Here is a 44,056-nt window from a genome sequence, read left to right as displayed (position 1 = left end):
GGGTGGGCCGGGGAGCGAGGCGCACGTGTCAGCGGGGGCGGCGCCTGGCATCGCTGCACGTCGCGTTCGATGTGCACGCGGCAGCGCGACCACGCGGTTCCCGCTCCGGCGGGAGCTCACTCGCCCGGCGGCGGCCGTGGGACACAGGTCCGCCGTTCTAGCGCACCAGGCGATCAAGCTCCGGGTAGAACCTAGCGGACCACCCGATCCGGCTCAACCACCACGACGTCCGTGTAATCCCGACCACAGCGGACTTTCCGGCCGTCCGGGCGGCCCGCGGGGGGTGGGCGGCGCACCGTCCCCACTGGCCGCATCCGGCCATCGCCCCAGGTCGTCTCGGGGCCCGCGGCCGCTGAAGCGGCCTCAGCCGGTCTCCAGCCGCCGCAGCAGCATCGCGGAGGAGACCGTCCGGGCGCCCGCCCGGCCGACCGCGGCGACGATCTCCTTGTCCGAGGTCACCACCGCCAGCGGCCGGCCGGGCGGCTCGGCCCGGACCAGGCCGATGATCAGCTCGTCGGCGGTCTCCCCCGGGTCGCTGAACAGCAGCCGGACCCGCCGGGTCGCCGAGAGCGCCGGCGGCGCGTCCACCTCGGCGCCGTCGAACACGCACGTGATCTCGGCCTTGGTGCGGGTGGCGAGCCCTTCCAGGCTGGCCAGCAGCCTGCTGCGCTGGTCGGCGAGCGGGAGCGTTCCGTACCCGGTCTTCGTGACGTTGTAGCCGTCGACGAGCAGGTGCACCCGGGGCAGGGTCAGGAGCTGGTCGACCAGGCCGGGGTCGTCGTCGGGCAGGCCGCGCGCGGGCAGCCCCGGGCCGTGTTCGCGGCGGCTGTCCGCCACCAGGTCGGCGGGGCTGTCGATGGAGGTGGGCAGCGCCAGCTCCCGGCGCAGGCCGTGCGCCGCGTCCATGAGCACGTCGATGAGCACCCGCAGCCGCGCCTCCTCCGCGCTGCGTCCCGAGCGCGCGGCACGCCGCGCGTTCTCCACCTGGGCCTCCGCGGCGGCGAGGCGGTTGCGCAACCGGCGGTTCTCCGCCTCCACGGCGCCGACCTGGTTGGCCGCCGTGTCGCTGCGGTCCGCCGCCTCCGCGATCGCCTGCTCGGCGCGATCGGTGGCGTCCTTGGCGCGCTGCCGCTCGGCGTGGACGCGGCGTCTGAGGTCCGCGATCGTGCCGCGCTGCTCACGCAGCTCCGAGCGCAGCCGCAGCGTCTCCTCGCGGTGCTCGGCCTTGGCCGCGTCCAGCTGCCGGCGCAGGTCGGCGAGCGCCTCCGCGGCCTCGTCCGCCTCCTTGGCGCTCTCCCGCTCCGCGAGTTCGCCGTGCACCCGCTCCACGATGCCGGGCCAGCCGGCCGGGCGGAGCAGGTAGGCCGCCGCGGCCACGGTCACCGGGTCGGCGGCGGGCGGCACCACCCCGTTGCCGAGCCCGGCCGCGAGCTCCGGCCAGACCCGCCGCACCCGCTCGCCGACCTGGCCGCGAAACGCGGCGTCGGTCTCCAGCTGCGCGGCGATCTGCGGCCCGGCCAGGCGCGCGCGCCGGCGCGGCTCGAACCGGGCGACCCGCCGCAGGGCCGAGGGCAGCTCCGCGATCGGCAGGCCGCCGAGCACGTCGGAGCCGTACTCGATGATGCGCTCCCGCACCGGTTCGGGCAGGGGGCGCGCCAGCGTCTCCGCGCCCTCCTCGCCGCCGCGCGCCGAGGCGGCCGCCTCAGCCCCGGCGCGCGCCTCGCCGGCCTCCGCGGCCGGTCCGGCCGCCGCGCCCTGCGGCCGCGGCAGCGCGCCGTCGGAACCCGAGGTCTCCGCAACCATGGCGGGTCACGCGCTTTCCGCGGGCACGGATCGCTCGGCGGCCGGCCGGTCGACCACCTCGACGGCGTCCACGGCCCCGCACCAGCGGCACCGCACCTGCTCGACGGCCTCGGTGAGGCGTTCGCTCTCCTCGATCCGCTGCTCCCCCGAGAGGTCCACGTGCACGTAGTCGCGCGACCGCACCGTCCGGGTGACGTCGAACCGGGTCAGGTTGCCGCACTGTGCGCACCGCCACCGCTGGCTCTCGCTCGGCACGGTCATGCTCACGGCCATCCACTCCTTACCTCGCCGCCGCCCGGGGGTCCGCGGTCGCCCGCTCGTCTCCACCGGTCAGCACCGTCCTGGTCGTTTCCATCTTTCCATGTGGCGCTGGACACGGACCAAGGCGATGCGGCCGCGGGCGGGGGCCGGCGCGCGGGCGGGTTCAGCGGGGGGCGAGCAGCGCGGTGACGAGGTCGCCCAGGTCGACGTTCTCGGTGCCGACCGCCGCGTACAGCGCGTCCAGGTCGGGGTAGCCCAGCCGGCGGGCGACCGCGGTGGCGACCCCGCTGCTCTCCACCTCGATCAGGTCGATCCCCCGGTCGAGCAGCTCCGCCGCGACCCGGGTGCGCCCGTGCGCGGCGGTCTCCTCCAGGCGGCGCCGGGCCAGCCGCCGCGTGATGCCCACCCGGGCCTGCCCGGTCTTGACGAACGTCAGCCACGACTCCGAGGGGCCGCTGTCCCCGCCGGTCAGGATCTCCACCTTGCTGCCGTCGCGCAGCGGAGTGGAGACCGACACCAGCCGGCCGTCCACGAGCGCCCCCATGTAGCCGTCGCCGAGTTCGGGGGCCACCGTGTAGGCGAAGTCGAGCGGGGTGGCGCCCTTGGGGAGGGTGACGAGGTCGCCCTCGCGGGTGAAGGTCACCATGCTGTCCGGGCCGAGGTCGGTGCGCACGCCGGCCAGCAGGTCCTGGGCGTCGGCCTGCCCCTGCCAGGCGAGCAGCCGGCGCAGCCACTCCAGGTCGGGGCGGTGGGTGACCGCCCGGCGGCCGTCGGCGGACGTGGCGTCGGCGACGTAGGCGATCAGCCCGAACTCCGAGACGCGGTACTCCGCCGCGGTGCGGACCAGCACGTCGAACACCCGCCCGCTGGAGTGCACGACCACGGTGTGCAGCGCGCGGTAGAGGTTGTACTTCGGCACCGCGATGAAGTCCTTGAACCGGGCCGGCAGCGGCCGCCACAGCCCGTGGATGGCACCCAGCGCGATGTAGCAGTCGCGGTAGTCGTCGCGCTTCACCACCACCGAGATGCGGGAGATCGCGAACGGGTCCAGGTTCGCCAGGTCGCCGCCGCGCGAGCTGTGGATCGAGTGGAGGTGGCGCTCCTTGACGAGCACGTCGGCCTTGACCCGGAACTCCGCGAGGACGGCCCGCAGGTGCTCGACCACGCCGTCCAGCTCGGAGCGGTCCTGCGCGCGGGCCGTGTCGCGCGCGGCCACGGTGGCGCGGTAGGCCTCGGGCTCCAGGAACTCGAAACACAGGTCGTCGAGCTCCCGCTTCAGGTGGTAGACGCCCAGCCGCTCCGCGAACGGGATCAGCAGGTCGCGGGTTCCCTGCGCGATCTTGCGCTGCTTGTGCGGCGGCTGGAACCGCAGCGTACGCAGGTTGTGCACCCGGTCGGCGAGCTTGATCAGCAGGACCCGCAGGTCGGCGGCGGCCGCGAGCACCATCTTGCGGAACGTCTCCCCCGCCGCGGCCTCCCCGTACATCGACCGGTCCAGCTTGGTGACGCCGTCCACCATCACCGCGACCTCGTCGCCGAAGTCCGCCCGCAGCTGCCCGATGGTGAACGGGGTGTCCTCGACCGTGTCGTGCAGCAGCGCCGCGACGAGGGTGGCCGTGTCCATGCCCAGCTCGGCGAGGATCGTGGCGACCGCCCGGGGGTGCGTGATGTAGGGCTCGCCCGACTTGCGCAGCTGCCCGTCGTGCAGGTGGTGCGCCACCGCATGGGCGCGGCGCAGCAGGGCCGCGTCAGCGTGCGGGTGCCACCGCAGGTGCTCCCGGACGAGGGGCTCGACCTCGGGCAGGACGACCCGCCCCGCGCTCGCGTCGTTGAGTGCCCGCCACCACATCCGGTCGGCGGCGCCATCGGCGCGGTCCGCGGAACCAGGTTTCGCCATGCACCGTCTCCCTCGGGGTCGTGCGCGCAGTCGCCCGGATGCCCGATAGCGGGACGTCGGCGTCCGATTGCGGAGCATCAGCGACGGATCGGTATTCGGGCCAGGATACCGGCCGGGCGTCTCCCGGGATGCGCGGCGGGTGCGACCGCCCCCGCCGCCCCCGGGCCCGCCGCGGGCACCCGCGCGGCGTCCTCGCAGGCACGAGCGCCGACCGGGCCGCCGGCGCTGTCGGAGGCAGCCCGTACCCTGACCGGGTGGCACAACAGCAGCTCCCCTTCCAGGGCTCCCTCGACGACCTGGGGACCCCGCTGGCGGACACCACGTTCGTCATCGTCGACCTGGAGACCACCGGGTCGCGCGCCGACGGCGCCGGTATCACCGAGATCGGCGCGGTCCGGGTGCGCGGCGGCGAGGTCCTCGGCGAGTTCGCCACGCTGGTCAATCCCGGGGTCCCCGTTCCGCCGTTCATCACGCTGCTGACCGGGATCACCCAGGCGATGGTGGCCCCCGCGCCGCGCGTCGAGCAGGTGCTGCCCGCGTTCCTCGAGTTCGCGGGCCTGGACCGGGGTGCGGTGCTGGTGGCCCACAACGCGCCCTTCGACGTCGGCTTCCTCAAGGCCGTCTGCGCGGCGCACGGCTTCATGTGGCCGAACCCGCCCGTGGTCGACACGGTGCCGCTCGCCCGCCGGCTGGTGCCCCGGGACGAGGTGCGCGACCACAAGCTCGGCACGCTGGCCGCCCACTTCGGGGTTCCCGACCGGCCCACGCACCGGGCGCTGGACGACGCCCGCGCCACCGTGGGCGTGCTGCACGCGCTGCTGGAGCGGCTCGGCTCGTTCGGCGTCGACACCCTGGAGGAGCTGCGCGCGTTCCGCAGCGCACCGAGTGCCGCGCAGCTCCGCAAGCGGCGGCTCGCCGAGGACGTGCCCGAGCGGCCCGGCGTCTACGTCTTCGAGGACGCCAGGGGCGAGACGCTCTACGTCGGCAAGAGCCGCAACCTGCGCCGGCGGGTGATGTCCTATTTCACGGCGTCGGAGACCCGCGGCCGGGTCCGCGAGATGATCGCGCTGGCCGAGCGCGTCACCCCCATCGTCTGCGGGACCGAGCTGGAGGCGGAGGTGCGCGAGCTGCGGCTGATCGCCGAACGCAAACCGCCGTACAACCGGCGGTCCCGCAACCCCGAGCGCGCCGTCTGGCTCAAGCTGACCCGTGAGCGCTACCCGCGGCTGTCCCTGGTCCGCCGGATCCTCGACGACGGGGCGCCCTACGTGGGGCCGTTCCGCTCGGCTCGGGAGGCCGAGCTCGCCCGCGACGCGCTGCACCACGTCGTGCCGCTGCGGCAGTGCACGCACCGGTTCTCCCCCGCCAAGCCGATCGCGGCGTGCGTGCTCGCCGAGCTGGGCCGGTGCGGCGCGCCCTGCGACGGGCGGGAGTCGGCCGAGGAGTACGCCGGGCACGCCGCCCGCGCGGAACTGGCCCTCACCGGCGGCGCCGAGGCCGTCGTGCGCGCCCTCACCGAGCACATCCGCAGGCTGTCGGAGCAGCTGCGCTACGAGGAGGCCGCCGCGCACCGCGACCGGCTGGCGGCGCTGCTCACCGGGGTGGCGCGCTCCCAGCGGCTCACCGCGCTGGCGCGGCTGCCGCAGCTGGTGGCCGGGCGGCGCTCCGCGGCGGGGTGGGAGGTGTGCGTGGTCCGGTACGGGCGGCTGGCCGGCACCGGGCTGATGCGTCCCGGCACCGACCCGCACGCGTTCGTCCGGGCGCTCGTGGACACCGCGGAGACCGTGCTCCCCGGCGCCGGCCCGGCCCCGCGCGCCGGCGCGGCCGAGATGGAGTGCGTGCTGCGCTGGCTGGACTCCCCCGGGGTGCGGCTGGTCGAGCTCGACACCCCGTGGACCTGCCCGGTGGACGGTGCGGAGAAGTACCGCGACCTGACAGACTGGGGGCGCGAGGCCGTTCCCGCCCGCCGCTGAGCCGCGGGCCGGGCCGACCGCTCGTAAGGCGCCTCGCGCAGGCGACCTCGACCACGGACGGAAACGCGAGGCAGATGGCCGGCATCCCGCTCAGCGACGACTACCCGGTGCGCCGGGTCCCGGTCGTCACCTACCTGCTCATCGCGGTGAACGTCGGCGTCTACCTGCTGTCGCCGCTGTCGCAGATGGCGGTCTGGTACGGAGCCGAGCCGCTGGCGCGGGCCTGCGCGGTGGACGTCTACATCATGCGGTGGGCCGCCGTCCCCGCCGAGCTGCTGAGCGGCCGCCAACTCGCGGACCCGTCCCAGTGCGCGGGCGCGGACTTCCACAAGGTCCCCGCTCTGTCGGCGTTCACGTCGATGTTCCTGCACGGCAGCGCACTGCACCTGCTGAGCAACATGGTGTACCTGTTCGTGTTCGGCCCGTGCGTGGAGGACCGGCTCGGCCGGCTGCGCTACCTCGGCTTCTACCTGGTCAGCGGGATCGTGGCCTGCTACTGCTTCGCGCTCGGCCAGGGGGCCGAGGCCAGCGTGCCGCTGGTCGGCGCGTCCGGCGCCATCTCGGGCGTCCTCGGCGGCTACCTGGTGGTGCAGTTCCGGAGCCGGGTCATCACCCTGGTGTTCGGCGTCATCCCGGTGCGGCTGCCCGGCTGGGTGCTCGTGGCCACCTACTTCGTCCTCCAGTATTTTCTGTACGTCAGCCTCACCCTCTTCCCCGGCGCGGACACCCAGACGGCCTACGCCGCCCACGTGTACGGCTTCGTCGCCGGGGTGATCGGTGGGCTGCTCATCTACCGGATCCGCTGGCGCGCCGGCTCCCGGCTCTCCGACGTGCACTGAGCCGCGCGAGCCGCCCGTCAGCCGCCCACGCCAGGAGGCCCCGACCGTGATCACCGCGATCGTCCTGATCAAGACCGACGTGAACCGCATCCCCGAGGTCGCCGAGGCGATCGCCGAGACCGACGGGGTCAGCGAGGTCTACTCGGTCACCGGCGGCGTGGACCTGATCGCGATCGTGCGGGTACGCGAGCACGAGGAGCTCGCCGAGGTGATCCCGAACCGGGTGAACCAGGTGCCGGGCGTGCTGTCCTCCGACACCCACATCGCGTTCCACACGTACTCGCGGCACGACCTGGAGGCCGCGTTCTCGCTCGGGCTGTAGCGTCGCGGGCGCCCGGCCGGGACCGGTCCGCGCGGGGCCGGTCCCGGCCGGCCCCGCTCCCTTCCGTCAGGACTGCTTCGCGAGCGCCTGGCTGGTCTCGATCCAGCGCTGCAGCACGGCCGCGGCGCCACCGCTGTCGACCGCGGCGGCGGCGCGCGCGTAGCCGGCGGCCAGCGCGTCCTCCAACGTCCCGGTGACGCCGTCGGCCGCGGCGAGCGCGGCCGCCGCGTTCAGCAGCACCGCGTCGCGCACCGGACCCGGACGGCCGGCGACGAAGTCGCGCACCACCCCGGCGTTGAACTCGACGTCGCCGCCGCGCAGCGCGTCCGGGGCGGCGCGCCCGATCCCGAGCGCCGCCGGGTCCAGCCGCTCGCGGCGCACCCCGCCGTCGCGCACCACCCACACCGTCGAGGTGGTGGTGGTCGTCAGCTCGTCGAGGCCGTCGTCGCCGCGGAACACCAGAGCGGTGTCGCCTCGCTCGGCGAACACCCCGGCGACCACCTCGCACATGCGCGGGTCGAAGACCCCGACCGCGGCCGCGCTCGGCCGGGCCGGGTTGGTCAGCGGCCCGAGGAAGTTGAACACGGTGGGCACCGCCAGCTCCCGCCGGGCCCGGGCCGTGTGCCGGTAGGAGGGGTGGAACAGCGGAGCGAAGCAGAAGGCGACCCCGGCCTCCTCGACCATCCGCGCGGTGTGCTCCGGCGCGAGGTCGATCACCACGCCCAGGCGCTCCAGCACGTCGGCGGTGCCGCACGAGGAGGAGGCCGCCCGGTTGCCGTGCTTGACCACCCGCGCGCCGGCCGCCGCGGCCGCGAGCACCGCCATGGTGGACACGTTGACGGTGTGCGCCTGGTCGCCGCCGGTGCCGACGATGTCGAGGGTCGGTCCGGGCACCGAGACCCGGACCGCGTTGTCCAGCATGCCGCGGGCGAGTCCGGCCACCTCTTCGGCGGTCTCGCCCTTGGCGCGCATCGCGACGGCGAACCCGGCGACCTGCACGTCGGTGGCCGAGCCGGACATGATCTCGTTCATCGCCCACTGGGTGTCGTCGGCGGTGAGCGACCTGCCGGCCAGGAGTGAGCCGACGAGGGACGGCCAGGTGCGTTCGGGGCTGTTCACGGTGCTGTGTCTCCGCTTCTTCCGGTGCGTGCTCTCGGTGGCGTCGGCGTGGTGCTCAGCGGCGCCATCGGCCGCCGGCGCCGTTTGCGCCCGATCCGCGCCGAGGCGCGCCGCCGAACCGCTCACGCGGCCCGGAGCACCGGCCGCCGTCCTCGGACGCGCCGGAACCGAAACACTGTACGCACACCATGGGAGAAGCGATCCATCTGGTCATCGTGGGTCCCCGCCCCTCTCCCGGGGCGGGGTGCGGACGTGTCCGACGTTACCGTGCGGCCGCGAGCCGCTCCGTACGCTGCCGCATGAGGTCGGCGAGCGACTCGGCCAGGGCGACGGGGTCGATCGGGTGGCTCACGACCCGGTCCGCGCCCGACCAGGTGGCCAGCCAGCCGTCGTCGCGCCGGCCGATGAGCAGGAGCACCGGCGGGCACTGGTAGATCTCGTCCTTGACCTGCCGGCACAGGCCCATGCCGCCGGCCGGGACGGCCTCGCCGTCCAGGATGGCGATGTCGACGCCGCCCTCCTCCAGCCGCCGGACGGTCGCCGGCGCGGTGGCGCACTCGACGAACTCCACCTTGGGGACGTCGGCGGCCGGCCGCCGGCCGATGGAGAGCCGCACGTTCTCGCGCACGGCCGCGTTGTCGCTGTAGATGAGGACGCGCATCGTGGTGGTGTGCCCGCCGTGTCCGGTACCGCTGTCCGCCATGCTGAACCGCCCTTGGGATCGTCCCCGCGCACGGGGAGTCGGTTTACTACCCGGTCGCGATCGTTTCCACACCGGCCGCAGCAGGCCGGATCGCCCACACTCCGAGCCTATTGCCCTGAGAGCTTCGACACGACAGGATGCCAGCAGCGCCCCCGGATAGGAAGCATTCCGGGCCCTGCGGCCCGGCCGGCCCGACACGGCCCGGCCACGGTCGACACCACAAACCCATAACGCGCCCGGCCCGGACACGGCGGTGGCCGGCCCGGAACCCGGGCTCCGCCCCGAGCGCACCGGGCGCCCCCGGCGGCGGTACCGGCAGGTCACGGGGACGTCACGGCGGATCCGGCGAGATCACCCGCCCGGTCGCCCCGAGGGCGGGCCCCGGCGACGCGTTACGGGGGGTCGTGCAACGACCCTCGTCAGATGCCGCAATAATGCTCCCGTGGCGACAGCAACCGCGAACCAAGAAACAGGACCGACACCAGTGCATGGTGCGGCGAAGCGACCTGACCTGGTGAGCGTTGGCACCATCGTCTGGTTGGCCAACGAGCTCATGTTCTTTGCGGCGCTGTTCGCGATGTACTACACCATCCGATCGGTGACCAAGGGCGATCCCTCCCTAGGCGAGTGGCCCTCCGTGCACCTGAACGTGCCGTGGGCGCTCGGTATCACCGTGATTCTCGTGGCCTCCAGCTTCACCGCCCAGGCCGGCGTCATCGCGGCCGAACGCGGTGACGTGCGGAAGCTCCGTAAGTGGTTCTTCATCTCGTTCTTCATGGGCCTGATCTTCGTTCTGGGGCAGGCCTATGAGTACTACGAGCTCATCGTGCACGAGGGACTGACGCTCCAGTCCGACGCGTACGGCTCGATGTTCTACCTCACCACGGGGTTCCACGGCCTCCACGTGATCGGTGGTCTGATCGCGTTCCTGATCATGCTGGGACGCACGTACGCCGCGAAGCGCTTCACTCACCAGCAGGCAACCAGCGCCATCGTTGTGTCCTACTACTGGCACTTCGTTGACGTCGTCTGGATCGCTTTGTTCGCAACCATCTACTTCCTTCAGTAACCCGAACGGGGAAACCGTGAAATGGATTACCGCGCGGCGACGGCATCCCCTGGCGGGGTATGTCGTCGTCATACTCGCGCTGGCGTTCGTCGGGGTGGGGTACGCCTTCGTGGCGCCCAGTGCCGACCGGGCGCAGGCGCAGACCGTCGCGGCCGACGCTCCTGACGTCGACCTGCGCGAGGGCAGGCAGATCTTCACCGAGAGCTGCGCCAGCTGCCACGGCCCGCAGGGCGCCGGGACGGAGACCGGCCCGGACCTGACCAACGTCGGCGCCGCGTCGGTGGACTTCCAGGTGAGCACCGGCCGCATGCCGTCCATGAACCCCGACGCGCAGATGCCCCGGCGCCCGACCCCCTTCACCCAGGAGGAGATCGACAACCTGGCGGCCTACGTCGCGACGTTCGGCGAGGGCCCGGCCGTGCCGACCAACGTGCCCGCGACCGCACCGCAGCGCTCGGACTTCGAGAGCGAGGAGGAGTACGAGGCCGCCAGGGAGACCTACGACGCGGCCTACGAGGAGTACATCGCCGGCGGCGACACCGAGGCCGGCATGAAGCTCTACCTGGCCAACTGCGCACACTGCCACAGCTGGTCCGGCGCCGGCGGCGCGCTCACGGACGGGCGCTGGGCCCCCGAGCTGCACGAGGCGAGCCCGCGTCAGCTCTACGAGGCCATGCTCACCGGCCCCGGAGCCATGCCGCTGTTCAACGACACCACCCTCACCCCCGACGAGAAGCAGGACCTGATCGGCTACGTGAAGGACCTGCAGGCCGAGCCGAACGCCGGCGGCGTCTTCGCCCTCGACCGGATCGGGCAGGTCGCCGAGGGCTTCGTCGGCTGGACCGTCGGCATCACCCTGATCGTGGCGTGCGCGATCTGGATCACCGCGAAGCAGCGAGCCCATGACTGATAACAACAACCTCAACGGCGCCGGGGCCGGTGCGGAAGGCCGCGACCGCGTCATCGGCACCCCCACCGCCGACGGCGACACGCTCGTGTCGGGCACCGAGGAGTCGGCGGCGTCCTCCCAGCAGCGGCACATCGGGCCGTATCCCGCCGTGGAGACGCACCCCCGGACCGAGGAGCAGCAGCGCAAGGGCGAGAGGTCCGCCGCGCTGTGGTTCCTCGTCGCGTTCGTCTCGGGCGTCGGCTTCCTGGTGAGCTACTTCCTGTTCCCGCCGGCGGCCGACGGCGCGCCGTCGATCGCCCACCCGGCCACGGCGCAGCTCGCCAACATGGCCATGGGCGGCACGCTCGCCCTGTCGCTGTTCGCCATCGGCGCGGGCATGACCGTGTGGGCCCGCCAGGTGATGCCGCACTACGAGGTCTCCACGCCGTACGACGAGCTCCCCTCCTCCCCCAAGGAGAAGTCGTCGTTCAGCGACTTCTTCATGCGGGGTGCGCACGAGAGCGGCTTCACCAAGCGCCCGCTGATGCGGCGGACGCTGATCGCCGCGATGCTGCCGCTGGGCCTCGCCCCCGTCGTGCTGCTGCGCGACACCGGGCCGCTGCCCGGCGACCGCCTGAAGCACACCATGTGGGAGTCGGGCATGCGCATGGTGGTCGAGGGCACCGACCGCGAGATCCGCGCGACCGACCTCGACCGGGTCGGCGGCATGATCAGCGCGCTGCCCAAGGCCCCGCACGAGGGCGAGCACGGCCACGGGCTCACCCTCAACGAGCAGGCCAAGGCCGTCATCCTGCTCATCAAGATGGACGAGTTCGGCCCGGACATGACGGAGCAGCAGCGTTCCTGGACCGCCGACGGGATCGTCGCGTACTCCAAGATCTGCACGCACGTCGGGTGCCCGGCGGCGCTGTACGAGCGGACGACGCACCGGATCCTGTGCCCGTGCCACCAGTCGACCTTCGACGCCGCCAACGGCGCCAAGGTCGTCTTCGGCCCGGCCCACCGGCCCCTGCCGCAGCTGCCGCTGCGGGTCGACGACGAGGGCTACCTCGTCGCGGCCGGCGACTTCTCCAGCGCGGTCGGTCCGACGTTCTGGGACGCGGAGAAGGGTGACTAGCAGATGAGTGACACGCCGGCACCCAAGTCGCTGCGCGCGGTCGGGAACTTCATCGACGACCGCTTCCACCTGGCCAAGACGGGCGAGAAGAACCTGCGCAAGGTCTTCCCGAACCACTGGTCGTTCATGCTGGGCGAGATCGCCCTCTACTCGTTCATCATCCTGCTGCTCACCGGGGTGTTCCTCACCCTGTGGTTCAAGCCGAGCATGACCGAGATCGTCTACGACGGCTCCTACGAGCGGCTGAACGGCGTGCTGATGAGCGAGGCCTACGCCTCGACGCTGCACATCACGTTCGACGTCCGCGGCGGTCTGCTCATGCGGCAGATCCACCACTGGGCGGCGCTGATCTTCGTCGCGTCCATGACGATCCACATGCTCCGGGTGTTCTTCACCGGCGCGTTCCGCAAGCCGCGGGAGATCAACTGGACGATCGGCGCGATCATCCTGCTCCTGTCCTTCGTCGAGGGCCTCTTCGGCTACTCGCTGCCGGACGACCTGCCCTCGGGCATGGGCGTGCGGATCCTCCAGGGCGTGATCCTGTCGATCCCGGTGATCGGCACCTACGTGATGATGTTCCTGTTCGGCGGGGAGTTCCCCGGCGAGGACATCATCCCCCGGCTGTACATGCTGCACATCCTGCTGATCCCGGGCATCCTGCTGGCGCTCATCGTGGCGCACTTCATGATCCTGTGGCACCAGAAGCACACGCAGTACCCGGGGACCGGACGCACGGAGAAGAAGGTCGTCGGAACACCGATGTACCCGGCGTTCGCCGTCAAGGCGGGCGGGTTCTTCTTCTTCACGTTCGCGGTCATCGTGGGCCTCAGCGCGTTCGTGCAGATCAACCCGATCCACCTGTTCGGCCCGTTCACTCCGACGTCCATCACCTCGGGTCTGCAGCCCGACTGGTACATGGGCTTCATGGAGGGGGCGCTGCGCATCTTCCCAAACTGGTTCGACTTCAACATCGCGGGGTACGCGGTTCCCGTCGCGGTGCTGGTGCCGGGCCTGGGGAGCCTCGGCCTGCTCGCCGTCGCGCTGATCGCGTGGCCGTGGATCGAGCAGTGGATCACCCGCGACCGGGAGCACCACAACGTCGCGGACCGCCCGCGCAACGCCCCGACCCGCACGGCGCTCGGCGTCGCCGCGTCCGTGGTGTACGGCCTGCTCTGGCTGGCCGGGTCGAACGACATCATCTCGGAGACGTTCTCGATCAACCTGTACCTGACCACCTGGATCTTCCGGGTCGGTGTCATCGTCGGGCCGGTCGTCGCCTTCATCGTCACCAAGCGGATCTGCCTGGGTCTGCAGCGCCGGGACCGCGAGACGCTGGAGCACGGCTACGAGAGCGGCACCATCGAGCAGCTGCCGAGCGGTGAGTTCATCGAGGTGCACAAGACGTCGTCGCCGGAGACCGTGCACGTGCTGCGGAGCAAGCGCCCGGTGCCGCGGATCGACGTCGAGGCCACCGACGAGGAGGGCGTGGAGTCGCCCGAGGCCCGCAGCGTCATGGGCCGCCTCCGCAACCGGCTGGCGCACTGGTACACGAAGGACAACATCTCCTTCGAGGGCGTCGAGCCGCACAGCGGCCACCACCTCCACCACGGCCACGCCACGGCCGGGGCGGAGCAGGAGCCAGCGAACACCCACTGACGGCCCGCAGCGTCGCGCTGAGCGCCGCCCAGGACCGTCTCCGAAGGCCCGGACCCCGCAAGGGGGCCGGGCCTTCGTGCTGCGATCGGCGGTCCGCGGGCACCGGGAGGGCCTGGTGGCGGGCGCACCACCGCGGCACCGTCAGGCCCGCCCGCGCGGCGGCCGGGACGGGGCAGCACCACGGGGCCCGGGCGGGCGGCAGGGCCGGACGCGGGGCCGGCTCCGCGCGGCAGGCGGCGGCCGAGAGGCGGATCCGCCGGTCCGCCCGCCCCGCCGCGGAGGCCCCGCGGACGCCCGGGCCGGTGCCGGCGAGGCGCACGGGCGCGGAAGCGGCCTCCGGGGCCGGGAGGACGCCCTCTCCCGGACCTGGAGGCCGCTCGGGGGCCCGCGCCCGGGCCCGGAGCCCCAGCGGCCGGAGACGGACGTGGGCCGCGTCCTCACCTGGCGGGATACTGCCGCGGTCCGCGTCCGGGACGCTTCCCGGTCCCTGTGATGGCGCACGGCCCCCGGAGCGGGCTCCGGGGGCCGTGGGATCGTGCGGTGGACCGAGGGGAAGGGGTCCTAGTTCGCGGAGACCGGGGACGCCTGCGCGTCGGCGGGGATGCCGAACGGCGAGCCGGGGGTACCGGGCTCGTCGGTGGCGTCGGCCTCACCGGTGGCGCTGTTCTCCAGCCACTCGTCCCAGGAGCGCTGCCAGTAGCCCCACCCGTTGTCGACCTCCAACTCGCGGTCGGTGCCGGTCACGATGTAGGGGTCGCCCATGAGGGAGTTCTCGTAGAACCAGCGGGCGTCCTCGGTGCTGGCGTTGGTGCAGCCGTGGCTCAGGTTGGCCTGGCCGAGCGAGCCGTTCCAGGGCGCCGCGTGCAGGAACTCGCCGCTGTTGGAGAACCGGACCGCGTAGTTGACGTCCAGCTTGTAGTAGTCGGGGTGGCCCTCGGGGATACCGACCGTGGCCGAGTCCATGACCAGGTGCTGGTACTTCTCCATGGTCAGATGCACGCCGGTGGTGGTGGTGTAGGCACGGGTGGAGCCGTTGCCGTTGCTGATCGGGAACTCACGGACGGTCTCGCCGCCGCTCTCGACCACGGCCTGGTGGGTGTCGTTGTCCACCGTGGTGATCTGCTCGCGGCCGACCGTGAAGTCGATCTGGTAGTTCTCGACCCCGTACACGCCCTCACTGGCTTGGACGCCGGCGAGGTGCAGGTTCACCGTGACGTTCTGGTCCGGCTCCCAGTAGTCCTCGGTGCGGAACACCGCCATCTGGTCGCCGAACCAGTTCCACGCGCCGACCGCCGGCTTCTCCGAGACGACCTCCATGGCCGCCTCGACCTGGGCCTTGTTCTGCACCGGCAGGTCGAAGTTGACGATGATGGGCATACCGACGCCGACCGTGTCGTCGCTCATCGGGAAGTTCGACACGAGCTCCAGCCGCTGGCCCTCGGACGCGGGCAGGGCGGTGAAGGCGCTGACGACCTCGGCGGTCTCGCCGTCGGCCCCCTCCGCCGTGGCGGTCACCGTGACCTCGCTGCCGGGCGTGAGCGTCCAGTCGCTCACCCACTCGGTCTTGTCCTCGTTCAGGGTGCCGGTCAGGACGGCGAGCTCGGCGGCCCCGCCCTCCTCCGCGGAGGCGTCGGCGGCCTGCCCCTCTGGCGGGGCCTGCTCCACCTTGACGTCGGTGATGGTGCCGTTCGCCGCGGTCACCGTGATGGGGGAGTCGGGACGCACCTCGGTCGCGCCGTCCTCGGGGGTGATCCGGAGCTCGACCGGGTCGCCGTCCCCCTCGGCGCCCGCGGTGTCCGCCCCGGTGCCGGAGCACGCCGTGGCGAGAAGGAGGCCCGCCCCGACCAGTCCGACGCCCACACGACGCAGTGTCGGTGGGAATGCGCTGCCCTTCACGCGTGCGACCTCCAGCATCAGCTCGACCGGTGTCATTCGGTCCCCGTTGGACGTGCGGTCGAGCAAACAGGTTCCAAGAAAAACCGACAAGAACCACAAGCCCTAGCAGGGGCGACCAAGGGGACGACCCGTATCAGAGGGCCTGGACCGCCCAAATGAGAATACCCCGGCAAGGCGCCGATCTCCGAGGAAATCAGTACCCAACCGGGGTTACAGATCAGACAATCTGCCCCCCAAAGGGGCAGATCACCTCACTAGTGCTGGAACTCCTTGCGGTAGTACTCGAACACCCAGCCGATGGCGGTCAGGATGATGGCGAAACCACCGACGAAGACCATCCACCAGCCGATCGCCACGCCCACGGCGGTGAACGCCACCGCCGCCGCGACGAACAGCGGCCACCAGCTGTGCGGGCTGAAGAACCCGTACTCGCCGGCGTTCTCCGCGATCTCGCCCTCGGGACGCTCCTCGGGGGCCAGGCCGTGGTGCCGCTCGCTGCGCCGGGCGGCCTGCCACAGCCAGAAGCCGACCATCCACCCGAAGCCGACGGAGACGACCAGCGCGACGGTGCCGGTCCACTCGATGTGGCCCTCGACCGCCCACGCCCAGTAGGCGTAGAGGGCCGCGACGACCCCGAAGAACGTCGAGACGCCCATGAACAGGTACGCCTGCATCTTCATGTCGTTACTCCTCCTCTCCTACTTCTCGCCGGCGGCCGCGGCCGGGACCGCGCCGGGCGCGGCGGCGTGCGGGTGGTGCAGGTCGAACGCGGGGCGCTCGGACCGGATGCGGGGCAGCGAGGTGAAGTTGTGCCGCGGCGGCGGGCACGAGGTCGCCCACTCAAGCGAGCAACCGTAGCCCCACGGGTCGTCCACCTCCACCTTGGGCGCGTTCTTGTGGGTGATCCACACGTTCCAGAAGAACACCAGCGTGGAGGCGCCCAGCACGAACGACGCGTAGGAGGAGAACTGGTTCATGGCGGTGAAGCCGTCACCCGGCAGGTAGTCGGCGTAGCGCCGCGGGAAGCCCGCCGCGCCCAGCCAGTGCTGCACGAGGAACGTGCCGTGGAAGCCGAGGAACAGCAGCCAGAAGTGGATCTTGGCGAGCTTCTCGTTCAGCATCTTGCCGGTGAACTTCGGCCACCAGTAGTAGAAGCCGGCGAACATCGCGAACACCACGGTGCCGAAGACGACGTAGTGGAAGTGCGCCACCACGAAGTAGGTGTCGGTGACGTGGAAGTCGATCGGCGGGGACGCCAGCAGCACGCCGGTGAGACCGCCGAACAGGAACGTCACCATGAAGCCGACGGTGAACAGCAGCGGGGACTTGAAGTCCAGCTGCCCGCGCCACATCGTGCCGATCCAGTTGAAGAACTTCACGCCGGTGGGCACCGCGATGAGGAACGTCATGAACGAGAAGAACGGCAGCAGCACCGCGCCGGTCGGGAACATGTGGTGCGCCCACACGGTCACCGAGAGGCCGGCGATGGCGATGGTCGCGCCGACGAGGCTCTTGTAGCCGAAGATCGGCTTGCGGCTGAACACCGGCAGGATCTCCGTCGCGATGCCGAAGAACGGCAGCGCGATGATGTACACCTCGGGGTGGCCGAAGAACCAGAACAGGTGCTGCCACAGGATGGCGCCGCCGTGCTCCGGGAGGAACACCTGCGTCCCCACGATGCGGTCGGCGGCCAGCGCGATCAGCGCGGCGGTCAGCACCGGGAACGCGATGAGCACCAGCACGCTGGTCAGCATCGTGTTCCAGGAGAAGATCGACATGCGGAACATCGTCATGCCGGGCGCGCGCATGCACAGGCCGGTCGTGATGAAGTTGACCGCGCCGAGGATGGTGCCCAGGCCGCTGACGACCAGGCCGAGGATCCACAGGTCCCCGCCGAGGCCCGGCGAGCGGACGGCGTCGGACAACGGCGTGTAGGCGAACCACCCGAAGCTGGCCGCGCCACCCGGGGTGAGGAACCCGCCCACGGCGATGAGGCTGCCGAACAGGTACAGGTAGTACCCGAACAGGTTCATCCGCGGGAACGCCACGTCGGGCGCCCCGATGTGCAGCGGCATGATGATGTTGGAGAACCCGACGAACAGCGGGGTCGCGAACATCAGCAGCATGATCGTGCCGTGCATGGTGAACAGCTGGTTGAACTGCTCGTTCGTCATCAGGTCCATGCCGGGGTGCAGCAGCTCGGCACGGATCAGCAGCGCGAGGATGCCGCCGAAGATGAAGAAGCCGAACGAGGTGATCAGGTACATGTACCCGATGACCTTGTGGTCGGTCGACGTCATCCAGTTGACGATGATCGACCCCTTGCGGGTCGGCCGGGAGTCGGCCGGACTCACCGGTTTCTCGGTGACCGCCGTCATGAGTGGTCCGCCTCCTCTTCGGCCCGCTCCGCCGCGTCGGGCTGCCGGGCCTCCTGCTGCTCCGACCCCGCCTCGGTGTCGGGCGCGTCGGTGTCGTCGCCGGTCTGCTCGCCGGTGGCAGCGTCCGCGGCGGTGTCCGCCTGGCCTTCCTCACCCGCCGCCGGGGACGGCGAGACGGCCGGCTGCTCGGCCGGCACGGGCTCCGGAAGGGCCTCGGGGTTCTGCTTCTGGTGCTCCAGCCACGCCTGGTACTCCTCGGGGCTGACCACCTTCACGGTGAAAAGCATGCGGGAGTGGTCGACGCCGCACAGCTCGGCGCACCGGCCGGCGAAGGTGCCCTCGACGTCGGGGTTGACCCGGACCTGGAACTCGTTGGGGTGCCCCGGGATGACGTCCATCTTGAAGAGGAACGCCGGGATCCAGAACGAGTGGATGACGTCGGGCGACTCCAGGTCGAAGTGGACGACGCTGTCGTTGGGGATGACCAGCTGCGGGTCCTCGCCCGGGATACCGGCGACGGACACGTCGTGGCCGTTGACGTCCTCCTCACCCTCGTAAACGAACTGCCAGCTCCACTGGAAGGCGTTCACGTGGATGTTGACGTCGGCCGGCTCGTCGGTTTCGAGCAGGTAGGTCTGGTCACGGGCGGTGAAGTAGAAGAGCACCGCGATGACGACGATGGGCAGCACGGTGTACAGCGCCTCGATGGGCAGGTTGTAGCGCACCTGCGGCGGGAGCTGCTCCGAGCGCTTGCGGTGGAAGATGACCGACCAGATGATCAGTCCCCACACGAGAATGCCGACCGCGAAGGCCGCCACCCACGAACCCTGCCAGAGCGCCAGGACGCGCTCGGCCTGCTCGGTGATCGGCTCCGGCACACCCAAACGAGTGAACTCGTTCGACGCGCAGCCGGTCGCGGCAATGCCCAACGCGGCGAGCGCGGCGCCACGTGGTGCCCATCGGCGCAGCGCGGCGCGCCGATTCCTATGGCGGGTCGGACTCACGGATTGCCTTCCCAGCGGTGATCGCCCGCGCGGCACGCGGGCGGGTTGTATATCCAAAGCTTGTCAACGGGAAACACTAGCGCGAACCGCCCGCGATCCCGATCGCGGGCGCCCGGGGCGAGCGTGTTGTCCCGGTGGCCGGCCGGCGGAGCAGCGGACCGCGGCGCGATGGTCCTGCGGACCGTCGCGCCTGCCGGTGGCATCACGCGTCCCGCACCTTCGAGCCTCGGCGGGGTGCCGCGGGGCGGGGGCCGTCCCGGTCGCACGTCCGCGGCGTCACGGTGTCGCGTTGTGTCGCCCAGCCCGCCGCCGACTCGCCTCGGCGTCCACCTCGCTCGGCCTCGGGTCACCGGTACGGGCTACAGCGAGATTATCGCTGGTTTTACGGCACCCTTAACCGGGTGCCGCTTAGCCGCCCACGTGGGTAAAGATTGGGATACGAGCCCAGTGCAGTAAGGAGTCCCGGTGGCGGAGCAGCCAGTGCTGACCATCGACGCGATCGGCCGCAAGTGCCCGATCCCGATCATCATGCTCGCCGGACGGCTCCGCGAGGTGCCGATCGGCTCGGTGATCGCGGTCACCGCCGACGATCCGGCGGCCAGGAGCGACATCCCCTCGTGGTGCCGCCTGAAGATGCAGCAGTTCGTCGCCGAGGTCCCGCTGCAGCGTGGCAGCGCGTTCCACATCCGGCGGATGTACTGACGCCCGGACCGCCGCGCCACCGGGGACGGGCCTGACAGCCCGGTGGCGCGGCGGCGCGGTTCCGGTACCGGACAGCGAAGGGCCGCGCGACCGGTGGGGTCGCACGGCCCTCGGTGATCCGCGTCAGCGCGCGTAGTACTCGACGACGAGCTGCTCGTCGAAGGGCACCGGCACCTGCTCGCGCTTGGGCCGGTCCACGACCGCGATGCGGAGCTCCTTGTGGCTCACCGCGAGGAAGCCGGCGATCTTGTCGTCGGCGTGCACGCCCTCGGCGGCCTCCACGAACGGCACCATGTTCCGCGACTTCTCGCGGACACCGATGATCTGGCCCGGCTTGACCAGGTACGACGGGATGTCGACCTTCTTGCCGTCCACGGTGATGTGGCCGTGGCTGATGAACTGCCGCGCGGCGTAGATCGACGCGGCGAAGCCGGCGCGGAGCACGACCGTCACCAGGCGCAGCTCCAGCTCGGCGATCATCTCCTCACCCGTACGCCCCGGCCGCTTCTTGGCGGTCTCGTAGACGCGGGCGAGCTGCTTCTCCGACAGGTCGTAGTACCAGCGGAGCTTCTGCTTCTCGGCCTGCCGCACGGCGTAGTCGCTCGTGGAGCGGCGCACACGGCGACCGTGCTCACCCGGGGGGTAGGGCCGCTTCTCGAAGTAGCTGACCGCCTTACGGGTCAGCGGGGTACCCGCGCGCCGGGACAACCGCACCTTGGGTCCGGTGTAGCGCATTCACGTCCTCCGTCGTTCAGTCACTTGCAAAAGCGGGAATCCTAGGTAAGGCTTGCCTAAGTCTAGGAGGTGTCATGCGACAGCCCGGCCCGTCCGAGCTCGAACGGGTGCGTTCCCTCGCCGCCACGGCGACCCCCACCACGGCGGCGTTGGCAGACAATCCCAGCGCGCGTTTCAGCGTGCGTGGGGCGGTCGATCACGTCGGTCGCGCGGTACTGCTGCTCCGCTCCAGAGATCCGCTGCACTCGGCACTTCGGAACTCCGGGCACGGCCGGTCCGACCTGGCGGTCGGGGTCGGTCTGTCCGCGCTGCGACATGTGGGTCGGACACCTACTGTACGCGCTCGCCTGTGGTGCGAGGGCTGGGTGTCGACCGTCCCCGCAGGCGAGCGCCGCGAAGCCGCCCTCGCCGTCTGGGAACGGGTCCCGGACGAGGAGCTGCTCGCCGCAGTGGACCATCCTCCCACAGCCGGGGGGTGGGACGCGCCACTGCTGGCCAGGGTGGAACCCGCGACGGTGCTGTACGAGACCTACGACAGCGCCGGTGTCATCGACGGCGGCGACTTCCGGGCCGCCGAGCCCGACCCGCTCACCGGCGCCGCCGAACGCATCATCGGCCACGTCAACGACTGCCACCGCGACGAGCTGGGCGCCGCGCTGGGCCAGGTCCCCGCCGCTCCCGAGGGCGCCGCCTGGCTGTGGGAGCTCGACCGCCACGGGCTGACCCTGTGGGTCGCCCCCTACGACCGGGGGCGCCCGGTGCTCGTCCGGCTGCCGTGGAGCGACCCGGCGCGCTCCGCGTGCGACCTGGAGCGGGGGCTGCACGAACTCCTCGCGCACCGGAACGCGCCGCGCTGAGCGGCGGCGCGCCGCCGACCCCGGGGGCCGGCGGCGCGCCCGGCGGTCACACGTGCGCGGCCACCTCGCCGGCGGCCTCGGCGCCGTAGGAGATCTCGATCCGCTCCAGCAGCGTGGCGCGGGTGAGGTGGTACTCCTGCGGGCCGTCCACCTCCAGGGAGTGCGCGGCCACGGAGTTGCCGAGCTGCGCGCAGCGCTCCAGCGTCAGGTTCCAGGACAGCCCGGCCAGGAAGCCGGCCCGGAACGCGTCACCCACGCCGGTGGGGTCGACGATCTTCGTCTTCACGGCGGCGGCCGGCACGTGCAGCGGCGGCTCGCCCGCGCGTTCGATGCGCACGCCCTTGCCGCCGAGCGTGGTGATCCGGACCCCGACCCGCTCCAGGACCTCCGCCTCGCTCCACTTGGTCTTGCGCTCCGCGAGTGCCTTCTCGTACTCGTTGGTGAACAGGTAGGCGGCGCCCTCGATCAGCCGGCGGACCTCCCGGCCGCCCATCCGGGCGAGCTGCTGGGACGGGTCCGCGGCGAACGGGATGCCGCGGTCCCGGCACTCGTCGCTGTGCCGCAGCATTCCCTCGGGGTCGTCGGCGCCGATCAGGACGAGGTCGAAGCCGCCGGTCCGCTCGGCGAGCGGCCACAGCTCGATGTTGCGCGCCTCGGCCATGGCACCGGCGTAGAAGGAGGCGATCTGGTTGTGGTCGCGGTCGGTGGTGCAGACGAACCGCGCGGTGTGCCGGATCTCGGAGACGTGCACCCCCGAGGTGTCCACGCCGTGCCGCTCCAGCCAGGAGCGGTACTCGTCGAAGTCGGCGCCGACCGCGCCCACCAGCACCGGGTGCAGGCCGAGCCGGCCGAGGGCGAAGGAGATGTTGGCGGCGACGCCGCCGCGCCGCACCTCCAACTCGTCCACGAGGAAGGAGAGTGAGACCTGCTCCAGCTGGTCGGCGATGAGCTGCTCGGCGAACCGGCCCTCGAAGGTCATCAGGTGATCTGTGGCGATGGATCCGGTAACCGCGATGCGCACGGCGGAGGGCTCCTTGGTCTCGGGAGAAGCGGAACAGGCTGCCAAGCCTACCGAGCGTGCCCTCGGGCGCCAGAAGCGGACGCACCGCCGCGCGGGAGGAGCCGCGACGCCGCAGGCCCGCGCGGCCGTGCCGGCGGGCCTGTCGGGCGGTGCGCCTTCGGCCGGCCCCCGCTGCCGGGGCCGGGCGGCGCCGTCGTGCCGCCGCGCGTCAGTTGAAGGAGTCGCCGCAGGCGCAGGAGCCGGTCGCGTTCGGGTTGTCGATGGTGAAGCCCTGCTTCTCGATGGTGTCCACGAAGTCGATCGTGGCCCCGATCAGGTAGGGGGCGCTCATCCGGTCGGTGACGACCTCGACGCCGCCGAACTCCGACACCTGGTCGCCGTCGAGCTCGCGCTCGTCGAAGAACAGCTGGTAGCGCAGCCCGGAGCAGCCGCCGGGCTGGACCGCGACGCGCAGCCGCAGGTCGGTCCGGCCCTCCTGCTCCAGCAGGGCCTTGACCTTGCCCGCGGCCTCGTCGGTCAGGATGATCCCCTGCGCGATGGCCTCGCTCTGAACCGTCATGTGCAAGCTCCTCGTAAACGGGGTGGCGGCCGCCAGGGCGACCCGCTGACACCTACGTGTCCTCCAACGAGTGGGCAACGTCGGAGGATGCTCGTGCATTCCTGTTGTGCCGCTGGGCCGCGGCCGGTGGCCGGCCGCGGCGGACGCCGATGGTGCTGTCCTCCAGGTTAGGTTCTCCGCGGCATCGCCGCCACGTCCCGCCGGTGTGCCGTTCAGCGCCCCCAGCGGCGGGCGACGTCGGCGGCGAGCGCGCGCAGCTCCTCGGAGGGGCGGGCGAGCGCCGCCTCCACCGAGCCGGCGGAGTCGACGAGCGCGTAGCTCTCGGTCACCCCGGCCGCCGCCGCCTCGCGGCGGTCCACCGCGACCCGGCCGGCCAGTACCAGGCAGGGGACGCCGTGCTCGGCCGCGGCGCGCGCGACGCCGTGCGGGAGCTTGCCGCGCAGCGACTGGGAGTCGAAGGAGCCCTCCCCGGTGATCACCAGGTCGGCGGCGGCCGCCTGGCTGTCGAGGTCCACCGCGGCCAGTACCCGCGCCACGCCCGACTCGACCGTGCCGCCGAGCAGCAGCAGCCCGTACCCCAGGCCGCCGGCCGCTCCCGCTCCGGGAGCGTCCCGCAGCGAACCGGGGTCGGTGGCGTCGGCGAACGCGGCCAGCGCGGCGTCGAGCCGGCGGACCTGCTCGGGGCCGGCGCCCTTCTGCGGTCCGAACACGGCGCTGGCGCCGTGCTCGCCGAGCAGCGGGTTGTCCACGTCGGTGGCGGCGACCAGCCGGACTCCGGCGACGGCCCGCCGGGCCGGCTCAAGGTCCACCGGGCCGGACAGCGCGGCCAGGGGCGCCCCGCCGCCCGCGAGGCCGGCGTGCGGCGTCCCGCCGAGCGCGGCGAGCATGCCGGCACCGCCGTCGTTGGTGACGCTGCCGCCCAGGCCGATGACCACGGTGCGGGCGCCGTCGGCGACGGCGGCGGCGATGAGCTCGCCGACCCCGCGGCTGGTGGTCCGGCCGGGGTCGCGCTCGGCCGCCGGAACAAGGTGCAGGCCGCACGCCTGCGCGCTCTCCAGGTAGGCGGTCTCGCCGTCGAGCAGGTACTCCGCCGTGACGGGTGCGCCGAGCGGGCCGGTGACCCGGCGGGTCACGAGCGAGCCGCCGAGCGCGGCGTGCAGGACCTCCACGAACCCGGGTCCGCCGTCGGAGAGGGGCACGAGTTCCGTCTGGACCTCCGGGTCGGCCGAGCGCCAGCCGTCGGCAACCGCGCGGGCGGCCTCGATCGCGGTCAGGGTCCCGGCGAACTTGTCAGGGGCGATAACGATGCGCACGCCACAAGTGTGCACCGCGGCACATCCGGCGCCGCGGCCGGCTCCCCGACCAGCGGCTCCGCCGGGCGGGGGCACCGGCCGGCTCACCCGGTGAGGCCGGGCGCGCCGTAGACGGGGAACCACCGGGACTTGTCCGCCTCGACCTGCAGGTCGTCGCCGACCGCGGCCGCGACCTGCAGCTCCAGAGCGGTGTCGCGGCGCTGGCCGGCGAGCGGCGCGAAGGGGTAGAACGTGCCCCGCTTGTACAGGTAGACGAGCGCGACCGGCCGGCCCCGGCCGTCGGCGAAGGCCACGAGCGAGCACAGCAGGGAGGGGCCGTAGCCGGCCGACTCCAGCGACGAGTTCACGGCGTGCAGGTCGGTGACCAGGTCACCGACCCCGGACGGGCTCGCGGGATCGGTGCGCACCACCAGCCAGGTGTAGCCGTACTCGTCGGTGAGCGGCTGCACCGCGGGCCCCGCGTCGGCGTTCAGCAGCTCGGTGACGTCCTGCTGGAGGGTGGCGAACGCCTGCCCCTCGACGGCGCGGAACGCCACGGATCCGGTTCCGGTGGGCCGCAGGCCGGCGGTGGCCTGGAGGGTCACGGCCGCCGAGGGCAGGCCGAACAGCCGGTCCAGGTCGGGTTTCACCGGCTTGGAGCGCCCCAGCAGGGCCCGCAGGAAGCTCATCGTGGTCCGTCCTCTCGTGACTGGGCAGGCGGGGGTCGCGGCGGGCGGGCCGGCGCGGCGGGTCAGCCCTGGCCGAGCTGCCGGGAGATGTCGGCGAGCTGGGCCAGCCGCTGCTCGACCGGCGGGTGGGTGGCGAAGAGCTGGCTCAGGCTGAAGCCGCTCCGCGAGAACGCCGGGGTGAAGAAGAAGGCGTTGAACGGCTCGGCCTGGCGCAGGTCCCGCGACGGGATGCGCCCCATGTCGCCGGTGATCTTGGTGAGCGCGCTGCCCAGCGCCGACGGGCGGCCGGTCAGGTAGGCCGCGGCCCGGTCGGCCGACAGCTCGCGGTAGCGCGACAGCATGCGGGTCAGCAGGAAGCTGAGCGCCCACACGACGGCGCTGATCGCGACGACCGCCAGGGCCACCAGGGCGGGGCTCGGCCCGTTGTTGTTGTTCCGGCTGCCCCCGCCCCCGCTGAAGGCCATGAACCGCAGCCCCATCTGGGTGAGGAAGCCGGCCACGACGCCGAGGAACCCGGCGATGGTCATCACCATCACGTCGCGGTGCGCGACGTGGGACAGCTCGTGGGCCAGGACCGCCTCCAGCTCCACCCGGTCCAGCCGGCGGAGGATACCGGTGGTCGCGCACACGACCGCGTTCTTCTCGTTGCGGCCGGTGGCGAACGCGTTGGGCACGTCGGTGTCGGCCACCGCGACCCGCGGTTTGGGCATGTCGGCCATGGCGCACAGCCGGTCGACGACCGCGTGCAGCTCCGGTGCCTCCTCCGGGCCCACCTCGCGGGCGCCCATGGAGTAGAGCGCGATCCGGTCGGACGCGAAGTACTGCACGAGGGCGACGCCGCCCACCACGAGGAGGACCAGCGCCCAGTGCACGCCGACGAGGATCAGCGCGATGACGAACGCGACGTACACGATGCCCAGCAGGGACATCGTGAGGACCATGCGGGTGGTGAGTCCGCGGTCCGGGGTGAATCTGGATCCTGCCACGGCGGGCGCCTTTCGCGGGTGTCCTGGTCGGTGCCGGTCCTCGGCCGGCGGCCCTGGGCTCGGGGCCGCCCGATCCGTCGCCGACTACTCCTCTTCGCGCTCTTCGTCCTCTTTAGCGCTCCCTGTCGTGATTCTAGGTGCGCCGGGTGTGATTTGGGTTAGAGGCCGCCGCGCGCCGGTGCGCCCGGTCGCGCCGGCGCACCGCCCCGCAACGCACACAGCCGCCGCGCGGAGGACGCGCGGCGGCTGTCGTGTAGGCCACCCGGGGAGTCGCCGGTGCGCCGCTCCTGATGAGGGGAGGAGCCCACCTGGCGGAATCAGCTGACGTCGGGGATGAGTCCCTCGTCGCCGAGCATGGCGCGGACCTCCTCCATGCTGGCGTCCGCGTGCGGGAGGATGAACTGCGAGGGCTCCAGCGAGTCGGGCGGCAGGGGCTTGCCGTCCTTGCGCACCTTCTCCAGCAGGTCGTTCAGGGCCTGCCGGAACCGCTCCTCGTCGCCGGCCGCGATGGCGCCCTCAAGGGCCTCGTCGAACCCGTTGAGCAGGTCCAGGTCCGCGTCCGTGAGGTCGAGCTGGCCCTCGCCCATGATGCGGACGATCACGCGCCCTCCCCCTGCCGGTAGGGCTGCACCTGGTTGCCGGAGCTCGACGTACCGGTGCTGCCGCCCTCGATCTGCGGGGCGGCCGAGCCGCTGCCCTGGCCGAGCTCATTCTTCAGGCGCTCCAGCTCCAGCTCGACGCCGTTGGTGCTGGCCATGCGGTCCAGCTCGGCCTGGATGTCGTCCTTCTGCACGCCCGAGACGTCGTCCAGGGCGCCGGAGGCCAGCAGCTCGTCCACCGCGCCGGCGCGCGCCTGCATCTCGGCGGTCTTGTCCTCGGCCCGCTGTATGGCCAGACCGACGTCGCCCATCTCCTCGGAGATGCCGGAGAACGCCTCGCTGATCTGGGTCTGGGCCTGCGCGGCGGTGTAGGTGGCCTTGATGGTCTCCTTGCGGGTGCGGAAGGAGTCGACCTTGGCCTGGAGGCGCTGCGCGGCCAGCGTCAGCTTCTGCTCCTCGCCCTGCAGCTGCTCGTGCTGCTGGCGCAGCCCGTCGATCTGCGACTGCAGGCCGGAGCGGCGGGTCAGGGCCTCGCGGGCGAGGTCCTCACGCCCCTGGCCGAGGGCGGCGCGGCTCTGGTTCTCCAGTTTGCTGGACTGCTGCTCCAGCTGCTGGATCTGCAGCTCCACCCGCTTGCGGGAGGTGGCGACGTCGGCCACGCCGCGCCGGACCTTCTGCAGCAGTTCCAGCTGCTTCTGGTACGAGTAGTCGAGGGTCTCCCGGGGATCCTCGACGGAGTCCAAGGCTTTGTTCGCCTTGGACTTGAAAATCATGGAAAGTCGCTGAAACACGCTCATCGGCGTGGCCGTCCCCTTCTCGGTCCGTATCGGCTGTTCCCAGCGGGCGCTTTATCCAACCCTACGCGCTACTGCGACAGGTCGCCATGAAGCTTGAACCGGCTACCCTGAAGGAGTGTTCCGACGTCGCTCCGCTTCCGCATCCGAAGAGCCGGCCATGACCGGCCCTGCCAGTCCTGACGCCGCTGACGCCGCCCAGCGCAAGGGCCTGACCCCCAAGAAGGGCACGCCCACCCCCAAGCGCAGGGAGGCGGAGAAGAACCTGCGCAGGCCGCTCAACGCGCCGCAGACCCGCAAGGAAGCCTACAAGCAGTACCGCGAACGGCAGCGCCGGCAGGCCGAGCGCGAACGCGAGGGCTACGCCCGGGGCGACGAGCGCTACTTCCGCCCGCAGGACCAGGGCCCCGTGCGCGCGTTCGCCCGCGACTACGTCGACTCCCGGCGCAGCGTCAGCGAGTTCTTCCTGTACTTCTCGCTGGCCATCATCGTGCTGCTCTTCCTGCCGTTCCCCGAGTTCCAGCTCGGCGTGACCTACGTCGTGTGGCCGCTGATGATGGCCTCCATCGTCATCGAGGGGCTGTTCACCGGGTCCCGGGTGAAGAAGATGGCCAGGGAGCACTTCCCGGAGGAGTCGGTGCGCGGCGCCGGCATGTACGCGGCCATGCGCCAGTTGCAGATCCGCCGGCTGCGGCTGCCCAAGCCGCGCCTCAAGCCCGGCGACGACCCCACGCCCGGCCGCCGCTGAGCCGGCGCCCGAGCGGGCGCCGGCGGCCCGGCGACGGGTGGTGCGGTCGAAAGCAGCCCCCGTAATCTGCGGGACATGGAATTCCGTCATCTTGGCCGCAGCGGACTCGTCGTGAGCGAGATCTCCTACGGCAACTGGATCACACACGGCTCCCAGGTCGAGGAGGAGGCCGCGGTCGCCTGCGTGCGCGCCGCGCTGGACGAGGGCATCACGACCTTCGACACCGCGGACGTCTACGCGCAGGGCCGGGCCGAGGAGGTGCTGGGCCGCGCGCTCAGGGGCGAGCGGCGCGACGGCCTGGAGATCTTCTCCAAGGTGTACTGGCCGGTGGGCCCGGGCCGGAACGACCGCGGCCTGTCGCGCAAGCACATCATCCGCGGCGTGGAGGAGTCGCTGCGGCGGCTCGGCACCGACTACCTGGACCTCTACCAGGCGCACCGGTTCGACTACGCGACCCCGCTGGAGGAGACCCTCCGCGCCTTCGACGACCTGGTGCGGCAGGGCAAGGTCCTCTATGTCGGCGTCTCGGAGTGGCGGGCGGAGGAGATCGAGCAGGCGGTGCGGATCGCCGACGAGCTCGGGCTAGACCGCATCGTGTCGAGCCAGCCGCAGTACAACATGCTGTGGCGGGTCATCGAGCCCGAGGTCGTCCCCGCCTCGGAGCGCGCGGGAATCGGGCAGATCGTGTGGTCGCCGATCGCCCAGGGGCTGCTTACCGGCAAGTACCTCCCCGGGCAGGCCCCGCCGGCCGGATCGCGCGCCACCGACCAGAGCGGCCGGGACACCATCAGCCGGTTCCTGGAGGACGAGGAGACGGTGCGCCGCGTGCAAGACCTGCGGCCGCTGGCCAAGGAGGCCGGGCTGACCATGGCCCAGCTGGCGGTGGCGTGGGTACTGCAGAACGAGAACGTGTCCTCGGCCATCATCGGCGCCTCGCGGCCGGAGCAGGTGCGGGACAACGCCAAGGCGGCGGGGGTCAAGCTCGACGCGGACCTGCTGCGCCGGATCGACGAGGTCCTCGGCGACAGCGTCCGGCGCGACCCGGCGCTCACGGCGAGCCCCGCACGGCGTCCGTGACCCCGGAACCGACCGCGTGAGGGCGGTGGGGCCGCCCCGGCGGGCGGCCCCACCGCCGTCACCGGCCCGCCCCGGCCCGGAGGGCGCGGTGCGTGCGGGGCTACTCGGCCGAGTTGAGGCCCATCGTGTACACGACCGTGTCGTTCTCCAGCAGCGTCACCTGCTGCGCGCCGCCGGCCCGCAGCTCCTTCCAGAACTCGCCGAGCCAGCTCTCCGCGTCGCCACGCGAGGAGAACAGCTCCGCCGGCAGCGCCTCGTCCCGCAGTACGGTCCCCTCGGCGCTCTCGTACCGCCAACTCCACGCCATGGATCACCCTCCGTCACAGCCTGCTCGAACGACACGAGCCTAACCGCAGGTTGCCCGCTCCGAGTTGGTACCTTGCGGGCGTGCACATCCGACTCTCGGGAACGGCCGGTCCGGCCGGCTGGCCCGCTCCGCACTGCCACTGCGCGTCGTGCAACCGGGCGACGCAGGCCCGCCGGCTCCCCGTCCGGGTGACCGTGGACCAGGCGTTCGCCCTGCCCGCGCCCGGGGTCGCGCCGACCCGCGTCCCGCCGGGCTACACCGCCACCGAGACCCCGTACGGACTGCGGGTGGACGGGCCGGACGGCGGCCGGCTGCTGTACGCGGCGCCCTCGGCCGCCGAGCCGCGGCCCGACGAGGCCGCCCCCGCGGCAGCGGAGGGCGGGTCCCGCTCCGCCGTCCCGCCGCAGCAGGTGGACGTCGCGCTCGTCGACGTCGTGGAGTCGCCGATGACCATCGGCGCGCTCCGCCGCGCGGGCGTGGTGGGCAACACGACCGCCGTGGTGGCGCTCGGCGGCGACCACCGCGTGCACTCGCCGGCCGAGTTCGCCCGGCGGGCCCGGCTGTGGGGAGCGCTCGCCCCCTCCGACGGCCAGGAACTGCGCTGCCCGCCCTCGGCCTGGCCGCCGCCGCGGATCCGCGGCCCGTACCGGGTGCTGCTCACCGGTGGCGCGCGGTCGGGAAAGTCGGCCGAGGCCGAGCGCCGGATGCTCGGCGAACCGGAGGTCACCTACCTGGCCACCGGTCCGCGGCCCGGCGACGACGCGGACTGGGCGAAGCGGGTGGCGGCCCACCAGGAGCGCCGCCCCTGGTGGTGGCGGACCGTGGAGACCGGGGATGCCGCCGGCGTGCTGGCGGAGGCCGCGGGGGCGGTGCTGCTGGACTGCGTCGGCACCTGGCTGGCCGCGACCATGGAGGAGTGCGGGCTGTGGCGGGAGGTCCCGCCAGCCGACGCCGAGGAGGCGGTCTGGAACCGGGTCGCCGAACTCGTGTCGGCCTGGCGCGGCTGCTCCGCCTACGTCGTGGCGGTGACCAACGAGGTGGGCTCCGGCGTGGTGCCCGCGACGGCCAGCGGTCGGCTGTTCCGCGACTGGCTGGGCCGGCTGAACCAGCTGCTCGCCGCGGAGTCCGAGGAGGTCGCCCTGGTGACGGCCGGCCGCGTCCTGCAGCTTCCGTGACCGCCGTCCTGGCCGCCGCCCTGGCCGGCCTGCGCCTCTCGGTGGGCACGCTGACCGTGTTCCCGGTGCACGTGACCCGGGTGGACCGGACGGCCGCCGGATGGGCCATGGCGCTGGCCCCGCTGGTGGGCCTGCCGCTCGCACTGGCCGGCGGGCTCGCCCTCGCCTCGGCGGTGTGGGCCGGGCTGCCCGTCCACCTGGCCGCGGTACTCGCGGTGGCCGCGCTGGCGCTGCTGACCCGGGGACTGCACCTGGACGGCCTGGCCGACCTCGCCGACGGCCTGGGTAGCGCGCGCCCCGCGGAGGGCGCCCTGGAGGTGATGCGCCGCTCCGACATCGGGCCCTTCGGCGTGATCACCCTGGTCCTGACCCTGCTGGCGCAGGTCCTCGCCCTCGCCCACCTGGCAGCGGAGGGACCGGCCACCGCCGTGGCCGCCCTGGCCACCGCGGCACTGACCGGCCGGCTGGCCATCACGTGGTCGTGCACCCCGGCGATCCCCCCGGCCCGCCCCGAGGGCCTGGGCGCCCTGGTCGCGGGCACGGTCCCCCGGAGCGCCGCACTCGCCGCCACCCTCGCCGTCCTGCCCCTGGGTCTGGCGAGCCCGGGCCTCCTCGCGGCACTGGCGGCCGGCCTGGCGGTCGCCGCCCTGGTACTCCGCCACGCGGTGCGCCGCCTCGGCGGCATCACCGGCGACGTCCTGGGCGCCCTGTCGGAGACCGCGACGACGGTCACCCTGGTGACGGCGACGGCGACCATGCAGTGGGGCGGCATCCCCGCGTAGACGGGGAGCGGCCGTTGCCGGCCGCTCCGCCTCGGACGCCTTCAGGGTCACCCCCGCGTGCGCGGGGAGCAGCTGCGCGTCCGGCGGGCTCTGGCCAACGTCGCGGGGTCATCCCCGCGTGCGCGGGGAGCAGTCTCGTTGACCTGGGACGCTACCAAGCCCGAGCGCCGTTTCGCACCACTTCTGCCGATTTACCCATAGCGCCCATGAGGGCGAGTACTGAGCGACTCACCCTCCTCCCACGCAGCGCGCGTTGGACCGCCGCGAACGCTCGGGCCTCCTCCGGCCGGGACGGGAGAAGCCCCTCGCCAAGGTGCCCGGGCCGTGACGCCCCCGTCACCGCCCCTCCGCCGTTGTCAGGACCCGGCCAGTCGGAAATGCCAGACGACCATCGCCGGCACTCCCGCGTCGGCCGCCCGGGCCGCCTCGGGGACCAGGTCGGTCAGGGACCACGGCCACAGGTCCCACGGGCCGGGCGTCCGCTCCCCCGGTGGCGGGGCCGGGACCGGCGGCCGGGGCGGCGGTGCCGGTTCCTCGCACCGGAGCGGGTGCAGGCCGACGGACAGGGCCGCCCGCAGATAGCTCCCGATCGGGTGGTGGTAGCCGGGCAGGCGGCCGGGGCGGCCGTCCGGGGTGCGCAGGGACGGGTTCGAGCCGCGCAGGACCCGTTCGGGGTGGACGTCGGTGAGGATTAGGTGGCCGCCGGGGCGCAGCACCCGGGCGAACTCCGCCAGGACCGGGCCGAGTGCGGGGACGTGCGTGAGCGCCAGGGCGCAGACCACCAGGTCCGCTCCGGCGCCGGCCACGGGCAGCCGGTGCAGGTCGCCCGTGAGGAACGTGCCGCCCGGCACGCGCGTGCGGGCCCGGGCGAGCATCTCCGGGGTGCCGTCCACGCCGATGACCCGGTGGCCGCGCCCGGCGAGGACCGCCGAGTACCGGCCGGTGCCGCACGCGGCGTCCACGGCGACGCCCGCCGGGAGCGCGTCGAGGATCTCCCCCACCACCGGCTCGTCGAGGTCGAACGCGGGGTTGCGGCCGTCGTCGTAGCTTGCCGACCACACCCGGTACCCCTCGACCGCGTCCACCGGATCGACGGCCACGGCCGCGTCGGCCAGCGAGTCGTCGTCGAGCAGTTCGCGGATCTCGGCGATGCGCGCTTCCACGAAGTCCCGGTCGTGCTCGCCGGCGAAGGCCCGCAGCAGGGCGACTCCCTCCAGTCCGAGCAGGTACGCCAGTGGGTGCTCGTAGGTCACGGCGCGACGCTAACGTGGCCGGAAACGGCGCGGCAACCGGATTTCCGTGGGCTCCTCCCGGGCCGCCACGCCGGGGGCGCTGCTGGGGTTTTGTCGCCATCGTCACATTTCTTCACACGGCCGGAACCCCTCCCGGCGCCGGCGCGTCGATGCCCGTGCGACCGTTCCCGCCGGGACGGATCCGCACTGGCCGCGAGCGGTGCCGGGCGCCGGGCCGGCCAGGACGCTGAGCCCGGCCCCACGGCGGTGTGCGGCGCGAAACCCCAGGTCGAGAGCCGCCTCCCCCACCGCGGGAAGGACGAGGCGCGTGGCCGTATCGGCGCCTCGGGCGCCCTCGGCGGCCCGCCGGGAGGGCTCGCGCGATCGGTGCGGCGGTGGCGCCGCGCGGCGGGAGTCACGTGTCCGGCCGCACGTCACAAGGACTAGCATCGACTTCGTGAGCACGTCGCTGTCAGTCATTACGGAATCCCCCAGTTCGCTCGACGCCGACGCGGTTGTCGTCGGCTACCACTCCGGAGCCGACGGACCGGAGCCCGCGTCGGGCGCTCACGACGTCGACTCCGCGTTCTCCGGCGGCCTCGCCCGGACGCTGGAGCTGCTGGGTTCCAGCGGCAGCCCGGAGGAGGTCCGCGTCGTCCCGGCCCTGGGCGCCGTCACCGCGCCGGTGGTGGTCGCGGTCGGTCTGGGAGACGCTCCCGCTGACGGCAGCGGCGTCACCTCCGAGGTGCTGGCCCGTGCGGCCGGTGCGGCGCTGCGGGCGCTGGAGGGCAAAGCCCGGGTCGCCCTGGCGCTCCCGGCGCAGACCACCGAGCAGGCCGCCGCCGTGGGACTGGGCGCCCTGCTCGGCAACTACGCCTTCGACCGCTACCGCACCGACGCCGACGACACGGCGCGGGCGGCCGAGCTCCTGCTGGTCAGCTCCGCCGACGGCGCCGACGCGGCGGCCGAGCGGGCGCTGGTCCTCGCCGAGTCGGTGAACCTGGCCCGCGACCTCGTCAACACCGCCCCGGCCGACCTGCACCCCGAGGACCTGGCGGGCGTCGCCGAGGAGGTCGCCCGCGACACCGGCATCGACGTCGTGACGCTGGACGAGCAGGCGCTCGCCGAGGGCGGCTACGGCGGCATCATCGGCGTGGGCCAGGGCTCCGCCAACCCGCCGCGGCTGGTCCGGCTCGCCTACTCCCACCCCGAGGCCACGAAGACCGTCGCGTTCGTGGGCAAGGGCATCACGTTCGACTCCGGCGGTCTGTCGCTGAAGCCCGCCGCCTCCATGGACTGGATGAAGTCCGACATGGGCGGCGCGGCGGCGGTGCTGGCCGCCCTGCGCGCCATCGCGGTACTGAAGCCCGCGGTCAACGTGGTCGGCTACCTCGCCATCGCCGAGAACATGCCGAGCGGCACGGCGCAGCGCCCCTCCGACGTCCTGACCATCTACGGCGGCAAGACCGTCGAGGTGCTGAACACCGACGCCGAGGGCCGCCTGGTCATGGCCGACGCCCTGGTCCGGGCGCACGAGGACCGCCCCGACCTGATCGTGGACGTCGCCACGCTCACCGGCGCGCAGCTGGTGGCGCTGGGCACCCGCGTGTTCGCGGTCATGGCCAACGACGACGAGGTCCGCGACGGCGTGCTCGCCGCCGCCGGCGCGGCCGGCGAGTCCGCCTGGCCCATGCCGCTCCCCGACGAGCTGCGCAAGGGCCTGGACTCCTCCGTCGCCGACATCGCCAACGTGGCCGGCGAGCGCTGGGGCGGCATGCTGAGCGCGGGCGTGTTCCTCCGCGAGTTCATCGAGGACGGTGTCCGCTGGGCGCATCTCGACATCGCCGGGCCGGCCTTCAACCAGGGCCAACCGCACGGCTACACCCCCAAGGGCGGCACCGGGGCGGCGACGCGCACACTGGTGCGCATCGCCGAGACCTATGCCGACAACTGAAGAGGAACGACGGCCGGGTGCGATCCGCAGCCGGCCGTACGAATTGTCTGACCAAGACACAGACCGATCCGGAAACCAAGGAGTGTCCTTCCCGTGAGTGAGAGCGGCGGCACCTTCGACCTCGTCGTCCTGGGCGGCGGCAGCGGCGGCTACGCGGCCGCGCTGCGCGCCTCCGAGCTGGGCCTGAGCGTCGCCCTGATCGAGAAAGACAAGGTCGGCGGCACCTGCCTGCACCGCGGCTGCATCCCGACCAAGGCCCTGCTGCACTCCGCCGAGGTGGCGGAGAGCGCGCGCGACAGCGAGACCTTCGGTGTGAAGGCCACGTTCGAGGGCATCGACATGGCGGCGGTGCACAAGTACAAGGACAAGGTGATCGGCGGGCTGTTCCGCGGCCTGGGCGGCCTGCTGAAGAGCCGCGGCATCACCATCGTCGAGGGCGAGGGCCGCCTCACCGGGACCGACCAGATCACCGTCGGCGACGCCGTCTACCAGGGCCGCAACATCCTGCTGGCCACCGGCTCCAAGCCGAAGACGCTGCCCGGCCTGGAGCTGGACGGCGAGAAGATCATCTCCAGCGACGACGCGCTCAAGCTGGACCGCGTGCCGGAGTCGGTCATCGTGCTCGGCGGCGGCGTCATCGGGGTCGAGTTCGCGAGCGTGTGGCGGTCCTACGGCGCCGAGGTCACCATCGTGGAGGCCCTCCCCCACCTCGTCCCGGTGGAGGAGGAGTCCAGTTCGAAGCTGCTGGAGCGGGCGTTCCGCAAGCGCGGCATCAAGTACGAGCTGGGCACGCCGTTCGAGACCGTGAAGACCACCGACAGCGGTGTCGCGGTCACCCTGAAGAACGGCAAGTCGCTGGAGGCCGAGCTGCTGCTGGTCGCCGTCGGCCGCGGCCCGGTCTCCGAGGGCCTGGGCTACGAGGAGGCGGGCCTGCGGCTGGAGCGCGGCTTCGTCCAGGTCGACGAGAACCTGCACACCGGCGTGGGCAGCATCTACGCGGTGGGCGACCTCATCCCGACCCTGCAGCTGGCGCACGTCGGCTTCGCCGAGGGCATCTTCGTGGCCGAGCACATCGCCGGACTGAACCCGGTGAACATCGACTACGACGGCGTTCCGCGCGTCACCTACTGCGAGCCCGAGGTCGCCTCGGTCGGCATCACCTCGAAGGTCGCCAAGGAGCGCGGCTACGAGATCCAGGAGATCACCTACAACCTGGGCGGCAACGGCAAGAGCCAGATCCTGCAGACGCAGGGCGCGGTGAAGGTCATCGCCCAGAAGGACGGCCCGGTGCTGGGCGTCCACATGGTGGGCAGCCGGGTCGGCGAGCTCGTCGCCGAGGGCCAGCTGATCTACAACTGGGAGGCGCTGCCCTCCGAGGTCGCGCAGCTCATCCACCCGCACCCGACCCAGTCGGAGGCGCTGGGCGAGGCGCACCTCGCACTCGCCGGCAAGCCGCTGCACGTCCACGACTGACGCGAGGGGCGGCGGAGCGGGCCGGGCTTTCCGCAGCGCCGCCCTTCACCGGGGCCGCGGTCCGGGCCGCGCCGGTACCACCGGCGGCCCGGACCGCGGCCCGGGTCCCGACTCCCCGTCCACCCGCTGACAGCGAACGTCCCGGCGGCCCGCGATCCGGCCGGCGGCGCGGTCCGCGCGGCGGCGGGCCAGTGAGGCGCCGGTACCACCGCGGCGGCACGCCGCCCGGTCGGCGGTCCCGGCCTGAGCTGGACATACAGTTCTAGAAGCGCTCCCAGCGTCCGCCCGTTTCCCGTTCCGCAGCCGCTCGGGCTGGTTTCCCGCTCCGCAACCGCCCGGGCTGGTATCCCGCTCCGCAGCCGCTTGGACAGAACCACCTAAGAGGAACTCATGCCGACTTCCATTTCCATGCCCGCGCTGGGCGAAAGCGTCACTGAGGGCACCGTCACCCAGTGGCTGAAGAAGGAGGGCGACACCGTCGAGGCCGACGAGCCGCTCCTCGAGGTCTCGACCGACAAGGTCGACACGGAGATCCCGTCGCCGGTCGCCGGTGTCCTGACCAAGATCCTCGTCGCCGAGGACGAGACCGTCGAGGTCGGCGCCGAGATCGCGCTCATCGGCGCCGCGGGAGAGGCTCCCGCGGCGGAGACCGCCGCCCCCGCCGAGGCCGCGCAGCCGGAGCCGGAGCGGGCTCCGGCTCCGGCTGCGCGGCCCAGCCGTGAGGAGTCCACCCCGCCGGTGGACGTCGAGACGCTGAGCGGCACCGGCCGCGCGAGCGGCACCGACACCAACGGCGAGGCCTACGTGACGCCGCTGGTGCGCAAGCTCGCCGCCGAGCAGGGCGTCGACCTGAGCACCGTCCGGGGGACCGGCGTCGGCGGGCGGATCCGCAAGCAGGACGTGCAGGAGGCCGCCCGCCGCCAGCGCGAGCAGCGTCCCGCCGCTCCGGCCGCCGCGGCGCCGGCGGCGCCGCGGGTGGTCGCCGCCGACACCAAGCTGCGCGGCCGCACGGAGCCGATGACCCGGCTGCGCCAGACCATCGCCGAGCAGATGGTGGAGTCGCTGCACACCTCCGCCCAGCTCACCCAGGTGATCGAGGTCGACGTCACCCGGATCGCCCGGCTCCGTGAGCAGGCCGCGGCCGACTTCGCCGCCCGCGAGGGCGTGGAGCTGGACTTCTTCCCGTTCTTCGCCCTGGCCACGGTCGAGGCGCTGAAGGCGCACCCGAAGCTGAACGCCGTCATCGACGGCGCCAAGCGGGAGGTCACCTACCACAGCATCGAGAACCTCGGCATCGCGGTGGACACCGAGCGCGGCCTGCTGGCTCCGGTGATCAAGGACGCGGGCGACCTCAACCTGGGCGGCCTGGCCCGCAAGGTCGCCGACCTCTCCGAGCGCGCGCACACCGGCGGCCTCAACCCCGACGAGCTCAGCGGCGGCACCTTCACGCTGACCGACACGGGCAGCGCCGGTGCGCTCTTCGAGACGCCGATCATCAACCAGCCGCAGGTGGCCATCCTCGGCACCGGCGCCGTGGTGAAGCGCCCCGTGGTGGTGGAGGACGCGCAGCTGGGCGAGGTCATCGCCGTCCGCTCGATGGCCTACCTCTCGCTGAGCTACGACCACCGGCTGATCGACGGCGCCGACGCGGCCCGCTTCCTCACCGACGTCCGCGCCCGCCTGGAGGAGGGCGCGTTCGAGGCGGAGCTGGGCCTGGCGTAGCCCCGCCGACGGGCACCGCAGGGCGCCCCGGACGGTCCGGCGGACCATCCGGGGCGTCCCCGTGTCCGGAGGCGGCCGACGGCGGCAGCGGCGTGCTGGGGAGCGTGCACCGCCACGGTCCGCATGGCGCCGTCCCGGCACACGGGCACACGGAGAGGGGCGGTACCCGCGAACGGGTACCGCCCCTTTTCTTCACCCCACCAATCACCATCCCCTGATGATCCCCATCACCAAGGTCGGTTTCCGGCGGTACGGGACCACCGGAGGTTCCAACACCGCTTACACGCGGCTCGTTGCCCACCACTCACAGTAATGCACCCACTGCAGTGGGCGCACCAGTTTCCCGGGAATCCGCGCGGTTTTCTGCGCCACATCGGGATTCACCCCCCGGACGTACCCCGGTGGCGGGCCCCCGCGGGGTGCGGCCCGGCCCCCGGCCGGGTAGGCACCCGGGCATGAGGATCGCGATCACCGGGGCGTCGGGGCTGATCGGCACCGCACTGAGCGAGTCGCTGGCGCACGACGGACACGAGGTGCTGCACCTGGTGCGGCGGACACCGCGCACCTCGGGAGAGGTCGGCTGGGACCCCTACGGCGGAGAGGTGGACACCTCCGGGCTGGCGGGGACGGACGCCGTGGTGCACCTGGCGGGGCGTCCGCTGGGCCCGGCCCGGTGGACCCGGGCGCGCAAGGCGTCGATCCGGGAGAGCCGGATCCAGGGCACCGCCGCGCTGGCCGCCGCCCTGGGCCGGATGGAGCGGCCGCCCGCGCGGCTGCTGTCGGCGTCGGCGGTCGGCTTCTACGGCGACACCGGCGAGCGCACGGCCACCGAGGACACGCCGAGGGGCACCGGCTTCCTCGCCGACCTCGTGGTCGACTGGGAGGCCGCCACGCGGCCGGCCGAGCGCGCGGGAGTCTCGGTGGCGCACCTGCGCAGCGCGGTGGTGCTGGCGCGCTCGGGCGGGCTGCTCGCCGCCCTGCTGCCGCTGTTCCGGGCCGGGCTCGGCGCACGGCTCGGCGACGGCCGGCAGTACCTCAGCTGGATCTCGCTGGCTGACGAGGTGGGCGCCGTCCGGTTCCTGCTGGAGCGGCCCGAGCTCACCGGGCCGGTGAACCTCTGCGCGCCGGAGCCGGTGACCAACGCGGAGTTCACCTCGGCGCTGGGCCGGGCCCTGCGGCGCCCGGCCGCGCTGTCGGCGCCGGCCCTCGCCGTGCGGGCCGCGCTGGGCGGCTTCGCCGACGAGGCGGTCCTCGTGAGCCAGCGCGTCCGGCCGCAACGCCTGCTGGACGCCGGTTATTCCTTCCGGAACCCGGAGGTGCGAGGTGCCCTATCCGACATCATCCGCGGCGGATCCGGGGCGTAAGGTGGAACGCGTGAGTGATCTCGTATTCGCCTGGCTGGGCGACGCCCCGGTCCCCTACCAGGAGGGGTGGGACCTCCAGCGCGAGCTGCACCGGCGACGCGTCGCCGGCCTCGTCCCCGACACCGTGCTCATGCTCGAGCACGAGCCCGTCTACACGGCCGGCAAGCGCACCGGCCCGTGGGACCGCCCGCAGACCGACCCGGGCGCGCCGGTGGTCGACATCGACCGCGGCGGCAAGATCACCTGGCACGGGCCGGGCCAGCTCACCGCCTACCCCATCGTGCGGCTGCGCGAGCCGATCGACGTCGTCGCCTACGTGCGCATGCTGGAGGAGGCGATCATCCGAACGATCGCCGAGTTCGGCCTCACCGGCATCCGCGTCGAGGGGCGCACCGGCGTGTGGCTGGCGGCCGACCCCGGGCGCGGGCTCATCGAGCGGAAGATCGCCGCCATCGGCTGCCGGATCGCCCGCGGGGTCGGGATGCACGGGTTCGCCGTCAACTGCGACAATGACCTGTCGTGGTTCGACCGGATCGTCCCGTGCGGGATCTCCGACGCCGGAGTCACATCGCTGTCGCGCGAGCTGGGGCGCCGGGTGCGGGTGGCCGACGTGCTCGCGCTCACCGAGCGCCACCTGGCCGACGTGCTGGAAGCACCCGCCTACCGGCGTAGCGAGGGTGCGCCCGAACTGCCCGCGCTCGCGGCGGCGGCGTCCGCGTAACCCGCGGCCGCGCACGGCGCCGGGCGGGTGCGCCTCCCGGTTCATCCGCCGCGCAGGCCACCCAGGACGACGACCCCACGAGGGATGAGGAAAGGAAAGGCGTTGAGCGTCGCTCCAGAGGGCCGCAAGCTGCTGCGGGTCGAGGCCCGCAACAGCCAGGTCCCCATCGAGAAGAAGCCGCCGTGGATCAAGATCAAGGCGAAGATGGGGCCGGAGTACACCGAGCTGCACTCGCTGGTCCGCCGCGAGGGCCTGCACACGGTGTGCCAGGAGGCGGGCTGCCCGAACATCTACGAGTGCTGGGAGGACCGCGAGGCCACGTTCCTCATCGGCGGTGACCAGTGCACCCGGCGCTGCGACTTCTGCCAGATCGCCACGGGCAAGCCCACGGCGCTGGACCGCCGGGAGCCGCTGAAGGTGGCGGAGTCGGTCCGCACGATGGGCCTGAAGTACGCCACCGTCACCGGCGTGGCCCGGGACGACCTCGACGACGGCGGGGCGTGGCTGTACGCCGAGACCGTCCGCAAGATCCACGAGCTGAACCCCGGCACCGGTGTCGAGCTGCTGATCCCGGACTTCAACGCCGACCCCGGCCAGCTGGCCGAGGTGTTCGGGTCCCGTCCGGAGGTGCTCGCGCACAACATCGAGACGGTGCCGCGGATCTTCAAGCGGATCCGGCCGGGTTTCCGCTACGAGCGGTCGCTGGAGGTCATCACCCGGGCGCGCGAGGACGGGCTGGTCACCAAGTCCAACCTCATCCTGGGCATGGGCGAGGAGCGCCACGAGATCAGCCAGGCCATGCGGGACCTGCACGAGGCCGGCTGCGACCTGCTGACCATCACCCAGTACCTGCGCCCCTCCAAGCTGCACCACCCGATCGACCGGTGGGTCAAGCCGGAGGAGTTCGCGGAGCTGAGCGCGGAGGCCGAGGAGATCGGCTTCGCCGGAGTGATGTCCGGTCCGCTGGTGCGCTCCTCCTACCGCGCCGGCCGGCTGTACCGGCAGGCGGTGGAGCGGCGCGCCGAGCGCGTGTCGGCCTGACCTGGCGGGTTCCGGCCGGCTGCGGCGGGGAGCGGTCCGCGACAACGTAATGAACCTGAAACGGCAGCCCCCGGCTGCCGTTTCACGTATGCTCCCCCACTCCCCATATCCTTGGAGTATGGCGAAGCAGCCCAAGGACTCCCAGAACAGCCCGGCGACCAGCGCCAAGGGCGGGGGCGGTGCCGAGAAGCCCCCCGGCAGATTCAAGCAGATCGGCCTGGTCGCGAAGCTCGTGCACCGGCAGAGCCCCAAGAGCATCCCGCTCGCGGTGGGCGTCTCGGTGCTCGTGCTGGCGCTCGCCGTCCTGGGCGGGTTCCTCACCGGGAGCTGGCTGTACTGGATCCTGCTCGGCATCCCGGTGGCCTTCATCGCCGGGTTCCTGCTCTTCACCCGCAGCGCCCAGCGCATCCAGTACCAGATGCTGGACGGCCAGCTCGGCGCGGGCATGGCGGTACTGGAGAACATGCGCGGCGACTGGTCGGTCGACCCGGGCGTGAACGGCAACCGCAGCATGGACATCGTGCACCGCGCGGTCGGCCGACCGGGCGTGGTGCTGGTCGGCGAGGGCGACCCGCAGCGGCTGAAGGGGCTCATCGCGGCGGAGAAGAAGCGGGTGGCGCGGGTCGCCTACCACACTCCCATCTACGACGTCCAGGTCGGCCGGGGCGAGGGCCAGGTGCCCATCGCCGACCTCCAGAAGCGGATGCTGAAGCTGCCGCGCAACCTGGGCAAGGCCGAGGTCGCGGAGCTGCGCTACCGCCTCAAGGCGCTGCCGCCGGCCATGCAGATGCCCAAGGGCCCCATCCCCAAGGGTGTGAAGATGCCGAAGGGCCCCAAGCAGGGACGCTGATTCGCCACCCGGTACCCGCACGACGACGCGGCCCCCGCCCGATCCGGGCGGGGGCCGCGCGCGTTGGGCCGGCGGGCGGGCCGCTCCGCGGTGCGGGCGCCCGGTGCCGCCGTCAGATCCGCTGCGTCACCGTCCCGGCGGCCCGGTCGTGGAGGCCGCGCTGGTCGCGGTCGTAGACGACGGCGGGGACCACCAGGCAGAGCAGCACGGTGCGCACCAGCACGGCGACGGGCCACGGCAGGCGGCGCTCCCCGGTGGCGACCACCCGGATGCCCACCATGCCCCTGCCGACCGTGGTGCCGAGCAGGCTCAGCAGCACGACGTTCTGGGCCGCGAAGACCAGTAGCGCGGTGTTGGCCGTCTGGGCGGGGTCTGCGCCGGAGAAGAGCCCGGCGGCGGCGACGCTGAGTAACCAGTCGAGGAGCACCGCCGCGATTCGGCGTCCGAAACCCGGTACGGAACCGGAACCGGAACGCGGCAGCCCGAGCCGGTTGCCGCGGTAGCTGAACTCCTGGGAGGATCCTTTACCGTCCGCCCACTCCGCGTCGATGTCACCCATGACGACCACGGTACTGGGCGCCGACCGCCGCTCCCCACCGCCCCGGGCAGGGCAAGGAACCTCAAATACCCCGGCGTTACCCGCAGCGGGGTTGATCACACCTCTGACGGGGAAAACCACCACCCCCGTAACATCGGCGAAACATTGGAGACACTGCCCGGAAATGGGCTGCTCCTAGCGTCGGTTGCGTAGCCGGGAGGTGGCGTCATCAGGTGTTCGCGACGAGGCGGGCAGCCCATCCGCGCGACCTCTACACCTGCACGGAGGTAAGTCTTGTTCAGCAGTGCCGAAGAGCTTTTGGCCTACACCCGGAGCGAGGGAGTCCAGTTCCTCGACGTCCGTTTCACGGACCTGTTCGGGGCGACCCACCACTTCACGCTCCCCATCGAGAACGTCACCGAGGGCACCTTCAGCGATGGCCTCATGTTCGACGGCTCCTCGATCCGCGGCTTCCAGGCCATCCACGAGTCGGACATGCTGCTGCTCCCGGACTTCAGCACCGCCGTGATCGACCCGTTCCGCGAGTACAAGACGCTGAACTTGACGTTCTTCGTGCACGACCCCTTCACCCTGGAGTCCTACAGCCGCGACCCGCGCAACGTCGCCCGCAAGGCTGAGGCCTACCTCAAGGGCACCGGCATCGCCGACACCGCGTTCTTCGGCCCCGAGGCCGAGTTCTACATCTTCGACGATGTGCGGTTCGAGACGAAGGAAAACCAGAGCTTCTACTACATCGACTCCGTCGAGGGCGCCTGGAACACCGGCACCCAGAACGGCAGCGCGAACCTCGGCTACCGTCCGCGCTACAAGGGCGGCTACTTCCCGGTCGAGCCGGTCGACCACTACAGCGACCTGCGCTCCCGGATGGTCCGCACGCTCATCGAGGCGGGCATCGAGGTCGAGATCCAGCACCACGAGGTCGGCACCGCCGGCCAGGCCGAGATCGACTTCCGGTTCGGCACCCTGCTGAAGACCGCGGACACCGTCCAGCTGTACAAGTACATCGTCAAGAACGTGGCGAACGAGGCCGGCAAGTCGGTGACGTTCATGCCCAAGCCGGTCTTCGGTGACAACGGCTCCGGCATGCACGTCCACCAGAGCCTGTGGAAGGACGGCGCGCCGCTGTTCTTCGACGAGTCGGGGTACGCGCAGCTGTCCGACACCGCCCGCTACTACATCGGCGGCCTGCTCAAGCACGCCCCGTCGCTGCTGGCGCTGACCAACCCGACGGTGAACTCCTACCACCGCCTGGTGCCCGGCTTCGAGGCCCCCGTCAACCTGGTGTACTCGCAGCGCAACCGCTCCGCGTGCATCCGCATCCCGCTGACCGGCGCCAACCCGAAGGCCAAGCGCCTGGAGTTCCGGGTGCCCGACCCGTCCGCGAACCCCTACCTGGCCTTCGCCGCGCTGCTCATGGCCGGCATCGACGGCATCAAGAACAAGATCGAGCCGCCGGAGCCGGTGGACAAGGACCTCTACGAGCTGCCGCCCGAGGAGGCCACCGCGATCCAGAAGGTGCCCGGGTCCCTCGACGAGGCCCTGGACACCCTGGAGGCCGACCACGAGTACCTGCTCGAGGGCGGCGTGTTCACGCAGGACCTCATCGAGACCTACGTGGACTACAAGCGCACCGAGGAGATCGACTCGCTGCGGCTCCGCCCGCACCCCCGCGAGTTCGAGCTCTACTACGACATCTGAGCCTCCCCGGCTGCGATGTCCCGGCCGGCGCCCCGTACGGGGTGCCGGCCCGCTTCGTTGCGGAGGACCTCCGGCAGCCCCTGCCGCGTCCGGTGCCGCGCCTCTCCGCCCGCCGCCGGACCGGCGGCGGGCGGGCACGGCGGCTCCCCCTCCGGCCGCCACCCCCTACCCC

Annotated in this window: 41 protein-coding genes; 21 read left to right on the top strand and 20 right to left on the bottom strand. The window is 72.4% G+C overall.

Going from position 1 to position 44,056, the window contains the following annotated elements; translation table 11 throughout:
• Positions 1-363: 363 nt before the first annotated feature.
• The 3 genes from DEF28_RS09050 to DEF28_RS09040 form a co-directional block, all read right to left on the bottom strand.
• The gene (locus DEF28_RS09050; RefSeq protein ID WP_114398223.1) at positions 364-1,803 is read right to left on the bottom strand and encodes an NYN domain-containing protein; all 1,440 of its coding nucleotides are present in this window, start codon (positions 1,801-1,803) and stop codon (positions 364-366) included.
• A gap of 6 nt (positions 1,804-1,809) precedes the next feature.
• A complete protein-coding gene (locus DEF28_RS09045) occupies positions 1,810-2,070 on the bottom strand; it encodes a hypothetical protein (protein WP_114398226.1) in 261 nt (86 codons plus the stop codon).
• Between the two features lie 157 nt (positions 2,071-2,227).
• Positions 2,228-3,961, bottom strand: coding sequence for a RelA/SpoT family protein (locus DEF28_RS09040; protein WP_158562785.1), 1,734 nt, complete (start codon positions 3,959-3,961; stop codon positions 2,228-2,230).
• 254 nt (positions 3,962-4,215) lie between these two features.
• Here DEF28_RS09040 and DEF28_RS09035 point away from each other — a divergent pair, with 254 nt between their 5' ends.
• The 3 genes from DEF28_RS09035 to DEF28_RS09025 all read left to right on the top strand — a co-directional run bounded on the left by DEF28_RS09035 (position 4,216) and on the right by DEF28_RS09025 (position 7,095).
• Entirely contained in the window at positions 4,216-5,934 is a 1,719-nt protein-coding gene (locus DEF28_RS09035) for a DEDD exonuclease domain-containing protein (RefSeq protein WP_233515190.1), read from the top strand.
• Positions 5,935-6,008: 74 nt separating this feature from the next.
• Entirely contained in the window at positions 6,009-6,773 is a 765-nt protein-coding gene (locus DEF28_RS09030; RefSeq protein ID WP_114398220.1) for a rhomboid family intramembrane serine protease, read from the top strand.
• 46 nt (positions 6,774-6,819) lie between these two features.
• Positions 6,820-7,095: an Lrp/AsnC family transcriptional regulator gene (locus tag DEF28_RS09025; RefSeq protein WP_114398219.1), complete on the top strand. Its 276-nt coding sequence runs from the start codon at positions 6,820-6,822 to the stop codon at positions 7,093-7,095.
• A gap of 66 nt (positions 7,096-7,161) precedes the next feature.
• Here the strand turns inward: DEF28_RS09025 and trpD are convergent, their stop codons facing one another.
• A complete protein-coding gene (gene trpD / locus DEF28_RS09020; protein WP_114398225.1) occupies positions 7,162-8,214 on the bottom strand; it encodes an anthranilate phosphoribosyltransferase in 1,053 nt (350 codons plus the stop codon).
• Between the two features lie 262 nt (positions 8,215-8,476).
• On the bottom strand, positions 8,477-8,917 hold the full coding sequence (locus tag DEF28_RS09015) for a response regulator (RefSeq protein WP_114398218.1): 441 nt from the start codon (positions 8,915-8,917) through the stop codon (positions 8,477-8,479).
• 442 nt (positions 8,918-9,359) lie between these two features.
• Here DEF28_RS09015 and ctaE point away from each other — a divergent pair, with 442 nt between their 5' ends.
• Genes ctaE through qcrB form a run of 4 tightly spaced genes read left to right on the top strand, consistent with a single transcriptional unit; the run spans position 9,360 to position 13,669 of the window.
• Positions 9,360-9,986: an aa3-type cytochrome oxidase subunit III gene (ctaE, locus tag DEF28_RS09010; protein ID WP_181874316.1), complete on the top strand. Its 627-nt coding sequence runs from the start codon at positions 9,360-9,362 to the stop codon at positions 9,984-9,986.
• A 16-nt stretch (positions 9,987-10,002) separates the two neighbouring features.
• Positions 10,003-10,896, top strand: coding sequence for a cytochrome bc1 complex diheme cytochrome c subunit (gene qcrC, locus DEF28_RS09005; protein WP_114398216.1), 894 nt, complete (start codon positions 10,003-10,005; stop codon positions 10,894-10,896).
• A complete protein-coding gene (gene qcrA / locus DEF28_RS09000) occupies positions 10,889-12,013 on the top strand; it encodes a cytochrome bc1 complex Rieske iron-sulfur subunit (protein WP_114398215.1) in 1,125 nt (374 codons plus the stop codon). The genes qcrC and qcrA overlap by 8 nt, the downstream gene beginning before the upstream one ends.
• A gap of 3 nt (positions 12,014-12,016) precedes the next feature.
• The gene (qcrB, locus tag DEF28_RS08995) at positions 12,017-13,669 is read left to right on the top strand and encodes a cytochrome bc1 complex cytochrome b subunit (protein WP_114398214.1); all 1,653 of its coding nucleotides are present in this window, start codon (positions 12,017-12,019) and stop codon (positions 13,667-13,669) included.
• Between the two features lie 561 nt (positions 13,670-14,230).
• Here the strand turns inward: qcrB and DEF28_RS08990 are convergent.
• The 4 genes from DEF28_RS08990 to ctaC form a co-directional block, all read right to left on the bottom strand.
• Entirely contained in the window at positions 14,231-15,601 is a 1,371-nt protein-coding gene (locus DEF28_RS08990) for a L,D-transpeptidase (protein ID WP_233515189.1), read from the bottom strand.
• 218 nt (positions 15,602-15,819) lie between these two features.
• The gene (locus DEF28_RS08985) at positions 15,820-16,245 is read right to left on the bottom strand and encodes a cytochrome c oxidase subunit 4 (protein ID WP_114398213.1); all 426 of its coding nucleotides are present in this window, start codon (positions 16,243-16,245) and stop codon (positions 15,820-15,822) included.
• Positions 16,246-16,263: 18 nt separating this feature from the next.
• A complete protein-coding gene (gene ctaD / locus DEF28_RS08980; protein ID WP_114398212.1) occupies positions 16,264-17,943 on the bottom strand; it encodes an aa3-type cytochrome oxidase subunit I in 1,680 nt (559 codons plus the stop codon).
• The gene (gene ctaC, locus DEF28_RS08975) at positions 17,940-18,947 is read right to left on the bottom strand and encodes an aa3-type cytochrome oxidase subunit II (RefSeq protein ID WP_181874315.1); all 1,008 of its coding nucleotides are present in this window, start codon (positions 18,945-18,947) and stop codon (positions 17,940-17,942) included. The genes ctaD and ctaC overlap by 4 nt, the downstream gene beginning before the upstream one ends.
• 465 nt (positions 18,948-19,412) lie before the next feature.
• On the opposite strand from ctaC, the gene DEF28_RS08970 reads away from it, so the two are divergent.
• Positions 19,413-19,649 (top strand): sulfurtransferase TusA family protein, encoded by a 237-nt coding sequence (locus DEF28_RS08970; RefSeq protein WP_114398210.1) that lies wholly within the window; start codon positions 19,413-19,415, stop codon positions 19,647-19,649.
• A gap of 123 nt (positions 19,650-19,772) precedes the next feature.
• Here the strand turns inward: DEF28_RS08970 and rpsD are convergent, their stop codons facing one another.
• Entirely contained in the window at positions 19,773-20,384 is a 612-nt protein-coding gene (gene rpsD, locus DEF28_RS08965; protein ID WP_114398209.1) for a 30S ribosomal protein S4, read from the bottom strand.
• 365 nt (positions 20,385-20,749) lie between these two features.
• On the opposite strand from rpsD, the gene DEF28_RS27490 reads away from it, so the two are divergent.
• Positions 20,750-21,241 carry a DUF2470 domain-containing protein gene (locus DEF28_RS27490; protein ID WP_158562783.1) on the top strand — a complete coding sequence of 164 codons (492 nt, stop codon included), beginning with the start codon at positions 20,750-20,752 and terminating at the stop codon, positions 21,239-21,241.
• Positions 21,242-21,287: 46 nt separating this feature from the next.
• On the opposite strand, the gene DEF28_RS08955 is transcribed toward DEF28_RS27490, so the two are convergent.
• The 7 genes from DEF28_RS08955 to DEF28_RS08925 all read right to left on the bottom strand — a co-directional run bounded on the left by DEF28_RS08955 (position 21,288) and on the right by DEF28_RS08925 (position 27,184).
• Positions 21,288-22,262 carry a carbohydrate kinase family protein gene (locus tag DEF28_RS08955; RefSeq protein WP_114398207.1) on the bottom strand — a complete coding sequence of 325 codons (975 nt, stop codon included), beginning with the start codon at positions 22,260-22,262 and terminating at the stop codon, positions 21,288-21,290.
• Between the two features lie 208 nt (positions 22,263-22,470).
• Entirely contained in the window at positions 22,471-22,821 is a 351-nt protein-coding gene (locus DEF28_RS08950) for a HesB/IscA family protein (RefSeq protein WP_114398206.1), read from the bottom strand.
• Between the two features lie 212 nt (positions 22,822-23,033).
• Complete coding sequence (locus DEF28_RS08945) at positions 23,034-24,134, bottom strand: glycerate kinase family protein (protein WP_114398205.1); 1,101 nt, start codon at positions 24,132-24,134, stop codon at positions 23,034-23,036.
• Positions 24,135-24,217: 83 nt separating this feature from the next.
• Entirely contained in the window at positions 24,218-24,802 is a 585-nt protein-coding gene (gene pspAB, locus DEF28_RS08940) for a PspA-associated protein PspAB (RefSeq protein WP_114398204.1), read from the bottom strand.
• Positions 24,803-24,864: 62 nt separating this feature from the next.
• Positions 24,865-25,788: a zinc metalloprotease HtpX gene (gene htpX / locus DEF28_RS08935; protein ID WP_114398976.1), complete on the bottom strand. Its 924-nt coding sequence runs from the start codon at positions 25,786-25,788 to the stop codon at positions 24,865-24,867.
• 317 nt (positions 25,789-26,105) lie between these two features.
• The gene (pspAA, locus tag DEF28_RS08930) at positions 26,106-26,390 is read right to left on the bottom strand and encodes a PspA-associated protein PspAA (protein WP_114398975.1); all 285 of its coding nucleotides are present in this window, start codon (positions 26,388-26,390) and stop codon (positions 26,106-26,108) included.
• Complete coding sequence (locus DEF28_RS08925) at positions 26,387-27,184, bottom strand: PspA/IM30 family protein (RefSeq protein WP_114398974.1); 798 nt, start codon at positions 27,182-27,184, stop codon at positions 26,387-26,389. Before DEF28_RS08925 ends, pspAA begins: the two co-directional genes overlap by 4 nt.
• Before the next feature lie 157 nt (positions 27,185-27,341).
• Between DEF28_RS08925 and DEF28_RS08920 the strand changes: the two genes are divergently transcribed.
• The gene (locus DEF28_RS08920) at positions 27,342-27,929 is read left to right on the top strand and encodes a DUF3043 domain-containing protein (protein WP_114398973.1); all 588 of its coding nucleotides are present in this window, start codon (positions 27,342-27,344) and stop codon (positions 27,927-27,929) included.
• A 75-nt stretch (positions 27,930-28,004) separates the two neighbouring features.
• The gene (locus DEF28_RS08915) at positions 28,005-29,006 is read left to right on the top strand and encodes an aldo/keto reductase family protein (protein ID WP_114398972.1); all 1,002 of its coding nucleotides are present in this window, start codon (positions 28,005-28,007) and stop codon (positions 29,004-29,006) included.
• A gap of 100 nt (positions 29,007-29,106) precedes the next feature.
• Here the strand turns inward: DEF28_RS08915 and DEF28_RS08910 are convergent, their stop codons facing one another.
• Positions 29,107-29,313, bottom strand: coding sequence for a hypothetical protein (locus tag DEF28_RS08910; protein WP_114398971.1), 207 nt, complete (start codon positions 29,311-29,313; stop codon positions 29,107-29,109).
• A 188-nt stretch (positions 29,314-29,501) separates the two neighbouring features.
• On the opposite strand from DEF28_RS08910, the gene DEF28_RS08905 reads away from it, so the two are divergent.
• Together DEF28_RS08905 and DEF28_RS08900 are read left to right on the top strand one after the other, a co-directional pair.
• A complete protein-coding gene (locus DEF28_RS08905; protein WP_114398979.1) occupies positions 29,502-30,488 on the top strand; it encodes a bifunctional adenosylcobinamide kinase/adenosylcobinamide-phosphate guanylyltransferase in 987 nt (328 codons plus the stop codon).
• Positions 30,485-31,270, top strand: coding sequence for an adenosylcobinamide-GDP ribazoletransferase (locus tag DEF28_RS08900; RefSeq protein ID WP_114398970.1), 786 nt, complete (start codon positions 30,485-30,487; stop codon positions 31,268-31,270). The genes DEF28_RS08905 and DEF28_RS08900 overlap by 4 nt, the downstream gene beginning before the upstream one ends.
• Positions 31,271-31,626: 356 nt before the next feature.
• On the opposite strand, the gene DEF28_RS08895 is transcribed toward DEF28_RS08900, so the two are convergent.
• Positions 31,627-32,523: a class I SAM-dependent methyltransferase gene (locus DEF28_RS08895; RefSeq protein ID WP_114398969.1), complete on the bottom strand. Its 897-nt coding sequence runs from the start codon at positions 32,521-32,523 to the stop codon at positions 31,627-31,629.
• Positions 32,524-32,959: 436 nt separating this feature from the next.
• On the opposite strand from DEF28_RS08895, the gene DEF28_RS08890 reads away from it, so the two are divergent.
• The 7 genes from DEF28_RS08890 to DEF28_RS08860 all read left to right on the top strand — a co-directional run bounded on the left by DEF28_RS08890 (position 32,960) and on the right by DEF28_RS08860 (position 41,627).
• The gene (locus DEF28_RS08890; protein ID WP_114398968.1) at positions 32,960-34,456 is read left to right on the top strand and encodes a leucyl aminopeptidase; all 1,497 of its coding nucleotides are present in this window, start codon (positions 32,960-32,962) and stop codon (positions 34,454-34,456) included.
• Positions 34,457-34,549: 93 nt separating this feature from the next.
• A complete protein-coding gene (lpdA, locus tag DEF28_RS08885) occupies positions 34,550-35,929 on the top strand; it encodes a dihydrolipoyl dehydrogenase (RefSeq protein WP_114398967.1) in 1,380 nt (459 codons plus the stop codon).
• Between the two features lie 408 nt (positions 35,930-36,337).
• A complete protein-coding gene (sucB, locus tag DEF28_RS08880) occupies positions 36,338-37,651 on the top strand; it encodes a 2-oxoglutarate dehydrogenase, E2 component, dihydrolipoamide succinyltransferase (protein ID WP_114446122.1) in 1,314 nt (437 codons plus the stop codon).
• A gap of 455 nt (positions 37,652-38,106) precedes the next feature.
• Positions 38,107-39,015: a TIGR01777 family oxidoreductase gene (locus tag DEF28_RS08875; protein ID WP_181874361.1), complete on the top strand. Its 909-nt coding sequence runs from the start codon at positions 38,107-38,109 to the stop codon at positions 39,013-39,015.
• A gap of 10 nt (positions 39,016-39,025) precedes the next feature.
• A complete protein-coding gene (gene lipB / locus DEF28_RS08870) occupies positions 39,026-39,736 on the top strand; it encodes a lipoyl(octanoyl) transferase LipB (RefSeq protein WP_114398977.1) in 711 nt (236 codons plus the stop codon).
• Positions 39,737-39,838: 102 nt separating this feature from the next.
• Complete coding sequence (gene lipA, locus DEF28_RS08865; RefSeq protein WP_114398965.1) at positions 39,839-40,777, top strand: lipoyl synthase; 939 nt, start codon at positions 39,839-39,841, stop codon at positions 40,775-40,777.
• A 118-nt stretch (positions 40,778-40,895) separates the two neighbouring features.
• Positions 40,896-41,627, top strand: coding sequence for a DUF4191 domain-containing protein (locus tag DEF28_RS08860; protein ID WP_114398964.1), 732 nt, complete (start codon positions 40,896-40,898; stop codon positions 41,625-41,627).
• A gap of 112 nt (positions 41,628-41,739) precedes the next feature.
• On the opposite strand, the gene DEF28_RS08855 is transcribed toward DEF28_RS08860, so the two are convergent.
• Complete coding sequence (locus tag DEF28_RS08855) at positions 41,740-42,186, bottom strand: RDD family protein (protein WP_114398963.1); 447 nt, start codon at positions 42,184-42,186, stop codon at positions 41,740-41,742.
• A 273-nt stretch (positions 42,187-42,459) separates the two neighbouring features.
• On the opposite strand from DEF28_RS08855, the gene glnA reads away from it, so the two are divergent.
• Entirely contained in the window at positions 42,460-43,884 is a 1,425-nt protein-coding gene (gene glnA, locus DEF28_RS08850; protein WP_114398962.1) for a type I glutamate--ammonia ligase, read from the top strand.
• Positions 43,885-44,056 lie beyond the last annotated feature (172 nt).

Origin of the sequence: Marinitenerispora sediminis (assembly GCF_003336425.1) — a bacterium.
GTDB classification, from domain to species: Bacteria; Actinomycetota; Actinomycetes; order Streptosporangiales; family Streptosporangiaceae; genus Marinitenerispora; species Marinitenerispora sediminis.
The sequence above is the reverse complement of the archived record's forward strand: the minus strand, read 5'-3'. Positions and strand labels throughout refer to the sequence as shown.

What these genes read in the sequence shown, in the direction of transcription:
- DEF28_RS09050 (WP_114398223.1), bottom strand. Translation starts at nt 1,803, where the DNA reads ATGGTTGCGGAGACCTCGGGTTCCGACGGCGCGCTGCCGCGGCCGCAG.
- DEF28_RS09040 (WP_158562785.1), bottom strand. Translation starts at nt 3,961, where the DNA reads ATGGCGAAACCTGGTTCCGCGGACCGCGCCGATGGCGCCGCCGACCGG.
- DEF28_RS09030 (WP_114398220.1), top strand. Translation starts at nt 6,009, where the DNA reads ATGGCCGGCATCCCGCTCAGCGACGACTACCCGGTGCGCCGGGTCCCG.
- DEF28_RS09015 (WP_114398218.1), bottom strand. Translation starts at nt 8,917, where the DNA reads ATGGCGGACAGCGGTACCGGACACGGCGGGCACACCACCACGATGCGC.
- qcrA (WP_114398215.1), top strand. Translation starts at nt 10,889, where the DNA reads ATGACTGATAACAACAACCTCAACGGCGCCGGGGCCGGTGCGGAAGGC.
- qcrB (WP_114398214.1), top strand. Translation starts at nt 12,017, where the DNA reads ATGAGTGACACGCCGGCACCCAAGTCGCTGCGCGCGGTCGGGAACTTC.
- DEF28_RS08990 (WP_233515189.1), bottom strand. Translation starts at nt 15,601, where the DNA reads ATGACACCGGTCGAGCTGATGCTGGAGGTCGCACGCGTGAAGGGCAGC.
- DEF28_RS08985 (WP_114398213.1), bottom strand. Translation starts at nt 16,245, where the DNA reads ATGAAGATGCAGGCGTACCTGTTCATGGGCGTCTCGACGTTCTTCGGG.
- ctaD (WP_114398212.1), bottom strand. Translation starts at nt 17,943, where the DNA reads ATGACGGCGGTCACCGAGAAACCGGTGAGTCCGGCCGACTCCCGGCCG.
- rpsD (WP_114398209.1), bottom strand. Translation starts at nt 20,384, where the DNA reads ATGCGCTACACCGGACCCAAGGTGCGGTTGTCCCGGCGCGCGGGTACC.
- DEF28_RS08950 (WP_114398206.1), bottom strand. Translation starts at nt 22,821, where the DNA reads ATGACGGTTCAGAGCGAGGCCATCGCGCAGGGGATCATCCTGACCGAC.
- pspAB (WP_114398204.1), bottom strand. Translation starts at nt 24,802, where the DNA reads ATGAGCTTCCTGCGGGCCCTGCTGGGGCGCTCCAAGCCGGTGAAACCC.
- DEF28_RS08925 (WP_114398974.1), bottom strand. Translation starts at nt 27,184, where the DNA reads ATGAGCGTGTTTCAGCGACTTTCCATGATTTTCAAGTCCAAGGCGAAC.
- DEF28_RS08920 (WP_114398973.1), top strand. Translation starts at nt 27,342, where the DNA reads ATGACCGGCCCTGCCAGTCCTGACGCCGCTGACGCCGCCCAGCGCAAG.
- DEF28_RS08915 (WP_114398972.1), top strand. Translation starts at nt 28,005, where the DNA reads ATGGAATTCCGTCATCTTGGCCGCAGCGGACTCGTCGTGAGCGAGATC.
- DEF28_RS08910 (WP_114398971.1), bottom strand. Translation starts at nt 29,313, where the DNA reads ATGGCGTGGAGTTGGCGGTACGAGAGCGCCGAGGGGACCGTACTGCGG.
- sucB (WP_114446122.1), top strand. Translation starts at nt 36,338, where the DNA reads ATGCCCGCGCTGGGCGAAAGCGTCACTGAGGGCACCGTCACCCAGTGG.
- DEF28_RS08875 (WP_181874361.1), top strand. Translation starts at nt 38,107, where the DNA reads ATGAGGATCGCGATCACCGGGGCGTCGGGGCTGATCGGCACCGCACTG.
- DEF28_RS08860 (WP_114398964.1), top strand. Translation starts at nt 40,896, where the DNA reads ATGGCGAAGCAGCCCAAGGACTCCCAGAACAGCCCGGCGACCAGCGCC.
- DEF28_RS08855 (WP_114398963.1), bottom strand. Translation starts at nt 42,186, where the DNA reads ATGGGTGACATCGACGCGGAGTGGGCGGACGGTAAAGGATCCTCCCAG.